This window comes from Leuconostoc rapi (genome assembly GCF_016908715.1).
Taxonomy (GTDB): Bacteria; Bacillota; Bacilli; order Lactobacillales; family Lactobacillaceae; genus Leuconostoc; species Leuconostoc rapi.
In genome coordinates this window covers 173,014-230,684 of sequence record NZ_JAFBEK010000003.1, presented here as the reverse complement: position 1 = coordinate 230,684, position 57,671 = coordinate 173,014, and the positions used below count along the sequence as shown (strand labels likewise).

58 protein-coding genes and 1 riboswitch (2 of these 59 only partly in view) are annotated in these 57,671 nt (G+C 38.9%); of the genes, 6 read left to right on the top strand and 52 right to left on the bottom strand.

Translation table 11 applies throughout. The annotated features are described in order from the left end of the window. From typA to JOD28_RS04925, 3 genes are all read right to left on the bottom strand, one after another. Window positions 1–357, bottom strand: partial view of a translational GTPase TypA gene (gene typA / locus JOD28_RS04935; protein ID WP_204769756.1) — the 5' portion only. The gene continues 1,485 nt to the left of window position 1, outside the view; 357 of the gene's 1,842 nt are visible here — the first part of the coding sequence; it begins with the start codon at window positions 355–357; its stop codon lies off the left edge, out of view. A 64-nt stretch (window positions 358–421) separates the two neighbouring features. Continuing rightward, on the bottom strand, window positions 422–1,207 hold the full coding sequence (locus JOD28_RS04930) for an inositol monophosphatase family protein (RefSeq protein WP_204769755.1): 786 nt from the start codon (window positions 1,205–1,207) through the stop codon (window positions 422–424). After that, the gene (locus JOD28_RS04925) at window positions 1,204–1,476 is read right to left on the bottom strand and encodes a UPF0223 family protein (RefSeq protein ID WP_204769754.1); all 273 of its coding nucleotides are present in this window, start codon (window positions 1,474–1,476) and stop codon (window positions 1,204–1,206) included. The genes JOD28_RS04930 and JOD28_RS04925 overlap by 4 nt, the downstream gene beginning before the upstream one ends. Window positions 1,477–1,531: 55 nt before the next feature. Between JOD28_RS04925 and def the strand changes: the two genes are divergently transcribed. After that, window positions 1,532–2,110, top strand: coding sequence for a peptide deformylase (def, locus tag JOD28_RS04920; RefSeq protein ID WP_204769753.1), 579 nt, complete (start codon window positions 1,532–1,534; stop codon window positions 2,108–2,110). A gap of 240 nt (window positions 2,111–2,350) precedes the next feature. Here the strand turns inward: def and JOD28_RS04915 are convergent, their stop codons facing one another. The 19 genes from JOD28_RS04915 to parE all read right to left on the bottom strand — a co-directional run bounded on the left by JOD28_RS04915 (window position 2,351) and on the right by parE (window position 22,428). Further along, window positions 2,351–3,253, bottom strand: coding sequence for a DnaJ C-terminal domain-containing protein (locus tag JOD28_RS04915; RefSeq protein WP_204769752.1), 903 nt, complete (start codon window positions 3,251–3,253; stop codon window positions 2,351–2,353). A gap of 92 nt (window positions 3,254–3,345) precedes the next feature. Then, on the bottom strand, window positions 3,346–5,190 hold the full coding sequence (dnaK, locus tag JOD28_RS04910) for a molecular chaperone DnaK (RefSeq protein ID WP_204769751.1): 1,845 nt from the start codon (window positions 5,188–5,190) through the stop codon (window positions 3,346–3,348). Window positions 5,191–5,286: 96 nt separating this feature from the next. Next, on the bottom strand, window positions 5,287–5,850 hold the full coding sequence (grpE, locus tag JOD28_RS04905) for a nucleotide exchange factor GrpE (protein WP_204769750.1): 564 nt from the start codon (window positions 5,848–5,850) through the stop codon (window positions 5,287–5,289). 17 nt (window positions 5,851–5,867) lie between these two features. Beyond that, on the bottom strand, window positions 5,868–6,896 hold the full coding sequence (hrcA, locus tag JOD28_RS04900; protein WP_204769749.1) for a heat-inducible transcriptional repressor HrcA: 1,029 nt from the start codon (window positions 6,894–6,896) through the stop codon (window positions 5,868–5,870). A 114-nt stretch (window positions 6,897–7,010) separates the two neighbouring features. Next, on the bottom strand, window positions 7,011–7,955 hold the full coding sequence (gene ribF / locus JOD28_RS04895) for a riboflavin biosynthesis protein RibF (protein WP_204769748.1): 945 nt from the start codon (window positions 7,953–7,955) through the stop codon (window positions 7,011–7,013). After that, the gene (gene truB / locus JOD28_RS04890; protein ID WP_204769747.1) at window positions 7,955–8,872 is read right to left on the bottom strand and encodes a tRNA pseudouridine(55) synthase TruB; all 918 of its coding nucleotides are present in this window, start codon (window positions 8,870–8,872) and stop codon (window positions 7,955–7,957) included. The genes ribF and truB overlap by 1 nt, the downstream gene beginning before the upstream one ends. Beyond that, window positions 8,859–9,377: a PTS sugar transporter subunit IIA gene (locus JOD28_RS04885; protein WP_204769746.1), complete on the bottom strand. Its 519-nt coding sequence runs from the start codon at window positions 9,375–9,377 to the stop codon at window positions 8,859–8,861. The genes truB and JOD28_RS04885 overlap by 14 nt, the downstream gene beginning before the upstream one ends. Before the next feature lie 13 nt (window positions 9,378–9,390). Then, window positions 9,391–10,575 (bottom strand): aminotransferase class I/II-fold pyridoxal phosphate-dependent enzyme, encoded by a 1,185-nt coding sequence (locus tag JOD28_RS04880; RefSeq protein ID WP_204769745.1) that lies wholly within the window; start codon window positions 10,573–10,575, stop codon window positions 9,391–9,393. Window positions 10,576–10,671: 96 nt separating this feature from the next. Further along, complete coding sequence (gene rbfA / locus JOD28_RS04875) at window positions 10,672–11,025, bottom strand: 30S ribosome-binding factor RbfA (protein ID WP_204769744.1); 354 nt, start codon at window positions 11,023–11,025, stop codon at window positions 10,672–10,674. Between the two features lie 55 nt (window positions 11,026–11,080). Continuing rightward, entirely contained in the window at window positions 11,081–13,585 is a 2,505-nt protein-coding gene (gene infB, locus JOD28_RS04870; RefSeq protein ID WP_204769743.1) for a translation initiation factor IF-2, read from the bottom strand. Then, window positions 13,586–13,906, bottom strand: coding sequence for a L7Ae/L30e/S12e/Gadd45 family ribosomal protein (locus JOD28_RS04865; protein ID WP_204769742.1), 321 nt, complete (start codon window positions 13,904–13,906; stop codon window positions 13,586–13,588). Then, window positions 13,896–14,192, bottom strand: a complete 297-nt coding sequence (gene rnpM, locus JOD28_RS04860; RefSeq protein WP_204769741.1) for an RNase P modulator RnpM — start codon at window positions 14,190–14,192, stop codon at window positions 13,896–13,898. Before rnpM ends, JOD28_RS04865 begins: the two co-directional genes overlap by 11 nt. 66 nt (window positions 14,193–14,258) lie before the next feature. Next, entirely contained in the window at window positions 14,259–15,350 is a 1,092-nt protein-coding gene (gene nusA, locus JOD28_RS04855; protein WP_204769740.1) for a transcription termination factor NusA, read from the bottom strand. Between the two features lie 101 nt (window positions 15,351–15,451). Further along, window positions 15,452–15,928, bottom strand: coding sequence for a ribosome maturation factor RimP (locus JOD28_RS04850; protein ID WP_204769739.1), 477 nt, complete (start codon window positions 15,926–15,928; stop codon window positions 15,452–15,454). Window positions 15,929–16,254: 326 nt separating this feature from the next. Continuing rightward, the gene (rpsN, locus tag JOD28_RS04845) at window positions 16,255–16,524 is read right to left on the bottom strand and encodes a 30S ribosomal protein S14 (protein ID WP_013103950.1); all 270 of its coding nucleotides are present in this window, start codon (window positions 16,522–16,524) and stop codon (window positions 16,255–16,257) included. 1 nt (window position 16,525) lies between these two features. After that, a complete protein-coding gene (rpmG, locus tag JOD28_RS04840) occupies window positions 16,526–16,675 on the bottom strand; it encodes a 50S ribosomal protein L33 (RefSeq protein WP_002815032.1) in 150 nt (49 codons plus the stop codon). Between the two features lie 167 nt (window positions 16,676–16,842). Further along, window positions 16,843–17,748: a manganese-dependent inorganic pyrophosphatase gene (locus JOD28_RS04835; RefSeq protein ID WP_204769738.1), complete on the bottom strand. Its 906-nt coding sequence runs from the start codon at window positions 17,746–17,748 to the stop codon at window positions 16,843–16,845. Between the two features lie 48 nt (window positions 17,749–17,796). Next, the gene (parC, locus tag JOD28_RS04830) at window positions 17,797–20,235 is read right to left on the bottom strand and encodes a DNA topoisomerase IV subunit A (protein WP_204769737.1); all 2,439 of its coding nucleotides are present in this window, start codon (window positions 20,233–20,235) and stop codon (window positions 17,797–17,799) included. Between the two features lie 135 nt (window positions 20,236–20,370). After that, window positions 20,371–22,428, bottom strand: a complete 2,058-nt coding sequence (gene parE / locus JOD28_RS04825; RefSeq protein WP_204769736.1) for a DNA topoisomerase IV subunit B — start codon at window positions 22,426–22,428, stop codon at window positions 20,371–20,373. A gap of 203 nt (window positions 22,429–22,631) precedes the next feature. Here parE and plsY point away from each other — a divergent pair, with 203 nt between their 5' ends. Then, window positions 22,632–23,252: a glycerol-3-phosphate 1-O-acyltransferase PlsY gene (gene plsY / locus JOD28_RS04820; protein WP_204769735.1), complete on the top strand. Its 621-nt coding sequence runs from the start codon at window positions 22,632–22,634 to the stop codon at window positions 23,250–23,252. Window positions 23,253–23,276: 24 nt separating this feature from the next. Here the strand turns inward: plsY and dtd are convergent, their stop codons facing one another. Together dtd and JOD28_RS04810 are read right to left on the bottom strand one after the other, a co-directional pair. Next, window positions 23,277–23,723: a D-aminoacyl-tRNA deacylase gene (gene dtd, locus JOD28_RS04815; RefSeq protein WP_204769734.1), complete on the bottom strand. Its 447-nt coding sequence runs from the start codon at window positions 23,721–23,723 to the stop codon at window positions 23,277–23,279. Window positions 23,724–23,759: 36 nt separating this feature from the next. After that, on the bottom strand, window positions 23,760–25,997 hold the full coding sequence (locus tag JOD28_RS04810; RefSeq protein WP_204769733.1) for a RelA/SpoT family protein: 2,238 nt from the start codon (window positions 25,995–25,997) through the stop codon (window positions 23,760–23,762). A gap of 234 nt (window positions 25,998–26,231) precedes the next feature. Between JOD28_RS04810 and JOD28_RS04805 the strand changes: the two genes are divergently transcribed. Then, window positions 26,232–27,464 carry a multidrug efflux MFS transporter gene (locus JOD28_RS04805; RefSeq protein WP_204769732.1) on the top strand — a complete coding sequence of 411 codons (1,233 nt, stop codon included), beginning with the start codon at window positions 26,232–26,234 and terminating at the stop codon, window positions 27,462–27,464. Window positions 27,465–27,575: 111 nt separating this feature from the next. Here JOD28_RS04805 and JOD28_RS04800 read toward each other — a convergent pair whose 3' ends face one another. From JOD28_RS04800 to JOD28_RS04775, 6 genes are all read right to left on the bottom strand, one after another. Beyond that, the gene (locus tag JOD28_RS04800; RefSeq protein WP_204769731.1) at window positions 27,576–27,869 is read right to left on the bottom strand and encodes a DUF7671 family protein; all 294 of its coding nucleotides are present in this window, start codon (window positions 27,867–27,869) and stop codon (window positions 27,576–27,578) included. Further along, window positions 27,862–30,375: a carbamoyl phosphate synthase preATP-grasp domain-containing protein gene (locus tag JOD28_RS04795; protein ID WP_204769730.1), complete on the bottom strand. Its 2,514-nt coding sequence runs from the start codon at window positions 30,373–30,375 to the stop codon at window positions 27,862–27,864. Before JOD28_RS04795 ends, JOD28_RS04800 begins: the two co-directional genes overlap by 8 nt. Next, on the bottom strand, window positions 30,356–31,435 hold the full coding sequence (locus tag JOD28_RS04790; protein WP_204769775.1) for a carbamoyl phosphate synthase small subunit: 1,080 nt from the start codon (window positions 31,433–31,435) through the stop codon (window positions 30,356–30,358). The genes JOD28_RS04795 and JOD28_RS04790 overlap by 20 nt, the downstream gene beginning before the upstream one ends. A gap of 64 nt (window positions 31,436–31,499) precedes the next feature. Then, on the bottom strand, window positions 31,500–32,027 hold the full coding sequence (gene pyrR, locus JOD28_RS04785) for a bifunctional pyr operon transcriptional regulator/uracil phosphoribosyltransferase PyrR (RefSeq protein WP_013103939.1): 528 nt from the start codon (window positions 32,025–32,027) through the stop codon (window positions 31,500–31,502). A 44-nt stretch (window positions 32,028–32,071) separates the two neighbouring features. Then, window positions 32,072–32,998 carry an RluA family pseudouridine synthase gene (locus tag JOD28_RS04780; protein ID WP_204769729.1) on the bottom strand — a complete coding sequence of 309 codons (927 nt, stop codon included), beginning with the start codon at window positions 32,996–32,998 and terminating at the stop codon, window positions 32,072–32,074. Next, a complete protein-coding gene (locus JOD28_RS04775; protein ID WP_204769728.1) occupies window positions 32,976–33,377 on the bottom strand; it encodes an EbsA family protein in 402 nt (133 codons plus the stop codon). Before JOD28_RS04775 ends, JOD28_RS04780 begins: the two co-directional genes overlap by 23 nt. Window positions 33,378–33,560: 183 nt before the next feature. Here JOD28_RS04775 and JOD28_RS04770 point away from each other — a divergent pair, with 183 nt between their 5' ends. Continuing rightward, the gene (locus JOD28_RS04770; protein WP_204769727.1) at window positions 33,561–33,950 is read left to right on the top strand and encodes a ribonuclease HI family protein; all 390 of its coding nucleotides are present in this window, start codon (window positions 33,561–33,563) and stop codon (window positions 33,948–33,950) included. 37 nt (window positions 33,951–33,987) lie between these two features. Here JOD28_RS04770 and JOD28_RS04765 read toward each other — a convergent pair whose 3' ends face one another. The 3 genes from JOD28_RS04765 to JOD28_RS04755 form a co-directional block, all read right to left on the bottom strand. After that, entirely contained in the window at window positions 33,988–34,860 is an 873-nt protein-coding gene (locus JOD28_RS04765; protein WP_204769726.1) for an ROK family protein, read from the bottom strand. A gap of 74 nt (window positions 34,861–34,934) precedes the next feature. After that, window positions 34,935–36,200: a glycoside hydrolase family 32 protein gene (locus JOD28_RS04760; protein ID WP_204769725.1), complete on the bottom strand. Its 1,266-nt coding sequence runs from the start codon at window positions 36,198–36,200 to the stop codon at window positions 34,935–34,937. 11 nt (window positions 36,201–36,211) lie between these two features. Next, window positions 36,212–38,191 carry a sucrose-specific PTS transporter subunit IIBC gene (locus JOD28_RS04755; RefSeq protein WP_204769724.1) on the bottom strand — a complete coding sequence of 660 codons (1,980 nt, stop codon included), beginning with the start codon at window positions 38,189–38,191 and terminating at the stop codon, window positions 36,212–36,214. Between the two features lie 175 nt (window positions 38,192–38,366). Between JOD28_RS04755 and JOD28_RS04750 the strand changes: the two genes are divergently transcribed. Beyond that, the gene (locus JOD28_RS04750; RefSeq protein WP_204769723.1) at window positions 38,367–39,332 is read left to right on the top strand and encodes a LacI family DNA-binding transcriptional regulator; all 966 of its coding nucleotides are present in this window, start codon (window positions 38,367–38,369) and stop codon (window positions 39,330–39,332) included. Between the two features lie 58 nt (window positions 39,333–39,390). Here the strand turns inward: JOD28_RS04750 and JOD28_RS04745 are convergent, their stop codons facing one another. From JOD28_RS04745 to JOD28_RS04655, 19 genes are all read right to left on the bottom strand, one after another. Then, window positions 39,391–39,576 (bottom strand): 2-hydroxymuconate tautomerase, encoded by a 186-nt coding sequence (locus JOD28_RS04745; RefSeq protein ID WP_204769722.1) that lies wholly within the window; start codon window positions 39,574–39,576, stop codon window positions 39,391–39,393. A 20-nt stretch (window positions 39,577–39,596) separates the two neighbouring features. Then, window positions 39,597–40,574 (bottom strand): YitT family protein, encoded by a 978-nt coding sequence (locus JOD28_RS04740; protein ID WP_204769721.1) that lies wholly within the window; start codon window positions 40,572–40,574, stop codon window positions 39,597–39,599. Between the two features lie 108 nt (window positions 40,575–40,682). After that, the gene (gene glnA, locus JOD28_RS04735; RefSeq protein WP_204769720.1) at window positions 40,683–42,029 is read right to left on the bottom strand and encodes a type I glutamate--ammonia ligase; all 1,347 of its coding nucleotides are present in this window, start codon (window positions 42,027–42,029) and stop codon (window positions 40,683–40,685) included. Window positions 42,030–42,079: 50 nt separating this feature from the next. Beyond that, the gene (locus JOD28_RS04730) at window positions 42,080–42,415 is read right to left on the bottom strand and encodes a MerR family transcriptional regulator (RefSeq protein WP_204769719.1); all 336 of its coding nucleotides are present in this window, start codon (window positions 42,413–42,415) and stop codon (window positions 42,080–42,082) included. Window positions 42,416–42,530: 115 nt separating this feature from the next. After that, window positions 42,531–45,212 (bottom strand): DNA polymerase I, encoded by a 2,682-nt coding sequence (gene polA, locus JOD28_RS04725; RefSeq protein WP_204769718.1) that lies wholly within the window; start codon window positions 45,210–45,212, stop codon window positions 42,531–42,533. Window positions 45,213–45,285: 73 nt separating this feature from the next. Beyond that, the gene (locus tag JOD28_RS04720; RefSeq protein WP_204769717.1) at window positions 45,286–46,005 is read right to left on the bottom strand and encodes a Bax inhibitor-1/YccA family protein; all 720 of its coding nucleotides are present in this window, start codon (window positions 46,003–46,005) and stop codon (window positions 45,286–45,288) included. Between the two features lie 183 nt (window positions 46,006–46,188). Next, complete coding sequence (murC, locus tag JOD28_RS04715) at window positions 46,189–47,523, bottom strand: UDP-N-acetylmuramate--L-alanine ligase (RefSeq protein ID WP_204769716.1); 1,335 nt, start codon at window positions 47,521–47,523, stop codon at window positions 46,189–46,191. Next, window positions 47,516–47,665, bottom strand: coding sequence for a UDP-N-acetylmuramate--alanine ligase (locus tag JOD28_RS04710; protein ID WP_204769715.1), 150 nt, complete (start codon window positions 47,663–47,665; stop codon window positions 47,516–47,518). The genes murC and JOD28_RS04710 overlap by 8 nt, the downstream gene beginning before the upstream one ends. A gap of 1 nt (window position 47,666) precedes the next feature. Next, on the bottom strand, window positions 47,667–48,323 hold the full coding sequence (gene ytpR, locus JOD28_RS04705; protein ID WP_204769714.1) for a YtpR family tRNA-binding protein: 657 nt from the start codon (window positions 48,321–48,323) through the stop codon (window positions 47,667–47,669). Window positions 48,324–48,408: 85 nt separating this feature from the next. After that, on the bottom strand, window positions 48,409–49,083 hold the full coding sequence (locus tag JOD28_RS04700; protein ID WP_204769713.1) for a 5'-methylthioadenosine/adenosylhomocysteine nucleosidase: 675 nt from the start codon (window positions 49,081–49,083) through the stop codon (window positions 48,409–48,411). A 112-nt stretch (window positions 49,084–49,195) separates the two neighbouring features. Then, window positions 49,196–49,492: a hypothetical protein gene (locus tag JOD28_RS04695; RefSeq protein ID WP_204769712.1), complete on the bottom strand. Its 297-nt coding sequence runs from the start codon at window positions 49,490–49,492 to the stop codon at window positions 49,196–49,198. A 1-nt stretch (window position 49,493) separates the two neighbouring features. Beyond that, a complete protein-coding gene (locus tag JOD28_RS04690; RefSeq protein WP_204769711.1) occupies window positions 49,494–50,045 on the bottom strand; it encodes an NUDIX hydrolase in 552 nt (183 codons plus the stop codon). Then, a complete protein-coding gene (locus JOD28_RS04685; protein WP_013103919.1) occupies window positions 50,045–50,269 on the bottom strand; it encodes a cold-shock protein in 225 nt (74 codons plus the stop codon). Before JOD28_RS04685 ends, JOD28_RS04690 begins: the two co-directional genes overlap by 1 nt. Before the next feature lie 74 nt (window positions 50,270–50,343). Next, on the bottom strand, window positions 50,344–51,792 hold the full coding sequence (locus JOD28_RS04680) for an NCS2 family permease (protein WP_204769710.1): 1,449 nt from the start codon (window positions 51,790–51,792) through the stop codon (window positions 50,344–50,346). A 43-nt stretch (window positions 51,793–51,835) separates the two neighbouring features. Continuing rightward, a riboswitch (purine riboswitch) is annotated at window positions 51,836–51,930 on the bottom strand. A gap of 58 nt (window positions 51,931–51,988) precedes the next feature. Next, window positions 51,989–52,900 carry a glycosyltransferase family 2 protein gene (locus JOD28_RS04675; RefSeq protein WP_204769709.1) on the bottom strand — a complete coding sequence of 304 codons (912 nt, stop codon included), beginning with the start codon at window positions 52,898–52,900 and terminating at the stop codon, window positions 51,989–51,991. Window positions 52,901–52,998: 98 nt separating this feature from the next. Next, window positions 52,999–53,430, bottom strand: a complete 432-nt coding sequence (gene tagD / locus JOD28_RS04670) for a glycerol-3-phosphate cytidylyltransferase (RefSeq protein ID WP_204769708.1) — start codon at window positions 53,428–53,430, stop codon at window positions 52,999–53,001. Between the two features lie 20 nt (window positions 53,431–53,450). Then, the gene (locus tag JOD28_RS04665) at window positions 53,451–54,410 is read right to left on the bottom strand and encodes a glycosyltransferase family 2 protein (RefSeq protein WP_204769707.1); all 960 of its coding nucleotides are present in this window, start codon (window positions 54,408–54,410) and stop codon (window positions 53,451–53,453) included. A gap of 36 nt (window positions 54,411–54,446) precedes the next feature. After that, on the bottom strand, window positions 54,447–55,640 hold the full coding sequence (gene glf / locus JOD28_RS04660) for a UDP-galactopyranose mutase (RefSeq protein ID WP_204769774.1): 1,194 nt from the start codon (window positions 55,638–55,640) through the stop codon (window positions 54,447–54,449). A 205-nt stretch (window positions 55,641–55,845) separates the two neighbouring features. Beyond that, window positions 55,846–56,856, bottom strand: a complete 1,011-nt coding sequence (locus JOD28_RS04655; protein WP_204769706.1) for a hypothetical protein — start codon at window positions 56,854–56,856, stop codon at window positions 55,846–55,848. A gap of 277 nt (window positions 56,857–57,133) precedes the next feature. On the opposite strand from JOD28_RS04655, the gene JOD28_RS04650 reads away from it, so the two are divergent. Next, a protein-coding gene (locus JOD28_RS04650; protein WP_105451717.1) for an IS3-like element IS1163 family transposase occupies window positions 57,134–57,671 on the top strand; the annotation gives its coding sequence in 2 pieces (ribosomal slippage) (window positions 57,134–57,362 and window positions 57,362–57,671; 1,071 coding nt in all) (it continues 532 nt past the right edge of the window).

Genomic DNA, 57,671 nt, shown 5'->3' with positions numbered 1-57,671 from the left:
AAACGCCTTTTTCAATACGAAACGTGTTTGTGGCATTGTACCTTCAAAGGCGTCAACAACCAACAACACACCATCAACCATTCCCATGATACGTTCAACTTCACCACCGAAATCCGCGTGACCAGGTGTATCAAGAATGTTAATCTGCTTGTCGCCAACCTTAACGGCTGTGTTCTTTGACAAGATAGTGATTCCACGTTCTTTTTCAATATCATTTGTATCCATTGCACGATCACCCAATTCCTTGCGTGAGTCCAATGTATCTGATTGCTTCAATAGTTCATTAACCAACGTCGTCTTTCCGTGATCGACGTGGGCGATGATAGCGATGTTACGAATATCTTCGCGATTTGCCAATTTCCTAGTGCTCCTTTAATTTAATGCTACTTATCTCATAGTAAAAGCTAGGGTCTGTTGTACCCTAGCTTTTATGCAACGTTAAAATATCACGATGCGCGCGATTTGTAGCCACTAATACTATGTTAGATGATAACATATCTAGTGGCTGTCCGTCAATATCTGAAACAGATAAACCTAATGTTTTTGCTAAAACCTGCCCTGCAGCAAAATCCCAAGGCATCATTTTTGATGAATATCCAACCGCTTGCCCTAAGATAACTCTTATAAAGGATGGTCCAGCGGCACCAATAACACGATAACCCAAAGCTGATTTTGCAATCTTGTCATAGCCAAACATGCCATATAACAATCGGGCACCACTCAAAAGCACAATACCCTCACTCAAAGTATCATTAACTGGATTGTCCAACCTTAATTGATTAGCAAAAACGCCAAGTTGCGGCCCGCCGTGATAGACAACATTATTAACAACATCCAAAATCCAACCTAGCACTGGTTCATTATCAACGTAGAGCGCGATCATGATAGCAAAATTAGCACGCTCCTTCACAAAGTTCATTGTGCCATCAATTGGATCGACGAACCAGACATTACCATTCATGTCCCGCTGCTGATCGCCAAACCCCTCTTCACTGACAATACTGGCTTCGGAATCAAAGGCGCGAATTTTAGCATTAATCATGCGTTCATTATCTTTATCTACATTCGTCACCAAATCTCTGGCATCATGTTTCGTGTCAACTTCGAGTTGCTGCTGCATTGCAATCAAAGTTTTTATTCTTAATTTATCTAACCATAACAAGACTGTTTGATCAATGTCTTGAATCTCAAACTGACTTAACGTCATGCTCGTACCTTATCTCTTATCGTTTTCTGAGCTAACTGCATCGTTTTGTAAATACTGTAGCCTGTTTGCTGTTCAAAATCTCTATCAAATTGTTTCTGTTCACTTTTAGCTGGCATGACTTCCCGAAACATGTCAAACCGTTCTAATAAAATGCGCTTTGATATGCCAGTCTCGTAGACAGCCAAAACACCATCAATTAAATTTGATACTTTAACAATATCTTCAACTGTCCAATTACTATCAATTGGTAATGTATAATTTTCACTCATACATCTATTTTAACATGTTGTACAGTTTGATATACTAGTAAAGAGGTAAAAAAACATGACAATTAGGTTTACAATGGATAAAATTACGCGTGACGGCAATCCAGTTTTACGTCAAATTGCACAACCAGTGCCTTTCCCTTTAAGTGAAGAGCATGCACAACTAGCAAAAGATATGATGACATATCTCGTTATTTCGCAAGATGCAACACAAAACGAATCCTATGATCTTCGACCTGGTGTTGGTCTAGCGGCACCGCAAGTCGGCTACTCTTTACAGATTGCAGCCGTTTTAGTCCCATCATTGGATCCTCATGAATCTGATGATGAACCCTATTTTAAAGGTACCATATTTAACCCTACAATTATTTCTGAGTCAGTTAAACGTGGTGCTTTAGATGTCGGTGAAGGTTGTTTATCCGTTGATGAAGATGTACCGGGATTTGTTCCTCGAGCAAATCATGTCACAGTACGTTATCAAGATGAACAAGGCACCGTAAAAACCATTAAATTACGAGATTACCCAGCAATTGTCTTTCAGCATGAAATTGATCATTTGCACGGTCATCTATATTATGATCATATCGATCTCAAAGCCCCTTGGCAAGTTGATGATGATACCAAATATATTGAATAAAAAAAGAACCAGAAGGTTCTTTTTTTGTCCTCATGGCCTTTTAAATAGCGTATTTAATGCGTTATTAAATGATACCGCGGTACTTTTGCTATGGTCTAGTTTTTGTGTTAATTCCTTCATCCAAAAAGAGCAAATAATTGACTAGTTTAAATTGCCAAAATAATTTTAAGTCAGTGAATATTCATTGACTGTATGCCATAATCAAAGAAATGACAAAATGTTATTTTGTCATTTATTTGATTATAATTTATCAAAGAAACTTTTCTTTTTTGTACCATCCATTGATTCTTGAAATGCTTCCAGAGCTTTCTTTTGATCTCTATTGAGTTTTGTTGGAACATCCAACTTAACAATAACATATTGATCGCCATTGCCTGTTCCTCGTAAGCGCGGTGCACCTTTACCACGTAGACGGAAACGTGTACCAGTTTGTGTACCGGCTGGTATTTTCAAGTTAACAACGCCGTGTACAGATTTAACTTGAATCTCAGCACCCAAAGTAGCATCGACGAAATCAATCTTTTGCTCTAGATAAATATCAGCGCCATCTCGTTCAAAACCATCTTTAGAGGGGGATACTTGAAATACAACAAACAAATCGCCGCGAGGACCACCATTAGCACCCTCCTCACCTTGTTCGGCTAAACGCATTTGTTGGCCAGTTTCCACACCAGCAGGCACTGTTACTTTAATTTCATGAGCACCATCCCCACGGTTAAACTTGATTGTTTCTTCTTTACCAAATACAGCTTCTTCAAAGCTTAAGCGCATACGATATTGTAAATCTTGTCCCTTTCGTGGACGATTAGGGTCAAAACCACCACCAAACATTTGACTAAAAATATCACCAAGATCAGAAAAATCACCAAAACCGCCTTGTTGTTGGTATCCACCAAAGCCGCCTTGTCCGCCAAAACCACCGTTGGCACCAGCTGGGCCAAATTGATCATACTGCGCACGTTTTTGCTCATCACCCAATGTTTCAAAAGCTTCCTGAACTTCTTTATACTTTTCTTCAGCACCAGCCTCATGGTTTAAATCTGGGTGATATTTTTTGGCTAATTTACGGTATGCTTTTTTAATTTCATCTTGACTAGCATTTTTTTCTATGCCAAGACGGTCATAGTATTCAGTATTATTCACTTACCTACTCCTCATCATATTATGTACACAAACCGCACTCGACAGAATGCGGTTCGCTTTTTATTCATTAGTTACAATCTAATAAGATCTAATTAGTCTTTCTTTGAATCAGGATCAACTTCTTCAAAATCACCATCAACTGTATCATCATCTGCTGGCTTTTCCTGACCTTCAGCACCTTCTTGAGGAGCTGCCTGTTGGTATAACTTCATGGCTAATTCTTGTGCTGCTTTACCTAATGCCTCAGACTTAGATTTCAAATCTGTTAAATCAGCATCGTCTGCTGCAGCATCTGCCTTAGCTTTTTTCAAATCTTCTAGTGCTTCTTGCGTAGCCTTTTTATCGTCGTTACCCAACTTATCGCCAACTTCTTCCAATGTCTTTTCTGTTGAGAAAATTAATTGGTCGGCTTCATTACGTGTATCAACAGCTTCTTTCTTCTTTGCATCAGCTTCTTCATTAGCCTTGGCATCATTCATCATTTGCTCAATTTCATCATCTGACAAACCACCAGCCGCTTGAATGGTAATTTTCTGTTCCTTTTGCGTACCCAAATCCTTAGCTGATACAGATACAATACCATTACGGTCGATATCGAACGTCACTTCAATTTGTGGCACACCACGCTGTGCAGCAGGAATGTCTGACAATTGGAAACGACCCAGTGTCTTGTTATCAGCTGCCATTGAACGTTCACCTTGCAGAACATGAATGTCCACAGCTGGTTGATTGTCAGCGGCCGTTGAGAATACTTGTGACTTTGAAGTAGGGATTGTTGTGTTACGATCAATCAACTTAGTGAATACGCCACCCATCGTCTCAATGCCTAATGACAATGGTGTAACATCAAGCAAAACAACATCCTTCACGTCACCAGTAATCACACCACCTTGAACAGCAGCACCTAATGCAACCGCTTCGTCAGGGTTGATTGAATGGTTAGGTTCCTTACCAGTCAACTTCTTAACAGATTCTTGAACCGCTGGAATACGTGTTGAGCCACCATTCAAAATAACTTCATCAATATCTGAGAATGATAAGCCTGCATCTTTCAATGCATTTAATACTGGTTGTTCAGCTTTCTTAACCAAAGCAGCCGTAATTTCATTAAATTTAGCGCGTGATAATGACGTTTGTAAATGCAAAGGACCTTGATCACCAGAGGCGATAAATGGTAAGTCAATTTGTGCTTCGTTAGCTGAAGACAATGTTTTTTTAGCTGATTCAGCGGCATCCTTCAAACGTTGCAAGGCCAACTTATCATCCTTTAAATCAACGCCATTTTCATCTTTGAATTGTGCTGCTAAATAATCGATAACAACATTATCAAAGTTATCACCACCAAGATGCGTGTCACCATTTGTTGACAAAACTTCAAACACACCATCGCCTAATTCAAGGATAGACACATCAAATGTACCACCACCCAAGTCATAAACTAAAATCTTTTCATTTTTGTCTAATTTATCAAGACCATAAGCCAAGGCTGCGGCAGTTGGTTCGTTAATAATACGTTCAACTTCCAAACCAGCGATCTTACCTGCATCTTTTGTTGCTTGACGTTGCGCATCATTGAAGTACGCAGGTACTGTAATAACTGCTTTTTCAACTTTTTCGCCCAAATAGTCTTCAGCATAACCTTTGATATATTGTAGAATCATTGCTGAAATTTCTTGTGGTGTATAATCCTTACCATCAGCACTAACTTTGTAACCAGCTTCACCCATATGTGACTTAATTGAAATAATTGTATCAGGGTTTGTAATAGCTTGACGTTTAGCTACATCACCAACTTGGCTTTCACCATTTTTAAAAGAAACGACTGAAGGTGTTGTACGACCACCGTCTGGGTTTGTAATAATCTTTGGTTCGCCACCCTCAAGTACGGCCACTGCTGAGTTTGTTGTTCCTAAATCAATACCGATAATTTTTGACATGAATTTTTTCTTCCTTTACTTTTTAGTTAACAATTTGTCTTTTTAAGGTGTAGTGCACTGAGCTGAGTCACCATATGCATTAATATTTTTCTAAAATCACTTAGCAACCGCGACCATTGCTGGACGCAGAACACGATCTTGTAAGATATAACCCTTTTGCAAAACAGAAGCAATTTGATCCGAATCAACAGCCGTTGATTCAACACTTTGAATGGCCTGATGCTTAGTAGGATCAAATGTTTCACCTACTTCACCGGTGGCCGAGATACCATTATCAGTCAAAGCCTGTACTAAAGTTTTAAGGGTCATTTCAACACCCGCTTTAATTTGTTTTGCCACTGCATCATCAACTTCAACTTCTAAGGCACGTTCCAAATTATCAACAGCTGGTAACACCGCAGCCGCTAATTTCTGGCCATCATATTTACGGACACTTTGCAATTCTCGAGCCTGGCGTTGCTGTATATTTTGTATCTCAGCTTTCGAACGTAGAAGTTGATCTTCTAAATCCGCAATCTTTTCACGTGACTGTTCAAGCTCAGTTGGCTCTAGTTTATCAACATCTTGTGACTCATCACTTTCGTTGATTACTTCTTCAACAATTGGTTCTTCGTTGATTGCTTCTTCATTTGATACTTCTTTTTTTGTTTCATCTGTCACGTGGGTGACCTCCTAGTTTATGTATACTCAATCATTTTTTGGCTCAGTGCCTCACCAAACGCATCCATCAACAATACATTACGCGCATACGTCATACGGATCGGCCCTAGAAGTGCTATCACGCCTTCTCCTTGATTTGGTACTGTAAATGCTCTTGTAATTAAGCTAAATGGCTTCAACAGTGGTTCATCGATTTCCTTAGCAATTTTAATTGTCACCCGTTGCTGCGAAGTAGTTGCGACGCGACGAATATCTGGCGCCGAGGTCAGAAATTCTAGCAACCTCTTAACCGCCTTAGTTGAAAGACTATCTTCACCAAAATCTAACACATTCAAACGACCACCTATATGAACTTTATCACCGATTGATCGTGCAAGAACATCGCCAAACAATTGTAAAAATGCCGCAGGCGTTTGAATGACACGACTCATTTGCGTTGGTAGTTCATCTGATTGCATCATTTTTAGGACTTCCAACACAGGCCGACCAGTCATTTGATCATTAATATAATTGGTCATACCTTCCAATGACGACTCTGCTAATTCACGTGGTAATTTAAACGTTTGACTCGTTACTTTACCGTCATTAGTTACCAATACTGCAATGAGTTGCTGATTTTCTAATGGCACTAATCGAAACCCGGACACCGTAATATTTAAGCGCTTAGGTTTTAAAATCAAAACTGTTGCAGCAGTTAGCTCAGATAACGTACGCGCCGATTCATCTAATAAATCATCTATTTCATGAAAATTACCACGAAAAGACTGCATAACCAAAGCAATATCCTGTTGCGTTGCCGAACGCGCGCTCATAAGATTATCAAGATAATAACGATATCCAGCACGCGATGGCACTCGACCAGCAGACGTATGTAATTTTTTTATTAAAGCTGCTGCTTCTAAGGCAGCCATTTCATTACGAATCGTCGCAGAACTCACTTTGATATCTAGTTGCTCTTGTAGGCTTTTCGAACCCACTGCATGAGCGGTTTGCGTATATTCATAAATAATAGCACCTAAGATTAATTTCTGTCGTTCGGTTAGCAAACCAGCACCTCCGATTTAGCACTCCTATTATTCAACTGCTAACATCTATTATGATACACCATTCAAAAAAATAACGCAAGCTTTTTAGCACTCTTTTTAAAGAGTGCTAAAAAATCAATGTGTTCCATCAAAATATTGCCGAGTCTGATATTCATCATTGTTTAATTGTACGATTAAATCAGCGACAGTGCTAAATTTCACTTCACCCCGAAGATAATCATACCAAGCAACTGTCACATTTTCGCCATAGATTTCTCTTTTAAAATCTAATATATTAATTTCCACTGTAACAGGACGTTCATCGCCGAAAGTAATGTTATGGCCAATACTAGCCATTCCCTCATACCAGTCATCTCCTATTTTCACCTTAACGGCATAAATGCCAATTCCTGGTAACCACTCCAATTCAGGTGTTTTGATATTAATCGTTGGAAATCCCAATTTACGGCCACGCGCTTCACCATGAACGACCAAACCAGTTGTTTGGTGCACACGCCCAAGTTGCTGATTAACCTGATTCATGTCGCCAATGTCTAACGCACGACGGATAGCAGACGAACCTATTTTTTTATGATTATCGTCAAATTTGGGTACAACAATAACATCAAAACGGTGTTGTGCATAAAATGGTAAGTGTGCCATGTCTGCTGTCAATGAGTTCCCACCATACACATGATCAAAACCGCCAACTATCGCGACGGGATTCAGACACATAAGAACGTCATCGACAAATTGCTGTGGCTCTACTTTAGACAGTTCTGAGGTAAACTGCATAACGTAAATTGTATCTACACCAAGTTTGGTTAATAATGCTTTTTTTTGCGCCAAGGGGGTTAAATAACGCAGTGGTCTCTCTAACGTTTTAAATACAACCGCAGGATATGGGTCATACGTTAGTATAGCCAATGGTACACCCAATTTATCTGCCTCAGATTTAGCACGCTCAATCACAGCTTGATGTCCACGGTGCACCCCATCAAAAAAACCCATTGCAACAACTTGTCGCACTGGTTTTTTATTTTTTAAAATTGGGTAATGTAGTCTAATTATTTCAGCCATTATGATTCATTTGTAAACACGTAACGCGATTGCCATAAATTTCTCTCAATGTCGTAAGCGTATACTGCCTTAAGATCACCATGATAGGTTAATTGAAGATAAGCGCTATCATCATTCATTGCCCATTCTGATATTTTTTGACCATTTTTGACAGCAAACCATTCGTTATCCGAGAGCTCTTTTGTTGGCCACGTGAGTACATCCTTTATTGGTATGATTAGTTTTAATAATGCTTCACGTTCAAGCACGAGGATATCCTGTAGATCAGTGGCTTGTTCAATTGTCATACCACTACCCATGATTCGAGTTAAACTGGTCATTGTTGCTGGCACACCAAGTTGGCGGCCCGTATCAACAGCTAATGTTCTAATATAGGTACCTTTTGACACCTCAGCCACAAAATCAAATTTTTGTTGTGCATCTTGATAAGTGATTGGTGACGTCCGATGGTAATCATGTATAAAAGCATCTCGAACGGGACGCTCAATGACCTCGCCGGCTCGCGCATATTCATAAAGACGCTTTCCATTAACTTTAACAGCGGAAAACATTGGTGCCATTTGCTTTATTTCACCGTTTAACTTAGCAATGGCAGTGTCAATTGATTCGTCGGTAAACGGTTCATCAATTGACTGCTTTGCAATGATATCACCATCCAAATCTTCTGTCTCAGTTGCAAACCCAAGTGTAATATCACCAACATAACACTTAGGTCGCGCCTGAAACTCATCAATTAACTTGGTGGCCTTCCCAAGCGCAATAACCAAAACACCATCAACGTTGGGATCTAACGTGCCTGCATGTCCAACGCGTTTTTGGCCTACAGCACGTCTAATCTTGGAAACAACATCAAATGATGTCAACCCGCGTGGCTTATTAACAACGATAATGCCATCAACGATACTATTTTTCACCATGCGTAGCATCCTCTTGATACTGCCATACGTTTTGGCCGGCATATACCGAACCATACTTCAACTGAGGTACAATGCTCTCTTCAAATAAGACGTAAACACGTACATTATGTGACGTTGCATGTGCTACGCCAATTAAATCACCCGCATGTAATTGTTGTCCTTTAGAATAAGTTGCTAACCGTGATGAATTCGTTTCCTCATTTTTCAATTGTACAACAACATCATGATAATGTGCACTTTGAATCGTCAAAAATTGTTCATCAGAGGCTCCCACAATCCCAGCAACTGGTGACATAATATTGTTACCATCTGGCAACATCATAAAGCCATTTTTATTATGGATTTGTTCACCATCATTATCAATTTTTTGTAGCTGACCCGTTACTGGCGCAACTACGACTGGTAATTCTGATTTGCGCGCAACATGCGTAGCATTCAGTTGACCCGTTGTTTTAATTTTTTGGTGTTTATTTTTTTGGTTAAATAATTTCTGCCACCACCGCATTATAAGCCACCCTTTATTTGTTATTCTCACGTAGTTCATTAATATATATTGTCAGTCGACGCATACCCTCATCTAAATCAGCATCAGACGCCGCATACGAAATTCGAATATAGGATTTTGCTGCTTCACCGAAACCAGATCCAGGGATAACCGCTACCTTACCCTCATGTGCTAACTTTAACGCAAATGCATCGCCATCATCGCCTAAATCAGTTGGTAACTTAGCAAACAAATAAAAAGCACCTTCTGGTAAAACGACATCAAACCCCAAATCTTGCAACTGAGGTAATATACGGTCACGACGTGCTTTATATTGATCGCGCATGACAAATGGCGTATCAGCAACATCACGTAACGCAACAACTGCAGCATCCTGAATAAACGTTGGTATTGCAAACGTTAACGCACCATGAACTTTTTGCATCTCAGCAATGACATCAGCCGCGCCAAGAATAAATCCAACACGATATCCTGTCATAGCATGCGATTTTGACAAGCCATTGATATACACAGTTTGTTCAGGAATAATTTCTGCAAATGAGACATGTTCTTGATCATATGTTAGCACTGAATATATTTCATCAGAAATCACCCATATTTTATGCTTCTTAAATGTCTCTGCTAAGGCCACAATTTCGTCACGTGAATAAGTAACTCCTGTAGGATTAGTGGGATAGTTCATTAAAATAGCTCTGACAGGAACGGTAGCACGAGCTACCGTTTCATCAATCATTTCAGGCGTCAACTTAAAACGATTTGAAGATGTATCAATTGTTATTTTTTTACCGTGTGCTAAATCTAATGATGTAAAGTACGGTCCATACGTTGGTTCGGGGACTAACAAGCCTTCTCCAATACCTAGTAAAGTATTTAATACAACATTAATCGCCTCACTGACACCAAGTGTCACAATAACATTGTCTTCACCAGCATAATTCAAGTGATAGGTTCGATTAAAATATTTTACTGCCTCCAAACGTAATTCTTTTTCGCCTTGGCTTTCAGCATAATGCGAGCGATTAGTATTGATTGCATTCGTTGCCGCTTGTTTGATACGTTCATCCACTGCAAAACCCGGTTCGCCTAATGTTAATTTCAAAATACCTGGAATATCTCGAATCGCTTTTTGAAATCCTAATAATTTATCTGGCGCCATATCAAAAATTATTGAATTTAAAGGTTGAATAAAATTGGTCATTTTTAGAATTCCTCATTTTTAATCAAATTATGGTAATTCCATTTTAACACAAAAAACGCTATCCTTTACGGATAGCGTTAATTTGTGCATAAATTATTAATTTTCAGTATGAAGCTTACGAATCAAATCTTCAATATGGTTACCATACTGAATTGATTGATCGCGTACAAACTTCAACTCTGGTGTTTTATATACTGTTAACCGCGCACCTAATTCTTTACGAATCAGGCCACTAGCCGCGTCCAAACCTGCTTGTGCTTTTTGACCGACACTTGCTAAGTCTGACAACGTAGAATAATAAATAGTTGCAATTTGTAAATCACCAGATAACTCAACGCTAGTTATCGTAATATTTTGTACACGTGGATCATTAATTCGCTTGAGCAGCAAATCGGTTACATCACGCTGAACTTCTTGTGCAAGGCGGCCCGCACGTTGTGGATTAGCCATAAATTTGTGCCCCTTTCTTTTTTAGAAAACACGTCTTTTCGACATACAGATTAAATTATTTAACTTTAACTTCTGCCATGACATAGGCCTCTACAGTATCACCAACCTGAACATCATTATACTTAGCGACAGTAAAGCCAAATTCATAACCCATTTTAACTTCATTCACTGAATCTTTACCACGTTGTAGTGATGCAACTTCGCCATCATAAACAACAACACCGTCACGAATAACACGGACTTTAGATTCTTTGGTGATTTTGCCTTCTTCAACCATAGCGCCAGCAATAATACCAACCTTAGAAAACTTGAATAATTCCTTAACGGCAATCGTTCCAATTATCTTTTCTTCATAGACAGGTTCAAGTTGACCCTTCATAGCTGCTTCAACGTCATCTATAGCATTATAAATAACATTATAAAAACGAATATCAACTTTATCAGAATCAGCTTGAGACTTTGCCAATGGTGTCGGACGAACATTGAAACCAATAATAATAGCGCCTGAAGCCGATGCTAATGTCACATCAGACTCATTAATTGCACCAGCAGCTGTATGAATAATATCAACACGAACGCCATCTACTTCAATCTTCTTCAAAGAACCAGAAAGCGCTTCAACAGAACCTTGTACATCAGCCTTAACAATAACTGGAACCGTCTTCATAGCTTTTTCAGACATTGTACTAAACAACGTATCCAAAGTGACAACAGAGCCAGAATTACGAATAGCTTCTTGTGCACGTTTTGCACGTTCTTCTCCGGCTGCACGTGCAGTTTTTTCATCTGCCATTACAATGAAACGATCTCCTGCTTGAGGAACATCATTTAATCCGGTAACTTGAATAGGCGTTGCTGGCGTTGCTTCTTCAAGATCCACACCACGCTCGTTAGTCATTGTACGGACACGACCATATGTGTTACCGACAACAATTGGATCACCAACGCGCATTGTTCCTTGTTGTACTAATACAGTCGCAACTGGGCCTCTACCTCTATCCAAACGGGCTTCAACAACAGAGCCACGCGCTGGCATATCAGGATTGGCTTTTAGTTCAAGCACTTCAGCTTGAAGTAGAATCATTTCGAGTAGTTCATCAACATTTTGACCAAATTTAGCAGAAATTTTGACAAATATCGTGTCGCCACCATATTCTTCAGGTACCAAATCATAAGCCATCAACTGATTCATCACGTCATCTGGATTGGCTCCTGGCTTATCAATTTTGTTGACTGCCACAATAATAGGTGTTCCCGCAGCTTTTGCATGGTTAATTGCTTCGATTGTTTGTGGCATAACACCATCGTCGGCTGCAACAACCAAAATAGTCAAATCAGTAACATTTGCACCACGAGCACGCATTTCTGTAAAGGCAGCGTGCCCAGGTGTATCCAAGAAGGTAATTGTTTTACCATTTAACTGTGCTTGATAAGCACCTATGTGTTGTGTTATGCCACCTGCTTCACCTTCAGTGACATGAGAATTACGTAGATAATCCAACAAAGTTGTTTTACCATGGTCAACGTGTCCCATAATTGTAACAACTGGTGGGCGTGGTACTAGTTTGCCTGCATCAATAGTATCATTATCAAAGAATCGATCGATATCTGCGACATCTTCCTCTTCTTTAACTTGTGCATCAATGCCATAATCGGCGGCCAAAATTTCAATTGTATCAGTATCCAATGATTGATTTTGGTTAGTCATAATACCAAGCAAAAACAACTTTTTAATAATTTCTGCTGTATCTCGGTGTAACAACTTCGACAAATCTTGGACGTTCATCCCAACACGGTATTCCAAAACTTCAGGTAATGGTTGCTTTTTTCGCTCCGTTACAGGTACGACAGGACCTTTTTTAGCCGCAATACGTCGAGATTTTTTTGAACCACGAGGCTTGTCATTACGACGAGGTGTTTGTTGCCCAGTTCCTGCTGTATTACGTTTACGCGAATTATTACGAGCTGAATTATTGCCTGATGCCAATGCACCACCAAACTTACCTGCCCCTGCTGTTGTCGCAGTTGCTGGTTGAGCTGGCTTGCTTTCAGGCTTTTTAATCTCAGCAGGCTTTGCTGCTGGTGCTGTCTTCTTAGGTTCTTTGGCAGCTGCAACAGCCTGTTTGCGCTTTTCGTTTTCACTAACATATTGTTTCAAACTGTTGTCAGTTTTCTTTGAATAATCTACTTGACCTTCACGGGGCTTAGTTGACCAATTCTTTTTTTCACGAACAGCTGGGCGACCCTCTGCCGCTTGAACACGTGAACCTGGACGGCGATTACGGCTTTGACCACTAGCATTTGAACGGTTACCAGTAGTTGTCCCATTTGATCGGCTCTGATTAGTTGTGTTGCGACTTTGTTGTCCTTGAACATTTCCTGAACGCGTTACCGCTGTTTTATTAGGGCGAGGCGTTGATCCACCATTACTTGATGTTGAACCACCATCTGTCAATTTTGCTGCGTGGCGACGTTGTGATGCTGGTAACTCTTTACGTTCTGGAACTGCTTGTTTCCTTGCAGGACGGTTTGACCCTGAGAATTTCTTTTCTTCTGTCATTTAGTTCCGCTCCTTTTCTGAAATTAATTGTTTAATTTTTCGACTAAAACCGCGATCGGCAATTGCAAATACACTACGATTGACCCCAATAGCGTCAGTTAATTGCGTCTTAGTATAGTCTTGGATTAGTGTTACATGATAAAAATTTGATTTATCAGCAAATTTTTTACTTTGGCTTTGACCACCATCGCTTGGAAAAAATGCCATTTGCACTTTATTGCCACGAATGGCTGTTAATGTTGAGTCCGAACCCAATACGAGCTTTCCGGCACGCATTGCCAATCCGAGCAGATTTAAAACCTGATCATCTTTAGTTATCACCAAACAACTCCCGACGCGCTTGCTGATGGTCAACATATGCAATGAGTTCATCATAGAATTCATCAGATACTTTGACCTCAAACGCTTTATCAAAAATACGTTTTTTCTTAGCTTCTGCTGCAATATCACGATTTAACCCAATATATGCACCACGGCCGTTAGCTTTCGATGTTGGGTCTAAAGTAACATTTCCTTCTTTATCACGAACGACTCGAACAAGTTCTTTTTTAGGAAACATTTCACCTGTCACGATATCTTTTCGCATTGGTATTTTTCTAGGTTTCATGGCTACTCGCGTACTATAAACATGCTGTCAAATGACAATGTTTACAGCACCTTTCCTTTCTAAAGTCTATTCGTCACTCTTGTCCGTTGAAGGGACATCGGTTGTCAAAGCACTCGCTGCTTCACTTTCAGACTTAATATCAATCTTAAAGCCTGTTAGACGTGCTGCCAAGCGAGCATTTTGGCCCTTTTTACCAATAGCTAATGATAATTGGTTATCCGGCACAATAACGGTCACTGCGCGCTCATTTTCAGGATCAAAAATAACATCAGCCACTTCGGATGGATTCAAAGCATTAGCAATATATTGTGCCTCATCTTCAACCCATTCAACAATATCCATATTTTCACCGCCTAGTTCGTTGACAACGGCTTGGACACGACCGCCTCTTTGGCCAACCATAGCGCCGACTGGATCTAAATCTGTATCATGTGTGTAAACAGCAATTTTTGATCGATCGCCAGCCTCACGTGAAATATTCATAATCTCAACAGTACCATCATATACTTCTGGTACTTCTTGTTCAAATAATCGTTTCACCAAGTCAGGCGCTGTACGCGACACAAATATTTGTGGGCCCTTAGCATTATTTTCGACTTTATTAACCAATACTTTAATGCGATCACCCATACGATAATGTTCATTTGGCATTTGATCATTTGGGGCCATAGCGGCCTCTTGATTACCTGGTAATGTCAAGTATAAGAATCTTGCATCTTGCCGATCAACTTCACCAGTAATAATTTCATCTTGGTAATCCGCAAACTTATTATAGATTGCTTCCCGACCTGCTTCACGCATCTTTTGGACGATAACTTGCTTTGCAGCTTGCGCAGCCATACGTCCAAAATCCTTTGGTGTCACATCAAACCGAATTTCGTCACCGGGTTCATAAGCACGATTAATTGCTAATGCATCTTGCAAAGCAATTTCTGTATCATCGTTTTCAAAATCGTCATCTAAGACAACACGCTTAACTTGCTTAATTGCGACGTTTCCTTTTTTGGTGTCAAACACTGCTTCCACATTTTGTTCAGCATTATATTGTTTTTTATAAGCTGCTCTCAAAGCATCTTCTAACGCTTCAATAACAACCGTTCGTTCTATCCCGCGTTCGGCTTCAAGGGCATCGAGCGCATCGACTAGTTCTTTACTCATTCGCCTATCCTCATCTAATTAGTAGCGTGTATATTAGGATGTTTATTAAGGTTTTGGTTTATATCCAAACTCACCTAACTATCCTCACAAACACGTTTATGTTAAAACTGGATGTCCAGCACTGCTTTTGCAATTTCATCAAAATTAAGTACTAGTTCATCTTTATCCGTAGCTAAAACCAAGCCATCATCAGTTAATGATGAAATATGCCCTTGCCACTTTTTTTGACCATCTTTAGCAACAAAGAGAGAAACTAAAATATTCTCTTCACTGTCTTGAGCCCATTTGAAGTGCCAGGGTTTGATCAATGGCCGATCAGCGCCAGGGGACGAGATATCTAGTAGATAAGGTTCTGGAATTGGGTCAGGGTCAGCTGTATCTAATAGTTCATTAACTTCTTGTGTAAAGTCAGTTAAATCTGCCATTGTAATGGACTCATGATTTGGCTTGTCTAGTAAAATCCTCAAAACCTTTTGTCCACCTTCTTTGGTGTACGATAAATGCCATAAAAGTATATCTCTTTTTTCAACAATTGGTGTAATGAGTGCCATTATTTGTTGTTCTACTTTATTCGCCATTTATTTACCCTCCCTTGATGAATTTTATAATGTATTGCAAGCAAGTGCCAATCCCATAAAAAATGAGCCGGCCGCATAATATGTGACCCGCTCATTTACAAAATCTATGTAAATTAACACTTATTATTATAACGTGAAATACATAAAAATGCAAATATACAACAAAAAAATCACATTTCTGTGATTTTTGCTAGTTTGTGAACCTTTATGACCCCATTCGCTTTGCTCATTGAGGCAGTCACTGTATTTAGCTGATGCTAATAATTGACTTTTAACGTGCCCACGTAATGCTTGTGGTGTAAGTTACGCTATTCGCGCAAATACGTTTACCAAGAAGCTTTACGAACACCAGGAATTTGACCCTTGTGTGCCAATTGGCGGAAGTTCAAACGTGACATACCAAACTCACGCATGTAAGCATGAGGACGACCATCAATCCAGTCGCGGTTGTGTACACGTACAGGAGATGAATCCTTTGGCAAAGCAGCCAAACCGATAAAATCACCCGCTGCCTTTAATTCGGCGCGCTTTGTAGCATACTTTGCAACCAAGGCTTCACGCTTTTGCGCTTTAGCAATTTTTGACTTTTTTGCCATTTTACTTAATCTCCTTAAATGTTACAACTTTACGAAGTTTTGGTGAGTACTTCTTCAACTCAAGACGATCTGGTGTATTACGACGATTTTTTGACGTCAAGTAAATACGTTCACCAGTTTCGTCATTTCCTAGAACAACGTGAATACGCATATTCTTACTCCTTAGTGTGGTTTGTTAAAATTATTTGCTTGTCAATACAAATAATTATTATACATGAACATGACAGTGGTGTAAAGACATTTTCAAAATTCCTACGAAAATTTGTTCGAAAAACGGATCAAACGACCATCTGACTAACTATTTACCACAGGGCATTCTTAAAATTGCTTTTCTAGTGGTGGGACAACTTGTTTCTTACGTGAAACAACACCAGGCAAATCAATCACATTTTGCTGCAATTTTGTATCAAATGCACCTTCAATAGCATCGCCAGCATCGCCAAGATACACTGCTTTTGAATTAGAGTTCAAAATATCAGTAATGACAAATAAGAAATCTTCATAACCTTCTTCAGTAATTGCTGCTTCAATACCTGATTGACGTGCCAAAACCTCATCAATATCAACCGTATTAACTTGTCCAATACGGAATTGATGACCACCCATTTCAAATGACTTAGCATCCCCGTCAATTAATTCCTTATCCGTACGTGAAGATAGATCTGTGCCAGCCTTTAAAAGTTCCAAGCCATAGGTGTCATAATTAGTCACGCCAGCAATTTGAGCCAACGCTTCTAAAGCTGGTTGATCATAAGACGTCGTTGTTGGACTTTTTAACAACAACGTATCTGAAATAATAGCTGAAGCCATCAAACCAGCAATTTTTGAAGGAATCGTCACATTGGCTTGCTTAAATTCATAATACAATATTGTTGCTACTGAACCCCAAGGCTTGGCTGTAATATATAAAGGTGTCGTATTTGTAAAGGCAAATTTATGATGATCATAAATCCCCTCAACAACAACATCAGCCAAATTATCAACTGATTGTGCCGCTTCATTATGGTCAACTAATACAACTGACTCTGTATCAGCATTTGTAATAACGCGCGGTGCCGTTACCGAAAAATAATCCAACGCAAATTGTGTTTCGGCGTTTGGTGTGCCTTGTGCAACTGCTTCGGTATCTTCACCTATTTCATTTAATAAGTAACTTGCAGCAATTGCAGATGCAATTGTATCTGTGTCAGGGTTTTTGTGCCCGAAAACTAAAGTCTTAGCCATTCGTTCATATCTCCTAAAAGTTTATACGTTTATTTTATCAGAAAATGCTTAATTTGTCGCTGTAATCGTTAGTGGTTTAATGTGCCATGGTTTCCCATTCTTCTTAACATCAACAACATATTGTCCATTGCCGACACGTTGTGATGGATGATAATCACTCAATTGCAGATTCTGCGTTTGCCAACGCGTTGTTAAAATTTCTAGCGCTGTTTCATCGCTATCAAAAATAGTAGCCGTTGCTACGTGATAAGCAACTGTCTTTTTTTGCGTGAAAATTAAAAGTCCCTTGTTAGCACGCTTTGACAAATTAATTTCTGAGATTGGCATATATTTAAATGCGCCGTTACTAGCAACGATGGCAACCTGTTGAGATTTATCCGTTATAAATAAGGCTGCCATAATGCTATCATCACCTCGTAAGTCCATAGCTTTAACACCAGCTGTGCGTGGCCCAATTTCTGGTACATCAGTTAATTTAAAACGGAGACCAACCCCATAATGGGATAATAACAGAGCCTCAGATTCAACTGGCGCCTTAGAGTATGCCACATTAACAACATAACTCGCATCTGTCTTTAATTTAATCGCCATAGCGGTTTTTTTCTTATAGGCCTTTGGCACCATGTCATTTAAGGTGGTTTGCTTAATAAAACCATCATTTGAAACAATGGTAAATGCACCGCCCTGATCCAATGTATCCACAACAGCGGCTTGAATCACAAATTCATCTGCGTGCCAATTTGATAATTGTTGAGAAAAATGTTCTCCCGTATCTTTCCATTTGGAATCTGGCAACTCATGAACTGGCCGATAAATTAAATTTCCCTTATTCGTAAACATGAATAGATGTTGGGTGGTATTTAATTGACCTTCAAATACAACCAAATCATCATCAGCTAGCCCATTATCAGAATCTGATGCCTTATAAGAGCGTATTGATGCACGCTTATAATAACCGTTACGAGAAACAAGGACTTGCACGTCTTCTTCTGCAATTGTTACTGCTGTATCAATTACCAAATCCTCAACTTCTGCCTCAATTTCTGATCGTCTTTGAGAACGGTAGCTTGTTGTAATTGCCGCAATTTCATCGCGAATAACATCATTTAATGCTGATGCTTCGTTAATAATTAAGGTTAAACGTTCAATTTTGGCGGCTAATGTTGCAAACTCTTCCTCCAATTGTGTCACATCAGTATTGGTCAAGCGATACAACTGTAATGTCACTATTGCTTCGGCTTGTGGTTGCGTGAATTGAAATTGTGTGATTAAGTTTTGCGTAGCGTCTCTACGATTTTTTGAGGCGCGAATAGTCGCCACAACTTCATCTAAGATTGATAACATACGTATCAATCCTTCAACAATATGTTGGCGTGCCTGTGCTTTAGCTAACTCATACGCTGAGCGTTTCAACACGACCTCTTTACGGAAATCAATAAAGGCTTGCAATCCTTGTTTAAGACCAACATGAACTGGTCGTTGATCATGAATAGCCACCATATTAAAGTTATAAGCGATCTGTAGATCAGTCTTCTTAAACAAATACGTTAATATACCTTCAGCATTAGCATCTTTAGTCAGCTCAATGACAATAGACATACCTTCGCGATCTGATTCGTCACGCACTTCCGAAATACCGGCAACTTCTTTATTTAACCGAATACCATCAATTTTTGAAACTAAATTGGATTTAACAACTTCATAAGGTAGCTCAGTGACTTCAATTTTCTTTTTGCCACCTTTTAGTTCTGATATTGCGGTTTTAGCACGTACAACGATTTTACCTCGTCCGGTTTTATAAGCTTTTTTAATACCATCAAGGCCTTGGATTATTCCTCCAGTTGGAAAATCTGGGCCCTTGACATATCGCATTAAAGTTGACAAAGGCGCCTCGGGATGGTCCAACAGGTACGTCAAAGCGGCATTAATTTCTTTTAAATTATGCGGTGGAATTTCTGTGGCGTAACCTGCTGATATACCAGTTGCGCCATTAATAAACAAACTCGGAATACGAGAAGGCAACACTGTTGGCTCATATGTTGTATCATCAAAATTCAAAACCATGTCAACAGTCTCTTGCCCCAAGTCTGCCATCATTTCACCAGCTATTTTTGACAAACGCGCCTCGGTATAACGCATTGCCGCTGCAGGATCATTGTCAATTGAACCGTTATTACCATTCATATCGATTAATGGTTCACGAACTTTCCAGTCTTGCGACAAGCGTACCATTGCCTCGTAAATAGAGGAATCACCGTGCGGGTGAAAATTACCCATGACATTGCCAACAGACTTTGCTGATTTTCGATAAGGATGGTCGTATGTATTGCCATCTTGATCCATCGCAAAAAGAATTCGTCGTTGTACTGGTTTCAACCCGTCACGAATATCCGGCAATGCACGTTCTTGAATAATATATTTTGAGTAGCGTCCAAAGCGCTCACCCATCACTGCTTCCAGTGAAAGTTCGGTTATACGATCTGCCATATATGTGAATGCCTGCTTATCTCAGTTAAGCAGGCCTATTTCCTTTCAAATAAATTAGTTATGTAAACACCGTGCACAATTGTACACGGTTAGTTGATATATCATCAAGTACACTAAGTAAACACTAAAAATAAATTAGTTTTGCCAATTTTTTATCACCGGATCACTTGTCACTGATGATTTAACCTGGCTATTTTTTTCATGCTGTCGTGCTTTCTCAAAGACATCGCTTGACTTAGCATCATCGCCATCAACTGTATCCAGAATAGAACCTGCTTCGTCCAAAGTAAAATGAACATTGGCTTCAATCCATTCTCGACGTGGCTCAACTTTATCACCCATCAACGTTGTCACACGTTTCTCAGCTAATACCGCATCATCAATTTTAACGCGTATTAGCGTCCGTGTTTCTGGATTCATTGTGGTTTCCCAAAGCAGTGGCGCGTTCATTTCGCCAAGACCTTTAAACCGAGTCAACTCATAGCGCGCCTCATTCTGACTTGTAATCGTTTCCAGTTCATCGTTTGTCCATGCGAATTGATCTTCAAATTTCTTTGACGCGTACTTCACACGATACAGTGGCGGCAATGCAATGTAAACACGTCCGGCTTCGATTAGAGGACGCATATATTTATAAAAGAAGGTTAACAATAAGGTCTGAATGTGAGCCCCATCATCGTCGGCATCAGTCATGATGATTACTTTATTAAAGGCTGTATCGGCCACCTTGAAATCATTACCAACACCGCCACCAATTGCATAGATTAATGTTGATATTTCTTCGTTCTTCAAAATATCAACTAACTTCGCCTTTTCTGTATTCAAAACCTTACCACGTAAGGGCAAGATAGCTTGAAACTTACGGTCACGCCCCTGCTTAGCAGAACCACCGGCCGAATCACCTTCGACAAGAAAAAGTTCGTTACGTTCTGCGTTTTTTGATTGCGCTGGCGCCAATTTCCCTGATAATAAACGCTCTTTTTGACCTTTTGCCTTACCTGTTCGACTTTCATCACGCGCCTTACGTGCAGCCTCACGCGCCTCACGTGCACGAATTGCCTTTCGGATTAAGTTCTGACCAAAATCACCATTTTCCATCAAAAAACGGCCAAGTGTTTCGTTGACAACTGAGTCCACAATACCACGAGCTTCAGGCGTCCCTAATTTATCTTTTGTCTGACCTTCGAATTGTAAAAATTGTTCCGGTACTCGTAATGAAATGACAGCTGCTAATCCCTCTCTAACATCTGTCCCTTCAAGATTTTTATCTTTTTCTTTTAAAAGATTAACCTTTCGTGCATATTCATTAAAAGCCTTAGTCCAAGCCGTTCGAAAACCAACTTCATGTGTCCCACCATCTTGTGTTCTCACATTGTTTACAAATGACAATAGCGTTTCAGAGTAGCCATCATTGTATTGTGCGGCAACATCAACCACAATCCCTGACTGTTCACCTTCAAAAGTCATTACAGGCCCAATTGTGCCCTTATCTTCGTTTAAAAAGCCCACGAAGGCTTCTAAGCCTTTTTCATAATGATAGGTCTCCACTCGAGCTGGTTTGACCCGTTCATCAGTCAATGAAAATTTAACACCTGACATCAAGAAAGCTGATTCACGGAGTCTTTCAGATAACGTATCATACTTATAGACAACAGCACTAAATATTGTTGGATCTGGCTTAAACGTCACAGTGGTTCCTGGCTTCTCTTTCGTCGCACCTAAATCTCGCAACGTCCCAACCGGTTGTCCCCCGTTAGTAAAATCTTCCTGCCATTTATGACCATCACGAACAATTGTGACCTGTAAGCTTTCCGATAGGGCATTGACAACAGATGAACCGACACCATGTAGACCGCCAGATGTCGCATAACCACCTTGACCGAATTTACCACCAGCATGAAGAACAGTTAAAATAACTTCTGGTGTTGGCTTGCCAGACTCATGAAGACCAACGGGCATACCGCGACCAAAGTCTTGCACAGTAATTGAATTATTTGGATGAATAGTAACACGTATGTCATTACCAAAACCACCCAGCGCCTCATCAACTGCGTTATCAACAATTTCATAAACTAAATGATGCAAACCACGACCATCTGTTGATCCGATATACATCCCAGGTCGTTTACGAACAGCCTCAAGGCCCTCTAAAATTTTTATTGAATCTGAATCATAATGGTTTTTTTCTGCCATGAGTACTCATATCTTTCTTAATTTAAAACATTGTCATGATCGAACAGTTGTTCATTTTCATGCGTCAATCTATATTATCATAGAGTAAAAATCGTATTCTGACAAGTGTAAATATTTTATTTTGATTAAGTTACCCCCTCTACTATCTGTTTTTATGATAGAATTAACTCTGTGTTAACGCACAACTATAAGGAGTTTAAATCATGTTTTTAACAATATTAATGTTTATTTTATCTTATTTTTTAGGGTCTCTCATGCCTGGTCTTTGGATTGGTAAAGTCTTTTATCACAAAGATATTCGTGATGAAGGATCTGGCAATATTGGCACAACTAATTCTTTCCGGGTTCTTGGTCCTATTGCCGGTACCGTAACCTTAATATTAGATTTATTAAAAGGTACTGCTGCAGGCCTATTACCACTTTTGTTCCATAGTCATATTAACCCAATGTTAGTTGGCGTTGCTGCAATTATTGGCCATACTTTCTCAATTTGGCTCAAATTCAAAGGTGGTAAAGCTGTTGCTACCTCAGCTGGCATACTATTAGCCTATAATCCCCAATTTTTTCTGCTAGTGATTCTCATTTTTATTCTAATATTAATTTTAACCTCGATGGTTTCTCTTAGTGCAATGATCAGTTTCAGTTTTGCTGTTGTCGCTTCGCTATTCTATCATGATTTCACCTTAACATTTGTTGCTGCAATTTTAACAATTTTTGTCTTTTATCGACATCGTTCAAATATTAAGCGCATAAAGAACGGCACAGAAAGTACTGTGCCATTTGGTATCTATAATATGATTCGTAAAAAAAATAATAAAAAATGACTTTGCTTAGAGCAAAGTCATTTTTTATTGGTGTTGCGTATCAAAAAGAATGGTTACTGGTCCATCATTAACCAAGGCAACTTGCATATCAGCACCAAATTCACCTGTCCGAACAAACAGACCAGCACTGCGTAATGCTGCATTAAACTGGTCATATAAAGTTGCGGCCAAATCAGGTGCTCCCGCAGCTGTAAAGCTGGGTCGGTTACCTTTTTTTGTGTTAGCAAACAAAGTAAATTGTGATATGGACAGTATTTGTCCCTGAACATCAAGAATACTTAAATTCATCCGACCATCATGATCTTCAAAAATACGTAGCCGTTTAATTTTATGCACTAAATAATCAATATCTGCCTGTGTATCATCATCTGATACACCAACCAGTAGTAAATACCCTTGTCCTATGTCACTAAGTTGTTGGTTATTAACAGAGACACTCGCTTCTTTAACACGCTGTAACACAATTTTCATAATTTCAAACTCCTTGAGCGTCCATGGTTTTCATGGTTAATGGAAGGTACGTTCAACGTCATAAACAGCTGGTAAACTATTGAGCGAATCCATAATTATATTTAACTGCTCACTATTTTTAACGCCGAGTGACAATGAAACTTGTGCCATACTATTTTTAGTCACATGGCCATTAACAGAGTTAACAAATTTTGTCCGATTGTTAACCGTACGCAAAACATCGTTCAACAAGCCATTACGATTCTCGCCATGGACAGTTAAATCAGCATCATAATTTGGTTTCAGACCCTGTTCATCTTCCCACTCGACATCGACTAGCCGTTGACCCTCAGTTTGAGCAGCGCGAATATTTGGACACCCAACACGATGAACAGATATGCCACGCCCTTTTGTGATGTATCCCTTTATTTGGTCACCTGGAACTGGTGTACAACAACGACCTAATCGTACTAGTAAATTATCGACACCGGCAATAATAATATTATCTGAGGTGCCCTTTTGTCGTTGGGTAAGCGCTGTCTCATCACGCTTGATTTCATGTCCTTCCTCCAACAGCTCCCGCTGTAGTTCGGCAGTCTCTACTTCTTGTTGGGCTTCACGAATACCCTCTGTGAGCTTATTTGATACACCTGGTACTGCAACATCACCATAACCCATAGCAGCAAACATATCGTCATATGAATGATAATGTAGTGCCTCGGCTGCTTTAACTAGACTGCCTGTAGCTAACAAATCAGACGGGTTAAAACCAGTTTCTCGTAAATGACGTGTCAATAATTCACGACCCGCTTCAATATTGTCATCACGATCTAATTGTTTAAAATATTGTTTGATCTTATTACGCGCACGACGTGTTGACACCAAATCTAACCAATCTCGACTCGGTTTAGCCGTAGAACTCGTAATAATTTCAATAATATCGCCTGTTTTAATCTTATAGTCTAATGGCACAATCCGACCATTAATCTTTGCACCAGTTGTTGTGATGCCTACGTTAGTATGAATTGAAAAAGCCATATCTAATGGTCCTGCGCCCTTAGCTAATTCAAACACATCCCCGCGTGGTGTAAAAGCATAGACACGATCACTAAACAGGTCGCCTTGTACCCCAGCCATGAAATCTTCAGCGTTTTTTGCATCCTCTTGTAATTCTAAGATACCCTGAATCACATTCAAAGCCTGTTGGCTGTGATCACTAACTTTAGCCTCTTTGTTAGAACCCTTGTTCTTTTTATACGCCCAATGGGCGGCAACACCAAATTCAGCCACTTCGTGCATACTATGTGTTCGAATTTGAACTTCCAAGGGTCGGCCCCCCGGACCAATAACAGTCGTATGAAGACTTTGGTAACCGTTGGCTTTTGGCAAGGCAATATAGTCCTTAAAGCGACCAGGTAAAGGCATCCATTTAGAATGAATTGCGCCCAGTACAGCATAAGTATCTGGAATCGTATCTGTTAAAACACGCACAGCTGACAAATCATAAATTTCTTCAAAGGCTTTATGTTTATCGGTCATTTTACGATAAATAGAGTAAATATGTTTTGGCCGACCATAAACGCTCACATCTTGAAGTTCTAAATCTTGAATTGCTTTTTGAATTTCGGAAACAGCCTCCTGCACATAACGAATACGCTCATCACGTTTCATATTCATTTGTGAGGCAATGCTATGATACTTTTCTGGATCTAAATAACTTAAAGATAAATCCTCGAGCTCCCATTTAATTGTACTGATACCTAATCGATCAGCTAATGGGGCGTAAATATCTAATGTCTCGTTAGCAATGCGACGTTGCTTATCTTCGCGTAATGCACCCAATGTCCGCATGTTGTGCAGTCGATCAGCCAACTTCACAATAATGACACGAATATCTTTTGACATCGCTAAAAGCAACTTACGGTGATTTTCTGCTAATTGTTCTTGTGAATTTTTGTATCGAATCTTACTAATTTTAGTTACGCCATCAATAATCTGGGCAATTGTACTACCAAATTTAGTTTCAACATCTGCTAGTGTTGCCGTTGTATCCTCAACAACATCATGTAAATAGCCAGAAATGACAGTTGCAGTGTCCATCTTGATTTCAGCTAAAATACCCGCGACTTGAATAGGATGAACAATATAAGGCTCACCAGATTGACGTAACTGCGTTTTGTGCAAGTCAGATGCCCATTCGTAAGCCGCTTTTACCTTCGCAGTATCAGATTCTGACATGTATCGTGATACTAGCGTCAGGACCTCTTCACCTGTATACTTTTTTGTTTTAGCCATAATCTTAAACGTATCAAATCATTCATATATTGCCAATAAATTGATACTTTTCCCTTCACATATTCCGGAAGACACATCACTATTTTAAAAACCGCAGTATGCCTTTTGACGTTTCTATACGTATTTTAATTATAATAAAAATTTAATGTTTTCACAAGGCTAGTCTTATAACGTGCATATTTTAATAAATAGGCATAGACTAGTAATAACATTTTTAAAAAGAGGAATCATTATATGTCTAAAAGTATCAAAGAAACGCCAGATGCTGATTTTCTTTGGCAACGTAACGTTTTTGTTCTTTGGTTTGGTGTGTTTATGACAGGTATTGCACTAAGCGAAGTCATGCCATTTTTAGCACTTTACATTGACACATTAGGCAATTTTAATAAAAATCAACTCAGTTTTTATTCTGGCGCCGTATTTGCAATTTCGTTTCTTGTTACTGCTATCGTGTCTCCCTTTTGGGGTAAGTTAGCTGATCGTAAGGGCCGAAAATTAATGTTATTGCGTGCTGCAATTGGCATGTCTCTTGTTATGTTTTTGATGGGAAATGTCACTAACGTTTGGCAACTATTTACATTACGTGCCTTGCAGGGCGCAATGGGTGGCTTTATATCAAATGCTAACGCTTTAGTTGCAACACAAACACCTAAAAAGCATGCTGGTAAAGCACTAGGCATTTTAGTTACAGGCATGACCGCTGGTAATTTAATCGGCCCCTTGTTTGGTGGCCTCTTGGCTACTTTTTTTAGTTATCGCATGTCCTTTCATATCACAGGTGTTATTTTATTTTTAGTATTTTTAGTAACGTTATTTCTTGTTAAAGAGACGCCACATATGCCTTCAACAGATACTAATGTCTCGTCAACTCAAAATATTTGGCAACATATACCTGATAAGCGACTTATTATTGGCTTATTTATCACCACAATGTTGATACAAACTGTTAATACATCCATCAATCCGATTATTAGTTTGTTTGTGCGCGAATTAATGAATCATGCATCTAACACGACATTCATTGCAGGCGTGGTTGCTGCGATGCCAGGCATTGCGACTGTTATCGCGGCGCCATCTTTTGGTCGCATCGGTGATCATATTGGCACTGCACGCATGATTAAAATAGGATTTGCGATAGCCGTCATCGCCTTCGTACCAACTGCCTTTGTGACAAGTATTGGTATGCTCATGTTCTTTCGTTTTCTGGTGGGTATTAGCGACGCTACGATGTTACCAGCTGTCCAAACACTATTATCAAAGAAATCGCCAAAAGAGATGACTGGACGTATTTTTAGTTATAATCAAAGCTTTCAATCTTTAGGTTCTGTTTTGGGGCCAATGTTTGGTGCTTTAATTGCTAGTAAATTTGATTACCGTGGCATTTTTATTTTTAGTGCTGTACTCGTTGTTATCAATGCTGTCTTGTTTAACATCACGACGCGCAATAATCCACAAACAACTAATTAATTGGTCCACGTGCTGACTTGCCTATCATATTAAACACATAAAACGCCAAGTATTTTTAATACTTGGCGTTTTATGTGTTTAATCAAGAAAAAATGACACGACTTGGCCACTCTATGCCCATAGTTGTAATTTTTCTGGTTCAATATATAAATTGGTCCACCGTTGCAAAGGGACGTAATCATGTCGTTGACTAAATTTCAACTTTTCAATCCCTATTACCGCAACCGCTTGACCTGTTTCTGTTATAAATATTTGACCAATCTTTTTAAATTGGCCTTTTGTATGTTTTCCGGTGCGCCAAACATGAGGTAACGATTCAGCACGAGGGACGTATTGCCCTGATAGATCTTGGTTCAGAACAACACCCGTAAAAACATGTACAATATACTTTTTACTGTCACCCATAGTGTTTCACACTCACACCTATTTCAAATCTTGTGCCATCTATTACTTTGCTTGGCTGTAAATGCAAGCGATAGTTCACATCAGAAGCTATTACACCTATTTGTTCTGTTGTTAAACGTTGATTAATCGTGGATAACATAGCATTATCCTCCTCAGTCATCTCGTTAGTCGCCGCTCTGATGGTTAGACGAATCCATTGGATCTGCATGGCTTTCGTCAAATAAGCTACCTGCCCAAAGGGCATTGGCCTTAACCAAGTATCATGTCCAATATTTGATGTATCAACATGCTCTTTCCAATGTGTTGTATTTTGATACCAAATCACTTGATATACTCCTGGATTGTCAATATGTGTTGCCAAAAGATCATCTGGCATTTTGGCAATTTGAGGAATGATACGCATCTCGCCTGCCATATGTTGAGTTAAATTTATTGGATAACTATCATGGCCATCATAAAATAAATTCAATGCAAACTCTGATTGGTTCTCATTGGGTCCATTGGGCGTATGTCGTTCTTTTGGTAAAATAACCACACGCTGTCCCAAATTGCGCAAGGCTTTTATCAACTTCCGGCGGTTTCCTGGAATAACAATAAATTGTGGTTTTTCTAACTCGACTACACGCATCACATCTGAAATTTCAAGTGGTTCAAGATATTGTTTATCTGCCAAATGTGGTAACAACGTCGCATCACTAGGGTTATTATTCATAATAATTGTTGGATACTGTAGGCGTCGCAATTCAGATAATGTTATCGTTGTTGCATAGCCGCCAGATGCCGCATCCCCCATACGAAAAGCGCCTGATCCAATAACTAAGACGGCATTATCATGAATTTGAACGGATTCATTTTCTGTTTCATATGTTGCATAGTATTGACGCGCATTTTCTGGAAATTCACCAGCTGAAGGTTCAACTGCCTTATAGGAAACATTGATACTATTTTCTTTTGCTAATGTACGGATAATATTAAAATCTGTATGCCAAAAACGCGCCAATAACCCATCTGACAAACCATATCGCTTACCGCGGCGTAATGATTCGATATTATCCGTATCAGCTTCAATTTCAACTTCGAGTGTATGTAGATGCTGTAATTGATAAAAATAAAACTCGTCAATAGCAGTCAATTCAGCAAGCTCGTCTATCTCATAACCCCGTTTAATCGCTTCAATGAGCAATAAAACACGATTATCTTGTGGATGAATGAGTTGCTGTATAAGCTCATCATCGTTGATGTTAGCCATATTCGTGGGTGAAAAACTAGCATTATTGAAATGAGCTGATCTAATGGCTTTTTCTAAAGCCTCAATAAACGTCCGACCAAAACCAAGTGTCGTACCAATAGATTTCTGAACACTATTGAGTTGTCTTTTTACTGACACACCCGCTTCTGATAACTCACCAAATGGAAATACTGGTAGTTTTACAACAACGTGATCCATCATCGGTTCCATCATTGCAGCATTGACACCAAAATTATGTGGTAATACAATATCTTCCAAAGCAATACCCATGGCCAAATTAACCGCAACAAGCATTGTTGGATAGCCTGTCGCCAGAGCCATTCTCGTCGCCATTTGATCAATATAAGGTGACACTTTAATAATATAAATTCTACGCGTTTCATCATCAACTGCAAACTGCACATGCATAATTCCCTGCAATTGTAGCATATCTGCCACTCTAAAAGCATAGTCACGCATTTTACCGATCAGTTGATCCTGAATCGTTAATATGGGTGATACGCTCAACGAATCTGACGTATGAATGCCAATGGGGTCCATATCTTCACTTGCCCCAATTTGCATTTTATTACCGCGAAAATCACGTAGTACCTCTAAACTAACCTCTTTTAGACCGTTAATTGCTCGTGAAATAATAACCTCTTGTGTGACAGACTGGACTTTAGCCAGATTAATCGCATCTTCAAAATCATCCAAGCGTTCGACTACATGTCGTGTATTTGTTTGGTTCGGATGCAAGGCACGAACCATCAGCGGTAATTGTAGCTCTCGCAATAGCTCATTTGCCTCATCTTGAGCCTTTAACACATAATTATTAATAACAGGCAACCCATGCTCTGACATAAATGCTGTCAGTACGGGTAAATTGTTTACTTTGAGTAGCATATCAATGCTTAATCCCAATGTGTTTGGCATTGTGCCATCGCCATACGCCCAGCTCTGTACGACTTCTGCCCATAATCTTAATGACGATTGGCCACCAAATAACGGTGCAACCGTATCAATATGGTGTTCCCGAATAATTTTTTTTATATTTTCAACGGTCAATTGTTGCCAAAACGTTGTAGCTGCTAAACTTTCAAGCGATAAAGCATAAGGATTTTCATCAATAACAAAGACTTCAACCCCATGACCACGTAATTCAGGCATGACTTGATAAATAGCAGCATCATGCTCAGCTTCACGCCCAAAATCGTTAGAACCCGCACCTATAAATAAAACTTTTTTGATTTCCTTATTAGTTGTAATGTTCGACATAATCTTCTACCGTTTCAAAAAAATCAGCAAATACAGCCGTTGCTTCAAGTGGCCCTGGTGCCGCATCTGGAAAAAACTGGACACTAAACGCTGGAAATTCACGATGCCGCAGCCCTTGAACGGCACCATCAACCAAATCACGATAAGTGACAAATAATTTTTTGCGATTAATCGTTTCTCCATCTACAGCATAGCCTTGACCCTGCATCGCGTAAAATATTTGGCGAGAAATAATTTCTTGTATTGGATGATTCATACCATGATGCTCTGAAGGCAACGGCTTAAGTTCTGCACCATTTGCCAGAGCAAACAATTCGTGACCTAAACCAATCCCTAGCATGGGTACTTTTGACTGTAACACCCGTATCAACGTCAAAACACTTTCTGGTAATGTTCTAGGATCGCCTGGTCCCGTAGATAAAATAATGCCATCAGGGTCTAAGGTCAAAACTTCTTCTACACTAGTCGTGTAAGGTAACACCGATACATTGGCATCATAATCACCTAACATACGTAGAATGCCATGTTTTAGCCCAAAATCAATGACAACAATATGGCGACCTCTACCAGGGTTAGCATACGGTTTAGGCGTTGCTGTATTTTGAACCTGTTTATTAGTTAAAACAGTAGCCACTAATTGATCTACAGCGTGCTCATCTGCATAGTCAACAATTGTTGCTTTTTGCGGACCTGTTTCGCGCAAATGACGAATCAATTGCCGCGTGTCTACTTGATATAGCCCTGGAATATTATGTTGTTTCAAAAATCGATCTAGATTCATACGTCGTTGACGATTCACAGAGACTTCAGCTAGGTCATGCACGATCATACCACTGATCGTTGGCTTTACTGATTCATAAGCCTCCGCGTGAATGCCGCCAGCCCCAATAACTGGCATCGCAAAAACAATCATTTGCCCATCATAAATAGGATCGGTAATGATTTCTTGATAGCCAGTCATGGCTGTATGAAAAATAATTTCTCCAAAAGTGGTTGCTGGCGAACCAAAACCAAGGCCCTGAAATATCGTACCATCTTCAAGGATTAAGTGACGTTTCATCATGTTTTTTTAACTGTGTACAGCTCTTTATCTAAATCAACTAAATAAAGCGTACAATCTCCTATTAATGTACAATTTCAACCGCATCGCGACCATCAATCTCTTGCACGAAAACTTTAATTTTTTCATTTTGGGCTGTTGGAATATTTTTACCCACAAAGTCTGCACGAATTGGTAGTTCCCGATGCCCACGATCAACCAAAACCGCTAAAGAAATTGTTTTTGGACGACCAATATGAATCAAGGCATCCAATGCTGCACGAATGGTCCGCCCAGTAAATAAAACATCATCAATTAATACAATGTTTTTATCAGCAATATTGGTTCTTTCTTCATCATTTAACCCTAAGCTATCGTCATGATTTAAAACATCATCACGAAAATTTGTAATATCAATTGCCATAACAGGAATTTTCACTTCTTCAAGTTGTTCTAATCTACTTGCAATACGATGAGCTAAAAATTCACCACGCGTTTTAATACCCACAAGAACCAGATCCTGGCCCCCTTTGTTACGTTCAATAATTTCATAAGTAATACGCGTCAATGCACGTTGGAGAGATGCATTATCAAGCACTTCTTTATTTGCCATAGTAATTTTAATACATGACTCTCGTCACATATTCTCCTTCCAAATTAAATATCGGTTTGATTAATCTTTGTGAGTGTCGCCAAAGCCGCTTGAAAATAGTTTGGCAATGGACTATCAAATCTCAATTCTTCGCCAGTTGTTGGTTGAGCTAACGATAACGTCTTAGCATGCAATAATTGCCCAACTAACGGCACGTCAGCTAATTTTTGCGCATTTCCGTAAACTGGATCGCCTACTATTGGATGACCAATATAGGTTAAATGCACACGAATCTGATGTGTACGCCCAGTTTCTAAACGTACCTTTAATAACGTGAAACCTACATAGCGCTGCACCACTTCAAAATGCGTTATTGCTTCACGCCCACCTGCTTGCACGGCTTGCCTTTTACGATCAACAGGGTGGCGTCCAATTGGCGCATTGATAGTCCCTGAATTTTCAGAAAACTCACCGCGCACCAAAGCATAATAAATACGGTCATTTTTATGCGCTTTTAATTGTGCAGACAAAGCTTGATGGGCAACGTCGTTTTTAGCAACCATCAATAAACCACTCGTATCTCGATCAATACGGTGGACAATGCCTGGTCGAAATGCACCATTAATTGTCGACAACGGCGCGTGATACAGTAAAGCATTGACGAGCGTTCCTGAAGCATGTCCGGCAGCTGGGTGAACTACCATGCCCTGTGGTTTATTAACCACCAAAATATCATTGTCTTCATAAACAATATCAAGTGGTATATCTTCAGCAATAATCTCAGTTGATGCAACTTGAGGTGGGAAAATGCTAATGGTGTCCCCCTCGCTTACTTTGTAAGACCGTTTTACTTTGTTATTATTAACTAAAATATTCCCTTTTTGCAACCATTCAGCTAATGTTGTCCGTGAATATTGTAAGTCTTCTTTTGCCAAAATAGCATCGATACGACCAACTTGCGTTGTAATATTAATCATTGTTTTTTTCGTCATGGGTACTCATATATTCCTTAATTTGATTCGCAATATTTTGACTCAATAAATATTTACGTGCACGTCCAGCGCGCGTGAATGATAGGACATGCCCTTCTAATTGCCATTTTTCTATTGTTGTCAAAGATATTTTTTCGTAATCTGACACAAAGACACGCCCTAAAAATAACTGTGATCCGGCAACATAGATGCGTCGGCGTAAAACTAGCGCCACGCCTAAAACTAATATCGCTAAAATATACACCATTGAAATTATTTCAATTTTAAATGCCATTTCACCCCATACAATTATGCCAGCCATTAGAAAGATTAGCCACCACAACCAGCCAATCTGTCCTGTTATATCTAATGGTTGAAAAAAACCACGTTTAGGTACCATATTTTGCCTCTACTTTACTTAGCCATTTTAAGTTTGTTATATTTTGTCATTAGTTGTTACCCTTTATTTTACCATGTATTTTAATTGTATTTTGATAACTTTTCTTAGAAAACACGGTATAATTTAATCTAGAAACAATTTTTTCAGATTTAATATACTGATAGAAGTGGGAGAACTGAAGTCATGATGACCCTTTATGTTGATGCCGCTCGTCATATCGAGTCAGGTCGTAGCGCTGCCGGTGCAGTTATTATTATTAATAAACAGCAAAGGCAGCTCAAAACGCGTATTCAGGTAACAAGAGATAATCACGAAGCTGAGTTTTATGGTTTAATTTGGGCCCTGCAACAATTACCAAATACGACTGATATGCTACAAGTATATAGCGACTCACAAATTTTAATTGACGCACTTCATAAAAACTACGCTAAACATTACCAGACACTCGTCGATACGATTATGATGTTATTATCCTCACATCAGATTGTATTAAGCCAATGGATTCCTGAAAAAGCTAACCTTGGGGCGCATAATCTGGCATTACAAGCACTAAAAAACAACCCTACCAGATAAACCAAAAGGGTTTATCGGTAGGGTTGTTTTGTTTTTTTTAGGCTGTCAATAATGTCTTAGCAAGGTAGAAGCAACCCAAGATACCAGCATTATCACCATTTGCTACGGGCACAATGTAGTCATCTAAATTGGGTACGTCAACATAATCACTCATTTGTTCAGCAAAGCTTTCGCGAATGAGCGGGAACAAAATATCACGATGTGGTACACCACCACCGAAGATAATTTTTTCAGGACGCAAAATCATTGTGTAATCTAGTGCAGCTTGTGCCAAATAATAAGCTTCAATCTTCCAAGCAATATGATCATCAGGTATTTCTTTGGCACTCATTTGCCAACGTGCTTCAATCGCTGGTCCAGCAGCTAGTCCTTCTAAACAGTTGTCCCCGTGGAATGGGCAATGACCTTCATACGTGTCTTCTGGGTGTTTTTGTAAGAAGATATGTCCTGCCTCAGGATGTCCGTAACCACTCACTAGATGACCCCCAGAAACAATTCCGGCGCCCACACCAGTACCAACTGTCAAATAAACCATGTTGTTAACATCTTTTGCAGCGCCGGTTTCAAATTCCGCCCATCCAGCACCGTTAACATCTGTTGTCCAGAAATAAGGAATATCACGCCATGTCTTCATACGTCCCAAAAAGTCAAAACCTGACCAACCACGTTTCGGTGTATCTAAGACATAGCCATATGTTTTAGAGTTGGTAACAATATCAATTGGCCCGAATGCTGCAATACCAATCGCATCAATATTATCAAACTGGTCAAAAAACGCGATCACTTGATCTAATGTTTTTTCACCATCCAGCGTTGGAAACGCTGAGCGTTCAATGACATTATAATTTTCATCAGCGACAGCTACAACAAACTTTGTTCCACCTGCTTCAATTGCACCTAATAATCCCATAATTTTACCCCTTTGTCTATATACGATCGTTTTAAACGATCTGTGCGCCATTATTACCTCGGCTAGTGACACGTCTAAAACCAACGAAATGTCATTACACTGAGACCATCATCAGTATAAACTTCAATCACATCAATGTCTACAATTAATATTAAATTATTCACATGACCAGTAATTTGGCGTTGCTCAATTTCATCAGATTCCCACTGACGGCGTTTCAAAATAAGGTCGTTACCCTGCCGTTCCAACGTCGTATGTTCACCAAATTGTATACGCCAATCGTCGACTGTATCAATCGTATATTGACCAGTCTCAACGTGGGTGAAATCTTTTAATAATTTTGGATTCAAAATTTCTGTAATTGGTTTTTGAACTAATCTATTATTCGCATCAACATGCAATTCGCGCGGCAAACTTAAAACATGTACCCATTGTTGCTTTGCAATAGTCGGTATTGATTCCTCCCGTTCAGGTGTCATCATACCTGCCCAACCCCACATAATACGCCGACCATCTGGGGCAATTAAAGTTTGTGGCGCATAAAATTCTAACCCCTTATCTACTTCCGAGAACTCAGTTGACACGTGAAATTGAGCTGTTGTTTCATCAAATTCACCAACAACATAACCTGTATTGTGAATATTTTCATAGCGATGGTTCTTAGTGTCTGGCGCCAATCCTTGTGGTGAAAACATTAAAATTTGTTTGCCATCAACTTCAATAAAACTCGGACACTCTAGCATATATCCACGAACATCTGGTAATTGATCACCTAGTATTGATCCACGATAGCGCCAATGATTGAAATCGATAGATTCATAAACAATGATATCACCAACATTATCATCATGTTGCGCGCCTAGTATTAGAAAATAATGCCCATTTTTTCCTTGCCATACCATAGGATCTCGTACATTTTTTGTAAAGCCCTCTGGATGTGGCAACAATTCACCCAATTTTTCAAAATGAATACCATCATCGCTGACTGCCCACATTTGAGAAGATTTCACACTATGGCCAGCGCTGTCGCGCACATTCCCTGTATAGAAGACATACAATCGCTCGTCGTGGACAAATGCTGCTCCTGAATAAATTCCCGCGCTATCCAAATTTTCAAGTGATGGCTCCAAAGCTGTCTCAACACGTTGCCATGTTATCAAATCGTCGGAAACAAAGTGCCCCCAGACTTTATAAGTATGGTCACAGGCGCGCGGGTTCCATTGATAAAACACATGGTATTGCCCTTTAAAATGTACTAAACCATTTGGATCATTTAATAATCCTATTGATGGATATAAATGATATTTTTCAAAAGCGACATGATCATTTGTTACTAGCATTAAGCTCCCCTTTAAACATTTGCTGGTGTAATAGTTTCAGAAATCAATTCTGGCTCTGGTATAGCCGTCAATAAAGTATCAGTAATTTGAACTGTGTCCCCGAATGTTGCATCCAGTGCCACGTCTTTAAAAGTACTTGTATTTGTAATAATAACCATTGTTGTCACTGGATAACCAGCATCTGAGATGACCTGTTTGTCAAACGTACCAAGTAATTGACCTTGTTTAACCTGTTGCCCTTGTATCACTTCACTAGTAAAACCCTTCCCAGCTAAATTAACTGTATCAATACCCACATGAATTAATACTTCAACGCCATCTGTAGTTTTGATACCATAAGCATGCTTTGTGTCGTATGCCACTGTAATTTCACCATTTGCGGGTGCAAAAATTTTATTATCTGTTGGTTCAATAGCAACACCCTTACCCATCATACCACTTGAAAAGACAGCATCACCAACAGTCTTGATATCAACAAGTTGTCCTGCTACCGGCGCATCTATTCCAAAACCATCGACATGCGTAGTGGACACTGTTGCGTCTGCTTCTGGCACAGCTGTTTCATCATCAGTAGCTGGCATATGTGAGCGGCCATAGGCATAAGTTGCGACAAATGACAATGAGAAGCTCACGATAACTGCGATGAAGAAACCAACCCACTTATTTGCAGGAATAGCAATAAAGCCAATCAAACCGGCTGGTCCAAGTGATGATGACATCACTTGGAATAGCCCCATAACAAGACTCGCAATACCTGATGAACCCAATGCAATGAAGAACGGAAAACGATATTTTAAATTAACTCCAAACAAAGCTGGTTCTGTAATACCTAACATGGCTGAAGCGCCCGCTGATGAAGACAAAGCCCTTAACTTTGTATTTCCCTTTGCCAAGAAATAAACAGCAAATGTCGCAGCACCTTGCGCAACGTTAGCAGCCGTAGCGATTGGGAAAATAAAGTCACCACCTGTTTTAGAAATGTTAGCCAACAATTGGGTTTCGATTGCTGGGAAACTTTGATGTAACCCAGTAATGACAATTGCTGAATAAAATGAACCAAATACACCATAGCCAATAAATCCAAATGTCGTCACCAACCATGTTAACCCATCTGTGATACCATTTGAAACAATGCGTAAGACTGGACCCACAACAATGAAGGTAACAAAACCAGTGATTAACATTGCAAGCATTGGTGTAAATGTAAAGTCAATGGCACCTTTTAAATGCTTATGGAAAAACTTTTCCAATGTGGCTAATATAAAGGCGACACCAATCACTGGCAAAACTTGACCTTGATAACCAGCTTGTGCAACTGACAAACCGAATAAGTCCCATGTTGGCATTTTACCACTAGCAACAGCTTCAGCCACACCGTAACCATTGATTAAACTTGGCATAACTAACATCATACCTGCAGCAGCACCTAGAATTTCACTACCACCAAATCGACGTGTAGCTGTGATACCGATTAAAATAGGTAAAAAGGCAAATGGTGCAGATGCCATCAAATTAACCATTTCTGACAAACCAGTGATTTGTGGGAACATTTGAACAAGTGACTTAGGTCCAAACATGCCTGCACCAGTCAAAATGTTATTCAATGCCATCAACAAACCACCAGCAACCAATGCAGGAATCAAAGGCACAAATATATCAGATAAAACTTTGATTAAATCCATTAAAGGATTTTTCTTACCAGATTTGGCGACAATTTGTTTCAAATCATCAGGCGTAGCCTGTTTAACACCAGTTATTTTGACAAATTCATCATAAACACCGTCAACATCACCAGGGCCAATGATAATTTGATACTGACCATTGGCGTTAAATGTGCCTTTAACATCTGGATCATTATCTAATGCGACTTGGTCAATTTTGTCGACATCCTTAACAACCAGACGTAATCTCGTTGCGCAGTGAGCTGCAGCGACAATATTATCCTTATCAACCGTCTTTGCAATACGCTTCGCTACTTCATTATACTTCATTGTCTTTCCCCTACTCTTCTACAAAGTGAGCTATATTCCGTGTTACCATCGGCTTTTACGGAACCGGTTCTTTATTACACTTTTATTGTAACCGCTTACATAGCTATTTGCAAGTACTTTATTTATTACAATTATGTGACAGCGCATACATTGAATTTCTGATATGATTAAGAGTATGAATAAAAAAGTCACAATTAATGATATTGCAATGTTGGCTAACGTTGCAAAAAGCACTGTTTCGCGTTATTTAAATGGCGGCTCTGTTAGTGTTCACACGCGCGCGAAAATTGATGATATTGTGGCAAAATATAACTATACACCAAATACATTTGCACAAAGTTTAAAACAACAAACGAATCATACAATTGGTGTTATTGTGCCACGACTTGATTCCATCGCACAATCTGATATGTTGAGAGGGCTTGACGAACTCAATAAAGATGATACTTTTTTGATTATCAATGTCTACCAAAACAGCGCACGTGAATTGGCAGCTATTGAAAAATTGCACTCTCAAAATGTCAGCGGCCTCATCATATTAACAGCTAACCTAACAGACGAAATCCGTTCAATTTTAGAGGCATCAGAATTGCCGACTGTTATTCAAGGTCAAGACGAACCGGGATTCAATCGTATCATTATGAATGATATTAACGCTGGTAATGTTGTCGGTGACTACCTCAAAACTTTAAGACCACAAAATGTCCTACTCTTAAATGTCGATGATCACTTAGATCGTGCTGTTGGTCATGACCGCTTTGTCGGCATAAAGGCAGCGTTATCAGACATTCCTCATAAAGAAATCATCACTGATTTTAACATGACAGATGCCAAAGAAGCCGCAAAATCGGCAATGAAAAATGAGACGTTTGATCTTGTTATTGGAGCAACTGACCGTATTGTTGTGGGTGCCATGCAAGCTGCTTTTTCTTTAAAACAACAACCACACTTTATTGGATTTGGACAATCTTTTTTCAGTGAAACAGTTTCCCCTAATCTAACAAGTTTTGAATTTAGCTATTTTGAAACGGGAAAAGAACTTTATCGCTTATTCCTAAAAGTTCGAGACAATAAGCCCTCGAAACCACAGCGGGTTGTCATCGATGGTCACCTAGTGATTCGTGATTCGACAACTTTATGATCATAATCAAACAAAGAGACGCTAACAATTTAATGTTAGCGTCTCTTTGTTTGATTACTTACGCGTCGCTTTTCAATACGCCACCGACAGCATAATGGCTCTTTGGCATTTCACGTAGTATCACATGAACAGCTTCCCGATTAGCTCCAGCGTCCTCAACAATGACATCGGTAATATCTTTTACCATCTTAGCCAATTGTTCGTGTGTTCGACCTTCTAATAATTCAACTTGTACAATAGGCATTTTTTTCTCTTTTCTTTTGACTATTTGTTATCTTCAATTTTATCTAGCTGTGACTCTAGTTGCTGCTCTGCTTCTATTTGTGCGGTAATTGTTTCAAGTTTAGGAACAGATACGGCTTGGCGCATTTGCAACTGCCGATCTGCATCAAAGAATTCCCCTGAAACACTGACAGTGCTCAACAAATTAATAAATGCTTTAGGATCTGATCGGTGTACAATTTCTTGCATCTCAACTAACTCATAGCGAGATAGTACCATCATCAAAGTGGCTGATTCTCTTTTAGTATAAGCACCTTTAGAAGGTAAAATAGTAATGCCGCGTATAAGGTCGCGATGAAGTGCTTCGACAACGTCATCACCTTTAGAAGTCACAATCAATGCTGTTAACTTTTGATACCCTGTGTATAATGCATCAACCGCGCGTCCAGTAGCATATATACCAATTAATGTGAACAGCGCATTTTGCCAGCCTATAAAGGCACCCGCAACAATGACAACAACAAAATTTATCCCGTTCATTAATGCACCAATTGATTTACCTGTACGTTTTTGAACAACCATAGCAATAATATCCATACCACCTGTTGAAAAGCCGTAACGCATCGCTAATCCTATAGCAATACCAACAAGTAAGCCACCGAATAACGAAGCCAATAACGGATCTGTCGTCAATGCTTGTGTTGGTGCCACGATTTGCAGGATTGAAACAGTAATAGAATTTACAAAACTCAATATCGTGAATCGACCACCTATCAACTTCCAACCGATAACACCAATTGGAATATTGAAGATCATGATGAATGTTCCTGTTTGTAAACTAATATGGAAACCATGTTCAAAAAGTAACGATAGTAACTGCGCAATACCATTAAATCCACCAGAAAAAACATTGTTAGGTATGAGAAATGCGTTCAAAGCCAAGACCTGAACGCAAGTGCTGGCAACAAAAACAGCGGCTGTCAGTAACACTTTTCGCCAATTAATCGTTATTTTTTTCATTTCAACATCACACTCCTAAAACTTATAAAACACTTCCCCTATCATAACAAAAAAGCTACGAAATGTCGTGGCTTTCGTTTGATGCGTTATATATTAGGGGCCAAGTTTTTAATAGTTTTCAAAATAGGCGTCAGTTTCCCATTGCGATACAAATTGACGATAAGAGGTATACTCAATCTTTTTAGCCTCAATAAATTTATCTGCGATGTGATTACCAATTGCTGAAATGATCACATCATCTGCTGCAAGTTCACGGACGGCAGCAAGTAAAGTATCTGGCAAATCAGTAATACCAGCTTTTGTGCGTTCTGTTTCATCCATCAAATAAATGTTTTTATCAACAGAAGCTAATGGTTCTAGCTCGTTTTTAATACCATCCAACCCTGCTGCCAATACTGCCGCTAGAGTAGTATAAGGATTAGCTGTTGCATCAACTGAACGCAGTTCTAAACGTGTTGACTTACCACGTGACGCAGGGACACGCACCATTGGCGAGCGGTTAGATGCAGACCAAGCAACATACACTGGTGCCTCAAATCCAGGCGTTAGTCGTTTATAAGAATTAACAGTTGGATTTGCCAGTGCTGTAAATGCTGTAGCATGCGCCAATATGCCACCTAAGAAATTGTAAGCTGTTTTTGACAATCCCATTTCATCTGATTTATCTTCAAACACATTATCGGCATCACGGAAAAGCGACATATTTGTATGCATACCCGAACCATTAATACCAGATACTGGCTTTGGCATAAACGTTGCGTAATAACCATTTTTACGGGCAATCGTCTTGACAACTAGTTTAAACGTCTGAATATTATCTGCAGCCTCTAAAGCAGAAGCGTACTTAAAGTCAACTTCATGTTGCCCTTCAGCAACTTCATGATGAGCGGCTTCAATTTCAAACCCCATCTTTTCTAATGTTAAGACAATTTCACGACGAACATTTTCGCCTTTATCATGCGGTGCTAAATCAAAATAACCACCCTTATCATTAAGTTCAGTCGTTGGGTTACCATTAGCATCTAACTTAAATAAGAAAAATTCTGGTTCAGTACCTACATTGAAAGCAGAGAACCCGGCGTTTTTAGCTTCCTCTAAAACATGGCGTAATGCATGACGTGGATCACCAGCAAACGGTTCACGATCTGAAGTGTAGACATCTGCAATTAAACGCGCCACATTACCACCATGGCCATCAGTCGCCCAAGGGAAAATCATGAATGTCGATAAGTCAGGATATAAATACATATCAGACTCATTAATACGAACAAATCCTTCAATAGATGAACCATCGAACATTAAATTATTATTTAATAATTTATCCAACTGAGATGTGGGGACCTCAACATTTTTAATTGCGCCAAGAACATCTGTAAATGTTACACGAATAAATTCCACATTTTCGTCTATAACTAATTGCTTGATTTCTTCTTTAGTGAATAACTTTCGTGCCATGATTTCCCTTTCTTCATAAAGCCCTTACGAGACAACAGTTGTCATTACAACTAACGATCGAAGCGGCCAATTTGAGCAAACTCTTTTTGCAACGATCGCCGTAATGCTGATTCTGAATCTTGTTTTTCAACTGCTTTCCGACGTTGTTTTGCAAAAATTTCCTGAATGTCCTTTATCGAATCACCAGCATCTAGAAAATCCCTAATCTCAAGTAAACGATCAACATCATTTAAAGAAAAACGACGCTGTCCTCCCTTACCGCGGCTCGGGTTGATCAGTTCATTTTGTTCATAATAACGAATTTGTCGATCGGTTAACAATGTGAGATCACGTACCGTGCCAATGGGTAAAATCGCTAAATTCCTTCTCAGCTCGCGTTCGCTCATTTAACAACCTCCGTTAACATACTCTTATTTTAATAGATATTTAGCAGTTATGCAAATATGTGTCAGGTTTTATGACATGGTTGTTAAAATAAAAAAACGCCATATAGGCGTATCTCTATTTTGCATCATACCAGGTGTTACCAGAATGGCTCTCGACTAGCATGGGTACATCCAACACCACGGCGGAATCCATCACGCGTGTAATTAATTCAGACAATTCTTCTATCTCATCAGTTGGCGCTTCAAAAATAAGTTCATCATGAACCTGTAATAACATACGTGCTTGCATGCCATTTTCTTGTAGTGCCTCAGCTACTTTAATCATTGCTATTTTAATAATATCTGCTGCTGATCCTTGAATCGGCGAATTCATTGCCGTACGTTCTGCAAAGCTACGCAAATTGAAGTTTTTTGAACTGATCTCTGGTAAATATCGCCGACGTTTAGCGATTGTTTCCACGAAGCCCTGTTCATGGGCCTTTGCTTTAATTTCGGTCATCCACTCGTGGATTTGAGGAAATTCCTTAAAATAAGTTTCAATAAAACGTTTCGCTTCAGCACGTGAAATACCCAAATTATTGGCTAAACCAAAATCAGATATACCATAAACAATACCAAAGTTAACTGCTTTTGCCGTGCGTCGCATCAATGCATCGACTGGGGTGCTATCATCTAGTCCAAAAACGGCACGAGCTGTCTCTGCATGAATGTCTTCACCATTTAAAAAGGCCTGCTGCATATTTTTGTCGCCAGTCATATGCGCTAAAACACGCAATTCAATTTGTGAATAGTCGGCACCAAAAATTTGCCAGTCTGGTTGACTAGGAACAAATGCCGTTCTAATCTGTCGACCTGCCTCTGATCGCATCGGAATATTTTGCAAATTAGGGTCAATTGATGAAAGTCGTCCAGTTTGTGTTAAAGTTTGTAAAAATCGTGTATGAATTTTACTATCTTTTTCATGAACAACTGATAGTAGACCTTCAACATAAGTAGATTTCAATTTGGCTAGTTGTCGGTATTGTAAAATATGATCAACGATTGGTGCTTGTGAAGCAAGCTTTTCTAATACATCTACAGCTGTTGAATAACCAGTTTTTGTTTTCTTAATTACTGGCAAACCCATTTTTTCAAAAAGAAGAACACCAAGCTGTTTTGGAGAATTAATATTAAAGACCTCACCTGCTTCAATAAATATCGCTTCTTTGATGGCATTAATGCGCTCTTCAAGTGAAGTCCCAATATCACGTAATCGAGTCTGGTCAATTTTAATCCCACGGTACTCCATATCGGCCAATACATGCGCAAGCGGCAATTCTATTTCGGTATATAGATGCGTTTGTTCATGATCTTGCAACGCAGCAAAAGCAGGCTTTTCGAGTTGCATCAAAACATCTGCTTTGTGCGCTAAATGCACAAGCACTCTTGACGTCTCTTCTGGTACCGCATACTTGGCACCCTTACCGTAAATATCTTCATCTGGTGTGACATAAAAATCAAATCGCTGTGCCAAAGTTGACAATTCGTTATCGTTATCAGTTGTATCGAGTAAATATGCAGCTAATAAGAAATCAAATTCAGCACCCTTTAACGTGATTCCAAGACGTTTAAATAATACAAGTTGCGCTTTAACGTTGAACACATTTTTAATAATGGCAGCATTTTCAATCACTGACCTGAGTTCTGGTCTTTGTAATAATGATACATCGCGACTACCATAGTAACCTGTCGCCGGACTGCCTATTACAAAGCCAATCATGTCATCAATATGATAATTTGATCCAGCCATCTCTATATGTACCGCTATTTTATTACCTAGCATGGCTACCGCTTGTAGGTTATCTTCCTGTAATGTCACGACGTTAATCACTTTCTCAACAGGAGTTTGACTGCCTATAATTTGACCAGATTTTTGAAGTGCTTTAATTTTTGCTAATTGTTGCTTAAAATCTAAGTCTTCATAAAATAGGACTAACTTATCATAATCAATATGACGATATTCAATTTCTTCTAGAGGTAATTCTAGGGTAGCATCTGTTAAAATCGTTGCTAATTGTCGCGCACAAAAGGCTGCTTCACGATCCTTGATTAGATTTTCTTTCAATTTTGATTGTTTCATATCATCAATATGTGCATATAAATTATCAATATCATGATATTCAGCTAGCAATTTTAAAGCAGTTTTCTCACCGACCTTTGTGACGCCTGGATAGTTATCCGACGTATCTCCGGTTAGCGCCTTTTTTTCAATAATTTGTAACGGCTTTAACCCAAACTTTTCCATAATATAACTTGGTGTGTACTGTTCAATTTCTGTCACACCTTTTTTTGTGACATTAACAGTCACCTTTTCAGTTGCAAGCTGAGTGAGGTCTTGATCTCCGGTAATGATTGTGACTGAATACCCCGCTTGTTCACCCATACGAGAGAAAGTACCAATAATATCATCCGCTTCTAACCCAGCCTGTTCATAGTTTCGCAAGCCATGCAAAGCTACCATTTCACGTAAATATGGAAATTGCTCTTTAAATTCTGACGGTGTTTTTGATCGACCATCCTTATATTCTGGGAATAAATCACCACGAAAAGTCTCTTTACCAGATGCCGCATCCCAAGCAACAACCGCTAAGTCTGGTTGCATTGGGTCAACAATCTGATCTAAGAAATTATTAAAGGCAACAAGCGCATTTGTATGCAACCCTTTGTGTGAAATCATCCGATCCAGTTGATTATACATAGCGTAAAATGCACGAAAAGCAAGTGAATTGCCATCAATTAAAAGTAATTTTTTTGTCATTTTATATTCCTTTACTATGTCTAGTGTAACAAAAAAACAGCCCTAAGGCTGTTAAATTTAATACGATTTCTACCTAGTTTCGAGAGCCACCAGCAACACCAAATATTCGAATCAAAGCAAAGAATAGGTTGACAAAATCAAGGTACAATCTTAATGCACCATTGACAGCTAATCCAGTTGTATCCGCTTGACCAGCAAATTGGCTGTACATGATTTTCAAATTTTGATTATCATAGGCGGTATACAGAGCAAAGACAACGACACTTGCAAGCGACAGTAACAATGATACGATACCGCTATAGAAGATCATATTTACAACTGAAGCAACAATGATTCCGATTAAAGCACCGAAAAGAATCGATCGCATACCAGTCAAATCACGTTTCGTAAATACACCATACAAAGCCATACCACCAAATACTGCTGATGCAGACACAAATGCCATAACAACAGAAGCACCCGTGTAAATGGCTAACAACAAGCCAAACGTCAAGCCTTCAACGACCGCAAATGCCATAAGCAACCCGAAAGCGCGTGCTGGATTTTTAAAAGTAGCACGCCCAATCATAGTTATAATTAACATCTGAATACCAATAAGGGCTAGTGCACCGATAAGATTACCCGCAAGTAACGCAATGGCTTGTTCCAAAAAGAATTTTTGTACGATAAACCCAGTAATAGCCGTGACCATAACAGCTATTCCCATGAAGGTATACGTTTGTTTGAAGAACGCACGCATACCTTCATCCATGCCTGTCACATCCCGACGCGCATTAATATTAAAATTATCCATTTGAGTCTCCTCACATTACATATATTCCCCAGTTGTTTCTTCAAGTAGTATTAAGTTACTACAACAGTTGCCATTTCTGGTTAGTTATATTATACCAGAATGTCTATTAAACATATACTAAAACACTTAACCACAATATACTTCTGGCTACTTAAGAACAACCCGCAAAATCCAATAATCAGCTTATTGTAAATCAGTACGTAATTGACCTAATAACTTTTCATACGCAAATTCATATTTTTCAATATCACCTGCACCCATAAATACCATGACAGCATTTTCATAAGGCATGAGTAAACTCATATTATCTTCTTCAATGATGCCACCAAACTTACTAATTTCTGCACCAATTTCTGCTGAAGTTACTGCGCCTGCCTTTTCTCGTGCTGAACCAAAAATGTTGGCTAAATAAACTTTATCTGCGGCTTCTAAGCTCTTAGCAAATTCATCCTTGTAGGCAATCACACGTGAATACGTATGCGGCTGAAAAATCGCAATAATTTGCTTATTAGGGTATTTTTGACGAGCAGCATCTAGGGTTGCATCTATTTCTGTAGGATGATGTGCATAATCATCAATCACGGTAATATCAGCGATTTGTTTCTCACTAAACCGACGTTTAACCCCTTGGTATGTCATTAAGTATTGCCGAATTAACGTGAGATTAACTTTTTCCATATACGCAACGGCAATGACTGCTAAAGCATTTAAAATACTATGTTGTCCGAATAAAGGTACTGAAAATTCACCTAATGTCTCACCGCGAAATACAACAGTAAAATGAGACCCTTCGGTTGACTTATGAATATTTGTCGCCACGAAATCGTCTTTATCGCTGTTTGTACCGTAATAATAAACATCTGCTTTAGGGCGCAACGATCTCAAACGCTCATCATCTCCCCAAGCAAAAATTGCCTTTTTAACATGACTAGCAAAATCAGAAAATGCGTGCGTTACATCTTGAATATCTTGGTAATAATCTGGGTGATCAAAATCAATGTTGGTTAAAATAGCATAGTCAGGTGCATAGTCTTTGAAATGCCTGCGATACTCATCTGCTTCAACAACAAAAAATTGTGAACTAGGGACGCCTCGACCTGTACCATCCCCAATAAGATAAGAAGTTGGTGCAATATTTTTTAATACATGTGCTAATAAGCCTGTCGTTGAGGTTTTACCATGCGCACCAGCAACGGCTATCGCGGTTGTTTGTTCAATCTGCTCTTGCACGGCTTCAGGATACGAAATCATGCGAACCCCCAATGCCAAGGCTTGCGCAACTTCAACATGATCATCGGAAAAAGCATTACCACGAACAAAAACTGCCTCACGATAATTGGCGATATTATTTTTATTGAACGATAATATTTTAATACCAGCTGCCTCTAATGGTGCCTGTGTATATGTATAAGTATCAATATCGGAACCCACGACTACATGTCCTTGATCGTGTAAAATTTGTGCTAGAGGGCCCATACCTGTTCCTTTAATACCAATAAAATAATATGTTTTAGACATGACTTCCCCTATCTTGTTCAAAAATAAAATATTGTAGCTCGCCTTTACGCAATTCAAATACAAGCCTTCTATACTGCGCAAACTCACCATTAAATGTGCGATAAACGCGTGGTGCGTTTTGTAATTTATCTTGTGTACGCATTTTAATAATTCGTGTCCACTAATCCAGAAGTATAGAGAGACTGTGCCTTCTTAAAATTAAAAGGTTCTCCAATCTCACCAAAATTTTCTGGTAGCACTAACGCACCAGGTTTTTCAGGCGCGCCAGGTAACTGTAACTCACGTCCAGAAACAATCATGCCACTTGAAGCAACACCACGTAATTCACCCGACCAAATTAATGCCCCTGACGGCATCATTGTGCCAGGTTGCGCCACAGCAACTTTAATACCAACTTGCATGTTAGGCGATCCGGAAACAATTTGTAATGTTTTGTCTTCACCAACTTCAGTTGTAGTAACATGCAGATGATCTGAATCGGGATGAGGCGTCATACGCTGGACACGACCGACAACGAGCTTTGATGCAGATGATGTCAACTCTGCTTTAAACCCTGCTTTTTGAATCTCGTCATTAATGATATTGATTTGTGTATCGTTTAAATCAACGGGTCCAGACTGCTTAGTTAAGCCCAATTTTTCGCCAATCTCTGCGATGTTAAACCCTGTAATATCGCCAGTTTCAATATTCTGGATGCAAGTCACTTTTCCCTGAGTCGTGACACTTTGTGTGTTAGCATTTGGTTTGAGAATAATCACTAGAATATCCCCACTTGCTTTTAAATTATAAGTTGTTATCATTTTTTTATTCCTTAAATCAGTCGTATTATTATGGTATCATAGGCATTTTTAAAACACAAAAGACCGCTCACACGGTCTAATGACATTAGCTTTGACTATCAAGATAGGCTAACAATAATTTGGCTGATGCTTTTCCAGCCTCTATAACATAGTCATCAAACACAATCCCTGAATCACCATCTGCTAGATCTGAAACGCCGCGCAATACAATAAATGGTGTATTGAATTGATAAGCCACTTGTGCCACAGCGGCAGCTTCCATCTCAGCAACCAGTGCTTCAGGAAAATGCGACAAGATACGTTGCTTAGCAGCCATTTGAACAAATTGATCACCTGAAACAATTAAGCCTTCTTTGACAGCAGTCAATTTTTCAAACGCTTTAACGACTTGTGCATCAGCTTCAAAATACAATGGTTTATTAGGTAACTGACCAAATTCATAACCGAACACTGTGACATCAACATCCGAGTAAGCAATTCGCGTGCCAATCACTTCATCGCCAATTTTTAGTTGTGGATCTAACGCGCCTGCTGAGCCAGTGTTAACAATTAAATCTGGTTGGAAATTATCAATCATCACTGTTGTTGCTGAAGCAGCTGCAACTTTTCCAATCCCGGATTCTGTCAGAATCACTTCATGCCCATTGTACTGTCCGTGCGTAATTTCTGTGCCACCATGCTGCTTAGTCGTTATATTCTCTAATGCCGCAATTAAAGCAATTTTTTCTTCCGCCATCGGCGTGATAATTCCAATTTTCATGTTTCAAATATCAAAAACTAACGTTCACGGTAGCCAAAATAGCGATTATTGGCTACCACATACTGTCAGTTTTATTCCCTTTCAAATTTTAATAGTTAAATAATTCAAGTGATTAGTGCACCAAAAAGAAATATGCGTACGTGATAACAATCAGTAGTAGTAATATGATAATTGCCATGTTATATCGATGAGTCAAACGGCTGGATTTCCCTTGTGGCGTTAATTTACCATCGGACCCCAATTCGTAGCGACCTTTTCTTGTTAAACGCATTTCTTCACGCGTTTCAGGTTGAACAACAGTAAGCTGTGCAGGATGTGCCTTAGCATATGCTCGCTCGACCTGTGCCCGTTCTTTTTCCCGCCTTTTTTGCGCTTTTTTTGCAGCTCTTCGCGATAATTCCTCTGACATACTAACCTCTTAAATAAGACCAATACAAAAATGCGAGTACTGTCTTCTGATCGTTGAGCTTTCCAGCTTCAAATAATATTTTCATTTCATCAAAAGAGATTGTAATCAAATCTAAGGATTCTCCTAAGTCTCTTGGTAATTGCTTGCTAAGCGCAATAGGTTTAAGATCACGCGCCACGTAAACATGCATGTAAGCATCTGAAAAACCAACCGTTTCAAAAAATCCCATCACACGTTCGATCGTACCCGCAGTCATACGTAATTCTTCATTAAGTTCACGTTCAACAGCGTGCTCTGATACGGCCAAATCACGTTCATCAAGCTTGCCAGCTGGTATTTCTAGTATAAAATCACCAATGGTAGCGCGATATTGTTTTTCAATCACCATATGATCAGCATCAATGAACGGCAAGACCGCTATAGCTGGTACGTGCCGAACAATATCACGTTGTGATTGATGGCCATTGTACAGATCAACATTTTGTTTTTCAACACTAAATATTGGTCCTTCATAGACAATTTTTGAATTCGTCACTTGCTCGCGTTCTGCCATTATATTTCTGACGCTTTTTTCATGACTGGCTGCACTTGAGCCGCTTGGTAATTCTTGTACCCTTGTACCAGTTGATAAGTCACTTTTTCACCTTGATTGAGCGACTTGAAACCATCCATATCTATACCATTAAAGTGTACAAAGACGTCTTCGCCACCTTCATCGGGAGTAATGTAGCCATAGCCACGTTCTTTTTGCCAAATTTTTACTGTTCCTGTTTTCATATACTTATTGTATCAAAAAAACCGCCAGTTAGGCGGTTTTGTTTATCATGCTAGCAAAAAAATTTAAAAAGACATTACATAAATGCCAGTACAATAAAATTGATTAAGAAAAATAGCGATACAATCAACAATACTGGTGAAATATCTTTAAACTTACCTAAAGCTACTTTAACAATAATAAAGAGCAGGAAACCAGCGGCGATACCATACGAAATTGAATACGAGAATGCCATGAAAACAGAAGTGAAGAAGGCTGGTATGGCTACCTCCAAATTTTGCCATGATACTTTTTTAAACTCCCCCATCATCATGATACCAACTAAGATTAATAATGGTGATGTGGCAGCTGTTGGTATCACACCAACAAATGGTGCAAAAACAATCATTAACGCAAAACCAATCGCTGTCACAATATTAGCTAAGCCTGTGCGTGCACCTGCAGCAACGCCTGTGGCAGATTCAATAAATGTTGTTGTGTTAGACGTTCCAGCAATACCTGCAAATGCAGTGGTGAACGTATCCACAACTAGCGCCCGATCCATTTTTGAGTTAATACCATTATCAGACTCGAATGCTTGTGTATCTTTTTTTGAAAAAATGCCAGTTTGATTACCAATCCCGATCAAAGTACCAATGGCATCAAATAAACCAGTCAAACCCATAGCAAAAATCGTAATAATTGCCAACGAGGCATGGTGCCAATCAGTAAACAACGCACCAATACCGTTTGAACCAAATGCTTGACCGAATACATGTCCCAAAGAACCAAAAGCAGAACCAATTGACGTGCCTGGTTGAATATGAGGGTTAGTCACGCCCATTGGGATACCAATAATTGTTGCCGCTATTAAAGTAATTAAGAACGCACCGGGTACTTTCCGAATAACTAAAACAACCAAAATAATAAAACCAATTAAAGCTAATAGCACAGCAGGATCATTAAATTTTGCTAACTCTGGTGTGACACCACCATTTGCTAAAATTGCATGTATACTGTCTGTCTCTTTTCCAGTAAATGGCTTATTATTCAGTGTCTTAATATTATCAGGGTCAACAATAAAATTAATAAACCCCGCATTTTTAAGACCAATATAAGTCACAAACATGCCGATACCACCACCAATGGCAGCTTTTAATTCTTCCGGAATACCCTTAACAATAGCACGACGTCCATGTGTCAAGGTAATTACGATATCGACTACACCGACCAAAAATACAATTGCTAGTGCTTGTTGCCAAGTAAAACCAAAGCCAAACACAATTGTGTAAGTAAAATAGGCTTGCATACCAATACCAGGTGCAAGAGCAAAGGGCACGTTAGCAAATAGTCCCATAAACAACGTGCCAAACACAGCAACTAAAATAGCTGCTAAGAAAACAGCCTGCTGTGGAATACCCGCTTGACCCAGAATTTGTGGATTTAAAAAGAAAATATAAGCCATTGACACAAAAGTTGTCATTCCCGCCACAATTTCACGACGAATTGTTGTTTTGTTTTCAGTTAGTTTAAAAAAATTAGACATGCTATTCTCCCATATACGAAAAAACCGCCCACCATAAACGATAGACAGCTCTAACATTTATGATAGTCCAACATTGGTGTTGGCTAGAAACAGTCGGCCATTATCCGACACTATATCACATACTTCTAATATATTATAGTTTAGCACCACAATACTTAAATAGACAAGTAGCTATTGTATTGCGATACATAATTTTTTAAGATAAATACTCTATTTGTGGGTTAAATTTTAAGCCACGGTATGTCCCCTTGATAATAATTAATAATTTTCTGCCACGATACGAAACGCCTGGTGATAATAATGTTCTTAACAAATCCAGCGCACTGTGTACCAAAGTTTTTAACATTTTTGATCGTTTATGCCGACGGCGTGATGTCAAAATGCGATTACGATACTCATACAAATATCTTGGTAACCGTGCATCTAATTTTTCACCCACAATGTCCCCTGGTTTGGCATTAAATTGGCTTTCATGAACAACAATTGAATCTTGGACATAATAGCCACTCATTTGTTGTGAGGCGCGTTGTGTAAACTCCATATCGTCACCCCAAATAAAATATTCTTTTTGCGGCAAACCAATCTGTTTAATCAATTCACGTTTAAAAATTGTCGACACAAATGTCGCATTTTTGATTTGTACCCAGTTTTCTGTCCCCGAATAAATACGATCACGATGACCTGTCATAGTACCCGGAATATTCATTTTTGCAAAGTTGCCATCCACCCAAGTCACTTTACTGGCGCCCCAGCCGGCAGACGGATTAGCCTCAAACATGCTTAATAGTTTGCCCAAGGCATTTTCTGATGGCATAGAGTCGTCATCCATGACCCAAACGAACTCATCAGATGTTTTTTCATAAAATTGGCGCATACCCTGATTAAATCCACCAGCACCACCAACATTTTCGGATAAATGAACAACAATTAGACGTCTATCCGAAAGTGTGTCCAAGTACGCTCGTGTCCCATCACTGCTGGCACCATTAACAATAATGAGATGTTTTAACGCCTGAGTGCGTTGATTCAAAACTTTTTGTATCGCCTTTTTCAATAGTGGTAGGCGATTATATGTCACAATGACAGCTGAAACTGTTACTTCACTCATATTGTTTCCTTTTTACGGTATCAGTTTTTACAATTCTGAATCATATATCATAATAAAAAAGACATTACCTGTCTTTGTTTTAGATTTATCAGTATACATTAATTGATTTTAGATTCATGATCTGTTGCCAAATCTTTCGTATTCAGGTCTTTTTTAATCTGTGTCGTTGAAATTTCTGGCGTTCGTGCCAGATAAACAACATTAGCATCCGTTTGCTCTTGAATAAAATCGAATTGACCAGCCCAATCATCCCCCATAACAAAAGTATCTACTTGATACAGTTTAACGTCAGATGTTTTTTGATTCCATGATTCTTCAGGAATGACCAAGTCAACATAACGAATGGCTTCTAATAATTGTTTGCGTTTTTCGTATGAGAAATAAGTTTTTTTCTGTTTGGCGTGCCAATTAAACTCATCAGTCGATAGCGCAACAATTAAATAGTCACCCATTTCCTTAGCACGTTTCAACAAATTGATATGCCCATAATGTAACATATCAAAAGTACCATATGTAATAACTCTTCTCATTTTTGATAATCCTTTTTAAATTATTTTTCTTCTCGCGTAATATAAATTGGTCGATGTTTTGATTCTAAAAAGATTGCTGCAATATAGCGGCCAATGACTCCCAGGCTCAATAACTGTATCCCACCAATAAATAAGATAATGGTTACCATTGAAGGCCAACCATCGACACTGTTATTATATACTAAAGCACGTATCACAATAAATGCTGCGCTCATTAGCGAAATAATAAAAGACACAAAACCCAAACCAGTTATGAGTGTGAGTGGGAACGTTGAAAATGAGACAATGCCTTCAATAGCATATTTTGACAATGACCAAAATGACCATGATGTAATACCAGCAGTCCGTTCTCTATTTTCAAATGGAATGTACTTTGTTCTAAACCCTACCCAACTAAATATCCCCTTACTAAATCGCTGATTCTCACTCATTGATAAAATGGCATTAACCATTTGTCGTGTCATGACACGGTAATCACGCGCCCCATCAACCAGTTGTGTTTCACTGATTTTATTCATCCATACATAAAATTGTGCTGAAAACCATGACCGTATTTTAGCCTCACCTGCACGGTCAGCACGCCTTGTCCCTACAGCATCGTAATCACCATTTTGAACTTCATGTAACATTTGTGGTAATAATTCTGGTGGATCTTGTAGGTCAACATCCATCACAGCAACATACTGCCCAGTGGTTTGTTGCAAACCAGCATAAAGCCCAGCTTCTTTGCCAAAATTACGAGAAAAACTAATATAATGAACATTTTCATCTCGCTGAGCTAATTCACGTAAAATACTAAGTGTGCTATCTGTCGAACCATCATCAATAAAATGATAATGTATTGTAGCAGTTAGATTAGTTTTTAAACTTGATAACGTTTCATAAAAAGTTTGAATGGTTTCCTCCTCATTATGAACCGGAACCACAAGTGATAATACATCTGCTTTTTCAATTGAATAGTTGCGATTATTCTCTGTCATTTTTGATCCTATTTTTTATGTACGCCCACTTCGGGCTTATAATTCAATGTTATCATGTGCAAAATTAAAATCAGCACTGATATTAAACTCTTGACGCACAGTATTCAAAACATCGTTTAGCACTTGATCCATATCAAAGTAGCGATATTTTCCTAACCGACCACCAAATATGATTTCTGGGTGGTTTTGTCGTGCTTCTTGCGCATATTGTTTATATATTTTCGTGTTCTTATCATCATTGACTGGATAATATGCTTCTTTTTCACGATGCCACTCTTGTGGATATTCCTTCGTAATAATAGTCTTACCAGCATCTGCCAGACCATCAAAATGTCGCCATTCCATTACTCGTGTATAAGGTGTTTGCGCATCTGTATAGTTAACTACTGCATTGCCTTGATAATTGTCGGAATCAATGACTTCATGTTCGAAACGTAATGATCGGTACTCTAATTCGCCAAATTTATAATCGAAAAACTGATCGATCATCCCTGTATACAACACACGTGGAAACTCTGACAATAGTGTCTCTTTATGATCAAAGAAGTCAGTATCTGTCATAACATCTACTAATCCTTCTGACTGCGCCAGCATACGCTCAAAGATTTGCGTGTAGCCACCCACTGGAATACCCTGATAACGATGATTAAAGTAATTATTGTCATAGATAAAACGAACGGGTAGACGCTTGATAATAAAGGCAGGTAATTCCGTTGCTTGACGTCCCCATTGCTTTTCAGTATAGCCCTTAATTAACTTTTCATAAATATCTGTGCCAATGAGAGAAATTGCTTGCTCTTCTAAATTACGTGGTTCGCGATTGCCCAAGTCTTTCAATGCTGAAGCCTTTTGCTCGGCAATTTTAGCTTGTGCCTCATCCGGTGTCTTTGTGCCCCACATTTGATAAAACGTGTTCATGTTGAAAGGCAAATTATATAATGTCCCCTTGTAATTCGCAACAACTTGGTTCTGATACCCGTTGAATTCAGCAAATTGACGAATATAATCCCATACTTCTTTGTTATCAGTATGAAAAATATGGGCACCAAAATCATGAACCGTAATGCCATGTTCAGTGTGTGTATGCATATTCCCAGCAATATAGGGACGTTTTTCAACGATCAAAGATTTTTTACCACGTTTAGCTGCTTCATAAGCAAAAATCATGCCAAACGGTCCGGCACCTACAATTAAATAATCATAATTTTTTGTATTAAATTTATTTGTCATCATGTCTCCATTATACCTGACTAACTGCATTGATTGTCTTTGTTAGTAATATAAATTTATAAGCTTATAATCTTATTTCAATTTTAAAAAGTATTTTTAATATTAAAAATACTTTTTAAATTATACCATATAATCAATTTTTCAAATAGTAACCGATAAATTTAGACATTTGATAGATACTGATTCTCACTAACCTAGTTATTTTTCACTGTTTTTCTTGCATCAAAACATAAAATTCATCTTTGTAATTTCGAGAAGTCGTACTAATTTTATAATTTTCAAATAGTGATTCCCGTAGATGCTCATCAATAGCACCACTAATTTGTCGATGTAATATCTTTTTATTATTTGACGGCTGTTGTCTTAATCTAATAATGACAAAATTAACTTTTTTGTGATTCATACTATGTTCAAAAGATTGGTACATTTGTGGCAGCTGCTCATAATTCATATTCAATTTATGCCAATACTTTGTTTGAGGTACGACTCTCGTCGTCAAAAAGAATCCCTTATCTATCGTATTAATCAATATTAATTTAGGTTCCTTCTTACCCATTTGATGTCGCATAAAGTAGGCAAATTGTGGTTGCGCCATATATTGATGTCCATCAACTGATTGGGACGCACGCTTAAGCACTAAACGATTGAGGTTTTGGTTATTTACAAACGGCATCAACATTACGAGTAATGAAATGATAATTTTAATGGGTAACTTAACGCGCCTATCATCTACTTGACCAGGTATTTTAAATGCCATAAGTCTAATTAAGGCAACCACAAAAAACGGCATCCAAATAACATTATAGTAATTAATCACCCAGTGCTGTAATGCAACAAATACTAACGCACTTGGAAACATAAGAACTTCTATTATAATATTATCGCGCCTATAAAGCGCTTTAACCCATCCTAATAAAATAATAGCAGCAATAATATAATGAGTCTGAATTTCTTTAGCTAGTAGAAATAGTATTTGCCAAAACTGCATTAGTTTGGTTTGATCTGTTTTACCATAAGACATCATATTTTGGACAAAATAAATTTGTATTAAATCATTGACAGCATTATGCATCATAAAATAGATTAACACAATCATAGTAACGCTCAAAAAACCTAACAACGAGACGGTAACAACTTGTAATAGTTTTATGAACTGCTTACGATAAATCAACACGCCAGCCGTCCAAATGAAAAATGCTACAAAGGAACCAATCATAGAATACTTATTCCAAAAAACAAGGCTTAAGTTTAGACCAAGAAAAAAGAACGTCTTCAACGTTATACTTGTAACATCCTGTTGGAAATGAATAATTACATAAAGAAGGTATAGAACAGAGGTAAACGCAAATTCTTCTGGAGAGCCACTGAGGCTGAATGCACTTGTAGATAACAAGGCAAAAGGTCCGAATAAAGCCTGCTCCTATCCTAGTATTTGGTACATAAATTTCTGAACAGTTGTGCCATAATTAATAAAACAAGATAGGAGCATTCCAATGAAACGATATCAAGATGATTTTAAAGCCAGCATTGTGAAGATGCATCGTGAAGAGAAAAGATCTATTCGCTCGCTTTCCGAGGAATACGGTGTTTCTCCAGCCGCAATTCATAACTGGGTTAAAGACGCTAAATCAGTTGAGCTAGAAGACGGTACTGAAGTAACGTCCAAAGAATTCAAACAACTTCAAAAGGAAAATCAGCGATTAAAGGAGGAACTTGAAATTTTAAAAGCTGCGGCGGTGTTACTGGGAAAGCATTAGGACGAATTAATTGCCTTGTCTTCATAGAAGATCAGTTATTACGACACCGCTTATCAATTATTCTTTCGGCACTGAAATTACCGCGCAGCACCTATTACCATTGGAAAAGATATCAACCTAGTCAACACGAACGTGTTGATAATCAGCTCAAAGAAAAAATTAAATTGATTTGGGAAAATAATTATCGTGCCTATGGTTATCCACGAATAACGATGGTGCTTCGCAAGTCAGGCATCTGTGTTGGGTCAAAACGAATTTTACGATTAATGAGGGA

Coding starts and splice junctions, on each gene's coding strand:
- nusA (WP_204769740.1), bottom strand. CDS start 15,350: ATGAGTAAAGAACTAGTCGATGCGCTCGATGCCCTTGAAGCCGAACGC.
- dnaK (WP_204769751.1), bottom strand. CDS start 5,190: ATGTCAAAAATTATCGGTATTGATTTAGGAACAACAAACTCAGCAGTG.
- JOD28_RS04770 (WP_204769727.1), top strand. CDS start 33,561: ATGATGACCCTTTATGTTGATGCCGCTCGTCATATCGAGTCAGGTCGT.
- JOD28_RS04655 (WP_204769706.1), bottom strand. CDS start 56,856: ATGATTGGTTCCTTTGTAGCATTTTTCATTTGGACGGCTGGCGTGTTG.
- rpsN (WP_013103950.1), bottom strand. CDS start 16,524: ATGGCAAAAAAGTCAAAAATTGCTAAAGCGCAAAAGCGTGAAGCCTTG.
- ribF (WP_204769748.1), bottom strand. CDS start 7,955: ATGGCTGAAATAATTAGACTACATTACCCAATTTTAAAAAATAAAAAA.
- JOD28_RS04795 (WP_204769730.1), bottom strand. CDS start 30,375: ATGTCGAACATTACAACTAATAAGGAAATCAAAAAAGTTTTATTTATA.
- JOD28_RS04730 (WP_204769719.1), bottom strand. CDS start 42,415: ATGAGCGAACGCGAGCTGAGAAGGAATTTAGCGATTTTACCCATTGGC.
- JOD28_RS04750 (WP_204769723.1), top strand. CDS start 38,367: ATGAATAAAAAAGTCACAATTAATGATATTGCAATGTTGGCTAACGTT.
- JOD28_RS04885 (WP_204769746.1), bottom strand. CDS start 9,377: ATGCGGTGGTGGCAGAAATTATTTAACCAAAAAAATAAACACCAAAAA.
- polA (WP_204769718.1), bottom strand. CDS start 45,212: ATGACAAAAAAATTACTTTTAATTGATGGCAATTCACTTGCTTTTCGT.
- JOD28_RS04740 (WP_204769721.1), bottom strand. CDS start 40,574: ATGAAAAAAATAACGATTAATTGGCGAAAAGTGTTACTGACAGCCGCT.
- parE (WP_204769736.1), bottom strand. CDS start 22,428: ATGGCAGAAAAAAACCATTATGATTCAGATTCAATAAAAATTTTAGAG.
- JOD28_RS04925 (WP_204769754.1), bottom strand. CDS start 1,476: ATGAGTGAAAATTATACATTACCAATTGATAGTAATTGGACAGTTGAA.
- JOD28_RS04930 (WP_204769755.1), bottom strand. CDS start 1,207: ATGACGTTAAGTCAGTTTGAGATTCAAGACATTGATCAAACAGTCTTG.
- JOD28_RS04800 (WP_204769731.1), bottom strand. CDS start 27,869: ATGGGTGACAGTAAAAAGTATATTGTACATGTTTTTACGGGTGTTGTT.
- JOD28_RS04805 (WP_204769732.1), top strand. CDS start 26,232: ATGTCTAAAAGTATCAAAGAAACGCCAGATGCTGATTTTCTTTGGCAA.
- murC (WP_204769716.1), bottom strand. CDS start 47,523: ATGTCTAAAACATATTATTTTATTGGTATTAAAGGAACAGGTATGGGC.
- rpmG (WP_002815032.1), bottom strand. CDS start 16,675: ATGCGTATTCACGTTGTTCTAGGAAATGACGAAACTGGTGAACGTATT.
- JOD28_RS04665 (WP_204769707.1), bottom strand. CDS start 54,410: ATGACAGAGAATAATCGCAACTATTCAATTGAAAAAGCAGATGTATTA.
- rbfA (WP_204769744.1), bottom strand. CDS start 11,025: ATGGCTAATCCACAACGTGCGGGCCGCCTTGCACAAGAAGTTCAGCGT.
- JOD28_RS04720 (WP_204769717.1), bottom strand. CDS start 46,005: ATGGATAATTTTAATATTAATGCGCGTCGGGATGTGACAGGCATGGAT.
- JOD28_RS04745 (WP_204769722.1), bottom strand. CDS start 39,576: ATGCCTATTGTACAAGTTGAATTATTAGAAGGTCGAACACACGAACAA.
- pyrR (WP_013103939.1), bottom strand. CDS start 32,027: ATGGCAAATAAAGAAGTGCTTGATAATGCATCTCTCCAACGTGCATTG.
- glnA (WP_204769720.1), bottom strand. CDS start 42,029: ATGGCACGAAAGTTATTCACTAAAGAAGAAATCAAGCAATTAGTTATA.
- JOD28_RS04760 (WP_204769725.1), bottom strand. CDS start 36,200: ATGCTAGTAACAAATGATCATGTCGCTTTTGAAAAATATCATTTATAT.
- tagD (WP_204769708.1), bottom strand. CDS start 53,430: ATGAGAAGAGTTATTACATATGGTACTTTTGATATGTTACATTATGGG.
- JOD28_RS04780 (WP_204769729.1), bottom strand. CDS start 32,998: ATGACGAAAAAAACAATGATTAATATTACAACGCAAGTTGGTCGTATC.
- ytpR (WP_204769714.1), bottom strand. CDS start 48,323: ATGATAACAACTTATAATTTAAAAGCAAGTGGGGATATTCTAGTGATT.
- JOD28_RS04880 (WP_204769745.1), bottom strand. CDS start 10,575: ATGACCAATTTTATTCAACCTTTAAATTCAATAATTTTTGATATGGCG.
- glf (WP_204769774.1), bottom strand. CDS start 55,640: ATGACAAATAAATTTAATACAAAAAATTATGATTATTTAATTGTAGGT.
- def (WP_204769753.1), top strand. CDS start 1,532: ATGACAATTAGGTTTACAATGGATAAAATTACGCGTGACGGCAATCCA.
- JOD28_RS04775 (WP_204769728.1), bottom strand. CDS start 33,377: ATGGTACCTAAACGTGGTTTTTTTCAACCATTAGATATAACAGGACAG.
- parC (WP_204769737.1), bottom strand. CDS start 20,235: ATGGCAGATCGTATAACCGAACTTTCACTGGAAGCAGTGATGGGTGAG.
- dtd (WP_204769734.1), bottom strand. CDS start 23,723: ATGAAAATTGTGTTACAGCGTGTTAAAGAAGCGAGTGTCTCTGTTAAT.
- JOD28_RS04850 (WP_204769739.1), bottom strand. CDS start 15,928: ATGGCGAATAAAGTAGAACAACAAATAATGGCACTCATTACACCAATT.
- JOD28_RS04810 (WP_204769733.1), bottom strand. CDS start 25,997: ATGGCTAAAACAAAAAAGTATACAGGTGAAGAGGTCCTGACGCTAGTA.
- JOD28_RS04675 (WP_204769709.1), bottom strand. CDS start 52,900: ATGAGTGAAGTAACAGTTTCAGCTGTCATTGTGACATATAATCGCCTA.
- truB (WP_204769747.1), bottom strand. CDS start 8,872: ATGGTGAAAAATAGTATCGTTGATGGCATTATCGTTGTTAATAAGCCA.
- JOD28_RS04755 (WP_204769724.1), bottom strand. CDS start 38,191: ATGAAGTATAATGAAGTAGCGAAGCGTATTGCAAAGACGGTTGATAAG.
- JOD28_RS04690 (WP_204769711.1), bottom strand. CDS start 50,045: ATGGCAGAACGCGAGCAAGTGACGAATTCAAAAATTGTCTATGAAGGA.
- JOD28_RS04695 (WP_204769712.1), bottom strand. CDS start 49,492: ATGTCAGAGGAATTATCGCGAAGAGCTGCAAAAAAAGCGCAAAAAAGG.
- JOD28_RS04765 (WP_204769726.1), bottom strand. CDS start 34,860: ATGGGATTATTAGGTGCAATTGAAGCAGGTGGAACAAAGTTTGTTGTA.
- JOD28_RS04685 (WP_013103919.1), bottom strand. CDS start 50,269: ATGAAAACAGGAACAGTAAAAATTTGGCAAAAAGAACGTGGCTATGGC.
- rnpM (WP_204769741.1), bottom strand. CDS start 14,192: ATGAAACCTAGAAAAATACCAATGCGAAAAGATATCGTGACAGGTGAA.
- JOD28_RS04680 (WP_204769710.1), bottom strand. CDS start 51,792: ATGTCTAATTTTTTTAAACTAACTGAAAACAAAACAACAATTCGTCGT.
- JOD28_RS04700 (WP_204769713.1), bottom strand. CDS start 49,083: ATGAAAATTGGAATTATCACGCCGATGGCGGAAGAAAAAATTGCTTTA.
- infB (WP_204769743.1), bottom strand. CDS start 13,585: ATGACAGAAGAAAAGAAATTCTCAGGGTCAAACCGTCCTGCAAGGAAA.
- JOD28_RS04835 (WP_204769738.1), bottom strand. CDS start 17,748: ATGGCTAAGACTTTAGTTTTCGGGCACAAAAACCCTGACACAGATACA.
- JOD28_RS04790 (WP_204769775.1), bottom strand. CDS start 31,435: ATGAAACGTCACTTAATCCTTGAAGATGGTACGATATTTCAGGGCCTT.
- plsY (WP_204769735.1), top strand. CDS start 22,632: ATGTTTTTAACAATATTAATGTTTATTTTATCTTATTTTTTAGGGTCT.
- JOD28_RS04710 (WP_204769715.1), bottom strand. CDS start 47,665: ATGCGTACACAAGATAAATTACAAAACGCACCACGCGTTTATCGCACA.